The sequence below is a fragment of the Psychrobacillus psychrotolerans genome, from assembly GCF_900115805.1.
Classification (GTDB): Bacteria; Bacillota; Bacilli; order Bacillales_A; family Planococcaceae; genus Psychrobacillus; species Psychrobacillus psychrotolerans.
This window is the reverse complement of record NZ_FOXU01000001.1, coordinates 806,680-864,350: the sequence shown is the minus strand read 5'-3', so window position 1 is coordinate 864,350 and position 57,671 is coordinate 806,680. Positions and strand designations below refer to the sequence as shown.

Below are 57,671 nucleotides of genomic sequence, written 5' to 3'. Positions count from 1 at the left end.
TGCAACGTTATTTGATGCAATGACGACTAACAATGAAAAAGAGATAAATGGATCTAAAACCCGCCTAGCTGAGATTCACCAGCTTTTGGAGGAACTCAATGCTCTCGATTAATGTTCCAATTATAGGAGTACCTTAAAAAAACACCTGCTAATGATAAGACAGCCGGTGTTTTTTTCTTTATACTAATAACATAAGCGTTAAAAAGGGGTGGAACAATTGGATTTACACAAGCTAGATACATACGCAAAGTCTTTAATAAAGGAAGCGGCATATAACATTAAAACTTCCTTATCTTCTGAACTCATTATTGAATCGAAATCCGAAGCCAATGACTTGGTTACTAATATCGATAAAGAAACAGAGCAATTTTTTATTAGGCATATAAAAGCAGATTTTGCTGAGCATCGAATATTTGGTGAAGAAGGATTCGGTGATGACATAAAAGATTTAAACGGCTATGTATGGTTACTTGATCCGATAGACGGTACAACAAACTTCATACACCAAAAACAAAATTTTGCTATCTCATTAGGAATATTTAAAGATGGAGTAGGAATTCTTGGGTATATATATAATGTGATGGAGGATTCATTACTTAGTGGGTCCTTAAATGGTGGTGCCTATCTGGATGATTTGCGGTTGCCGAAGTTAAGTTCTGCTTCAGTGGAGGAGGCAGTCGTGGGAGTAAATGCAAGATGGGTAGTGCCAAATAGATATGTACATTATGAAGGGATGGTGAAATTACTTCAAACTGTTAGAGGTACTCGGTCACTTGGTTCTGCAGCAATCGAAATATCATATGTAGTAACAGGAAGGCTAGATGCCTATATGTCCATGCGATTATCGCCTTGGGATATAGCCGGTGGATTGGTTATTGCAAAAGAGGTCGGAGCAATTGCTACGAATTTAGCATTTGAACATCTAGATTTACTAGATGCTGATAGCTTTATCGTGTCTAAACCAGGATTACATGAAGAATTATTAAAGGATTATATTCAACTAAAATAAAATCCAGCAGTATGAATCCTGCTGGATGGTATCTCGTATTTAAAGTAAACCTTCATCACGCATTTTTTTCTTTGTTTTGAAACCAAATCCCATAATAACAAATAATAAGATAAGAAATATAAAAACAAGTGGAATATTTCGCAATGCAATAGCGATTCCTATAAGTGCCATTGATAAAATTGCACCTAGAGAATATAGAACAAAAATCCATTTAATACTACCCAAATTGATTACCTCCAAAATAAATGATAAAAAATAATGTTACTTTAGTTTCACTTGTGATATAATAACACAGTTATGGACTCGAAAAAAGAATATGGAGTGGAAATATGACAAATATACGTCAAGATTTAAGAAACATTGCAATTATAGCACACGTTGACCATGGAAAAACGACATTAGTCGACCAATTATTGAAACAATCAGGAACTTTTCGTTCAAATGAACATGTTGATGAAAGAGCCATGGACTCGAATGATATAGAACGTGAACGCGGAATTACCATTTTAGCAAAAAACACAGCAGTCGATTACAATGGCACACGTATTAATATTCTTGATACGCCTGGACATGCTGACTTCGGTGGCGAAGTAGAACGTATTTTGAAAATGGTAGATGGTGTTTTACTAGTAGTAGATGCATATGAAGGTTGTATGCCTCAAACACGTTTCGTATTGAAGAAAGCGTTAGAACAAAAATTAACGCCAATCGTAGTAGTAAACAAAGTAGATAAAGATTCAGCTCGTCCACTAGAAGTAGTAGATGAAGTTCTAGAATTGTTTATTGAATTAGGTGCGGATGAAGATCAATTAGAATTCCCAGTTATTTACGCTTCAGGTGTAAACGGAACTTCTTCTTTAGATGAAGATCCTGCTAAACAAGAAGAAAACATGAAATCACTTTTCGAAATGATTATCTCTGCTATTCCAGCACCAATTGACAACTCCGATGAGCCATTACAATTCCAAGTAGCTTTACTTGATTATAATGACTATGTTGGCCGTATTGGTATTGGTCGTGTATTCCGCGGAACAATTGAAGTAGGTCAACAAATTTCATTGATGAAACTTGATGGTACTGTTAAAAATTACCGTGTAACTAAATTATTTGGTTTCTTCGGTTTAAAACGCGATGAAATCCAATCAGCTAAAGCTGGGGATCTAATTGCTGTTTCTGGTATGGAAGATATTAACGTAGGTGAAACAGTTTGTCCTACAACTCATCAAGAAGCATTAGTTCCATTACGTATTGATGAGCCTACATTACAAATGACTTTCTTAACAAACAACTCACCTTTCGTAGGTCGTGAAGGTAAATGGATTACTTCAAGTAAAATTGAAGAGCGTCTTCGTTCTCAATTAGAAACTGATGTATCTTTACGTGTTGAAGATACTGATTCTCCAGATGCTTGGACTGTTTCAGGTCGCGGAGAGCTTCATTTGTCGATCTTAATCGAAAATATGCGTCGTGAAGGCTTTGAATTACAAGTTTCAAAACCACAAGTAATCATCCGTGAAATTGACGGGAAAAAATGTGAACCAATCGAACGCGTTCAAATTGATGTACCAGAAGATAGTGTAGGTTCAATTATTGAATCTATGGGTACTCGTAAAGGCGAAATGATTGATATGGTCAACAATGGTAGTGGACAAGTTCGTTTAATCTTTATGGTTCCTGCTCGTGGGCTAATTGGTTATTCAACTGAATTCATGTCAATTACTAAAGGTTACGGTATCATCAATCATACATTCGATAGCTACCAACCAGTAGTTTCTGGTCGTGTTGGCGGACGTCATCAAGGTGTACTTGTTTCTATGGAAACTGGTAAATCAACAACTTACGGTATGATGGGTATTGAAGACCGTGGTACTTTATTCGTTGAACCAGGTACTGATATATATGAAGGTATGATCGTAGGAGAAAATACTCGTGATGCTGATATCACTGTAAATATTACAAAAGCAAAACAAAAAACAAATATCCGTTCTGCAAACAAAGACCAAACGAACGTAATTAAAAGACCTCGTATTTTAACGCTTGAAGAAGCAATTGAGTTCTTAGGAGACGATGAGTATCTAGAAATAACTCCTCAGTCAATCCGTTTACGTAAAAAAGTTCTTGAGAAGAGCGAGCGCGAACGTGTAACGAAAAAAATGAAAAATGCAGAACTTTAATAGCAACTGAAAGGGTGAATAACCTTGGAGGAAAAGCAATTCGTATTTGGTAGAATGTCTAGTATATCAAGATATATTTATGAGGTTATGCCAACTTACGATATAGCTGGTTATGTACTATTTCTTTTAATCTTCTTTCTGTCTGTGCTTGTGTACAAGCTTGGATTTGCAAAGAAATTGCGTTTTAGCCAAAATATCGTCATTTATGCATTTTTGTTATTAGGTTGTCTAATGTTGACGTTCCTTGCGTTTTTCCTTCCCGTTGTGGAGGGATTAATCGTGGCGGCATTAATCCTAATAATTTATAAAATACGTTTACGACTTGAAAAAAGACAAAGCCCGACTACTTAAATGTAGTCGAGCTTTTTCTTTTGAAGATAAACATTGATAAAGGAAATTCACTGTGAATACAGGTTTTCTGATGCATGTAAGAATGAAAAATACTGCTGATTTCCGTTTCAGGTGGACGCTTTCCGCGGGTGTTGCCTCAGCCTCCTCGCTTCGCTGCGGGGTCTTCGCCTAACGCTTTTCCCGCTGGAGACGCTACCTAGCACTCCAATCAATATAATGAGTAGTAGTCAACTATAAGATTAAGCATAGCTTATCGCTTAGATGATAATAGTAGTCAAAGTTAATATAGTGATATTACCTAAAAGTTAGGGATACTATTCTGTAATGAAGGATAAAGAAGGAAGATTTCCTTTCTCCCTAGTGAAAATGCAGTGAAATAGTAAGTATTTACTAATTAAAGAAGAGGAGCCTGCGAACGAAATTGCATCTTCGTGAGCTTGCTCTATCAATTGGAAAGTAACTTATCTCTAGTTATCCAAAAACGTACTTAACTGTTTCTAAGAGTGTGGAGGGCGACGGATAGATAAACGCCATAAGATTACCGAAAAAAGGGATGCTGGTTGGTTGTGACGAACAGTCACAACCAACCAGCATCCCTAAAAAATTCTCTCGATAATCAAATAGAAAATGTATATCCAAAGCCGTTCGATAACGATAGAAACTGGTATTGACCTAAAGCTAATTCACGATGTTTAATGTTTAAAATTCATTTTCAATCAGTCGTGAACTCTTATAAAAAATGAACTTTCCGCTTGCTAGACGACGGTTTGTTCTTTCTTCAATGCGATCATGACACTCAGGGCACATGTAAGTGTGAATTGGGCGGTTTCTGAGTTTCTTCGCAAGTGGTAAATCATCTGGAAGCTCATCTATTCGATCGCAAATAGCGCATTGTACTTTCATCTAAACATCTCCTATTCTACACGGAATGCTGTGACAAATTTGATTGGAGCATTAATATTTGTTCCATCTTTTTTCAATATATGAACAGGACCATCCTCACGTAGTGGTTTACCTTTATGACTAAATTTCAATAATAGCTTATCTAAGTCTTCTAAAGAGAATATATATTCTTCCTCAGTAGTTTCAACCACAACTTTTGTGGCATTTGGCAAAGGTTCAGAATTTAGGATAAATGGCTTCATATCAATTCCGAAAGTACTTGTCAGTGCTTTTGTCCGTTCATATTTTTTCTCTGTTTGAAGAGTTGGTGGATTTGTAGAGCCCTCGATAATCTCTCGTGACCAATGAGCAGATGTAACTTTTGTATACTCTTCTAGTTCATCTTTATATTCATACTTCCCAGAAAAAAACTCATCCAGATCGATTTTACGATCATCAAAAATCCAAACAGTAGGGTCTAATGTAATATTAAATTTAACTGCACCTTTAACTGGTATAATAAGTTCCAACAGAATTGCCTCCTCTAAACTATCTAATCTTCATAAGTATACCTTTAAATTAAAAAGTTCTAAAGAATATTTAACTATTTAGCTAACTTCAATAAGAGAATGCTTGCAATTTTCCTCTTCAAAAGATACACTTTAGGGAGCTAAATAATTAGAAATAATAAAAATGGGGGCGTCCTCATGGATACTAATATACAAATTTCGTATCAAGAAAAAGCTTTAGAGCTTTTGAAAAAAGATGCAGAAAAAATCGCGCAGCTTATAAAAGTGCAGATGGATAATTTAATGATGCCTCAATGCCCTCTATACGAAGAGGTTTTAGACACGCAAATGTTTGGATTATCTCGTGAAATAGATTTTGCGGTAAAACTTGGACTTCTAGAAAAGAGTGAAGGAAAAGAGATTGTTGCCTCACTTGAAAAAGAAATGTCTGTTTTACATGAGATCCATACAGAAAAATAATAAAACTCAAACAAACTATCTGTTTGAGTTTTTTTTCTATCCAAAGAAATAGAGGTATGATTATATGACTACATATTTAAAACGTTACGCTAAAAACTTTGACTACCCATTATTTTTTGTATACTTAGCTTTGTGCCTTTTCGGTTTAGTAATGATTTATAGCGCCAGTATGGGGTGGGCCGTACTCAATTATGGGTGGGAGCCAGATTACTTCTTTAATAAGCAAAAAAATAACTTATTACTTTGTATTCCGGTTTTATTTATAACAGCTTTTTTTCCGTATAAACATTATAAAAACAAAACAGTAATGAAACTCATGCTTCTTGTGATGTTTACACTTTTATTTTCCGTACACTTTATCGGTGTGGGTGGAGAGAGTGGTTCGCAAAGTTGGATAGATATAGGTTTTAATATACAACCATCCGAAATTGCTAAACTAGTAATAATTTTATATTTCGCAGGTATATTTGCAAAAAAATCAGAAAATGGTACATTAAATAAATTAAACGAATCTGTTGGACCACCATTAATCGTGTTATTTTTTGTTTTCGTTTCAATCATGATGGAGACGGATGTTGGAAATACAATGATTATTAGTTTCGTTGCTATTTCAGTAATTGCAGCAAGTGGAATTAAATTTAAATCATTTTCCAAAATAATCGGATTAATTGGTATAGTTATAGTAGCAGGATTGTTTGCCATCTATATGCTAAAAGATGCGTTGTTGACAGAACGTCGTAGAGGGAGGTTAGAAGCGTTTTTCAATCCTTTTGATTACGAGCAAGGATTTGGATATCAAATTGTAAATGGTTATATTGCTATTGGATCAGGTGGTTTAACTGGTTTAGGTTTAGGGAATTCCAATCAGAAATATGGATATTTACCAGAACCACATACTGATTTTATCATGGCTATCATAGCAGAAGAACTTGGACTAATCGGAGTATTAATTGTTTTATGTGGACTGTTTTTTATTGTTTTTAAAGCTATTAGTATTGCTTTATCTACAAAAGATCCACAAGCTCGCATGATCGCTGCGGGTATTGGTAGTATTATAGGGTTTCAAACCTTTATAAATTTAGGTGGAATGCTTGGAATTATTCCGCTAACTGGGGTACCACTTCCGTTTATAAGTTACGGGGGTACTTCCATAATTATTTTATCGGCAGCACTTGGGATATTGATGAACGTATCTATGTTCGTGAAGCATGAAAAAAATAGACAATAAGGGGCGAATTGAATGAATAAGATTAAAAAGATTGTAGTTGCAAACAGGGGAGAAATTGCAATCCGTATTTTTCGAGCATGTACGGAGTTAAACCTTCGAACAGTCGCTATATATTCAAGAGAAGATACCGGCTCGTTCCATCGATTTAAATCCGATGAGTCTTATCTTGTTGGTGAAGGTAAGAAGCCTATTGATGCATACTTAGATATTGAAGATATTATTCGAATTGCTAAAGAAAGTAAGGCTGATGCCATTCATCCGGGGTATGGTTTCCTTTCTGAAAATGTGGATTTTGCGAAGAGATGTGAAGAAGAAGGAATTATTTTCATCGGTCCAACATCCAAGCATTTAGATATGTTTGGCGATAAAGTAAAAGCCCGTGAACAAGCAACATTAGCGGGTATACCTGTTATACCGGGTAGCGATGGTCCTTTAGATACTGTAGAAGAGGTTAAGGCATTTGGGGAAGCTCATGGCTATCCATTAATGATTAAAGCTTCTTTAGGTGGCGGTGGACGCGGGATGCGCGTTGTTCAATCGGAAGATGAGCTTGCAAGTGCATTTGAACGTGCTAAATCAGAAGCGAAAGCGGCTTTTGGTTCAGATGAAGTATATGTAGAACGATGTATTTTCGAACCTAAACATATTGAAGTTCAAATTCTAGGAGATACTCAAGGTAATTTAATCCATTTATATGAACGTGATTGTTCTATACAAAGAAGACATCAAAAGGTCGTAGAAATAGCACCTTCAAATTCCTTAAATTCAGAGTTGCGCGATAAAATATGTGATGCAGCTGTCCAATTAATGAATAATGTATCTTACATAAATGCAGGAACAGTAGAGTTTTTAGTGACAGATAATGAATTCTTTTTTATCGAAGTAAACCCACGCATTCAAGTGGAACATACAATTACAGAAATGATTACTGGGGTGGATATTGTCCATGCACAGATTAAAATCGCAGATGGTATTGCTCTGAATAGTGAAGAGATGGGGATTCCAAAGCAAGAAGATATCCCATTATTCGGATTCGCTATTCAGTCACGAGTAACAACGGAGGACCCTTTAAATAACTTCATGCCTGATACAGGAAAGTTAATGGTATATCGTTCGGGTGGAGGATTTGGCGTACGCTTAGACGCGGGAAATGGTTTCCAAGGGGCTATCATCACCCCGTACTACGATTCTCTGTTAGTTAAAGTTAGTACTTGGGGTATGTCCTTCAAGGAAGCTGCTGCTAAAATGGACAGAAATTTGCAAGAGTTTCGAATCCGGGGGATTAAAACGAATATCCCATTCTTAGAAAATGTCGTAAAACATCCGAGTTTCATTTCTGGACAATTTAATACGAGTTTCATTGATTCTACACCTGAGCTGTTTTTATTCCCTAATCGCAAAGACCGTGGAACTAAATTGTTAAATTATATAGGGAACGTTACTGTTAATGGTTTCCCAGGTATCGAGAAAAAGTCCAAGCCTATCTTTGGAGAGGCTAGAACACCTAGTTTTGATCTAAGCACTGCTCCACCTAAAGGCACAAAACAAATTTTAGATGAACAAGGTGCCGATGGAGTGATTAAATGGGTGAAGGAGCAACAGGGCGTTCTATTAACGGATACAACTTTCCGAGATGCACATCAATCATTATTAGCAACACGCGTTCGCTCTCATGACATGTTCGGTATTGCGAAAGAATCAGCGCAAGGAATGCATAATTTGTTTTCATATGAAATGTGGGGAGGAGCAACTTTTGACGTTGCTTACCGCTTCTTAAAAGAAAATCCATGGGATCGTTTGATAAAAATGAGAGAAATGATTCCAAATGTCTTATTCCAAATGTTATTCCGTGGAGCCAATGCAGTAGGATACAAAAACTACCCAGATAACGTTATAAAGGAATTTATACAAAAATCTGCAGAAGCGGGCATTGACGTATTCCGAATCTTTGACAGCTTAAACTGGATCAAAGGGATGGAAGTTGCGATAGATGCAACTAGACAATCAGGAAAGATAGCAGAAGCGGCGTTATGTTACACAGGAGACATTTTAGATGACTCTAGAGACAAATATACTGTGCAGTATTATAAAGACATGGCAAAAGAATTAGAAAGCGCTGGAGCGCATATTCTAGCGATTAAAGATATGGCTGGATTATTAAAACCTGAAGCAGCTTATCGGTTAGTAAGCGAGTTAAAGAGCACGGTTGACATTCCTATACATCTTCATACACATGATACAAGCGGTAACGGAGTATTTACTTATGCAAAAGCAATTGAAGCTGGTGTAGATATAGTCGACACGGCATTAGGGGCTATGGCAGGTCTAACCTCTCAACCGAGTGCAAGTAGTCTAAGTTATGCGTTAAAAGGATCGAACAGAGAAGTGATAGGAAATATCGATGCATTTGAGAAAATTTCTTATTACTGGGAAGATGTCCGCAAGTATTACCAAGACTTTGAAAGCGGTATGATGAGTCCCCATACGGAAGTTTATGTTCATGAGATGCCAGGTGGCCAATATAGTAATCTTCAACAACAAGCGAAAGCAGTAGGGCTTGGCGATCGCTGGGAAGAAGTAAAAGAGATGTATTCTCGCGTAAATATGTTATTTGGTGATGTGGTAAAAGTTACTCCTTCTTCTAAGGTAGTAGGGGATATGGCTCTATTCATGGTACAAAATAACTTAGATGAAGTTTCTGTCATTACGAGAGGTAAAACCATCGATTTCCCAGATTCCGTTATAGAGTTTTTTGAAGGATATATTGGGCAACCTTATGGAGGATTCCCAAAAGAGCTACAGAAAGTAATTTTAAAAGATCGTGAACCAATCACGGTGCGTCCGGGTGAATTATTGGAGCCGGTTGATTTCGAAGCGATTAAAGAAATGCTATTCCATAAATTAGATCGCCCTGTTACTAGCCAAGAAGTTCTTGCTTATACGCTATATCCAAAGGTTTTTGAAGAATATAGTGAAACAGATAAAAACTTTGGGGATGTTTCCGTACTAGATACGCCGACGTTTTTATACGGATTGAGATTAGGAGAAGAAATTGAAGTAGAAATCGAAGTTGGAAAAACGTTAATCATCAAGTTAGTGTCTATAAGTGAGCCGACTCATGATGGTAACCGTATTATTTACTTCGAACTAAACGGTCAACCACGAGAAATTTCTATTCAAGATATGAATGTAGAAGTGAGTCATTTATCAAAACCTAAGGCGGATTTAACGAATGATGGTCATATTGGAGCAACTATGCCAGGTACTGTTCTAAAGGTTGCTATTTCTACAGGTAGCAAAGTAAAAAGAGGTCAACATCTTCTTATTACAGAAGCGATGAAAATGGAAACTACAGTGCAAGCACCATTTAACGGAGTTGTAAAAGAGATTCATGTTGTTGCTGGAGAAGCAATTGCAACAGGTGATTTATTGATTGTCATGGATAAAGAATAATTAAAAGGCTGTTAGACATTTCTGTCTAACAGCCTTTATTCTTTTAGTTATTCAATTTACTTCTGGATAACAATAGAATCATATAACAGAGTAAACCGAATAGTAAGGAGATAAATAAAGAATGTAGTAAAGCTAAGTAAAGATTAAGTTTAGTCAATACAACTAACATACCGGTAACTACTTGGCACGAAACTAATATTAAAGAGATGGACCATCCCCAGTAAATTGCGCGTTGCTGTTTATAATTTCGCATTACATGAATCGCAATAATGAGTATCCATATAAATATTAATCCTGCAGCAGCTCGATGTCCCATTTGGACCCACTCGTATAAATTAGTAGGAAGAGCAAACTGGTCATTATTGCATAAGGGCCAATCGTTACATATGAGACTAGATTCTGTATGTCGTACTAATGCGCCGGTGTAAATAACAATATAAGAATAAAGTGTTACACCAATTGTATGGAATTTTAATGTTTTGCCGATTCTGATCTTATCTGTATCAAACTTGCGATCAATCTCAAAAATTAATAAGGTCAGTAATAACACCGAAGCAAAAGAGATTAGAGAGATTCCAAAATGAAGAGCCAGTATAAAGTCACCTTGTCCCCATTTTACCTGGGCAGCACCAATTAATGCTTGCGCTACTAAGAAAAAAACTGCCATTGCTGATAAAAATTTTGTTTCTCGGACATGTCCAAGTGCTTTCCATGCCCAAACTGCAAGTGCTACGATTAATATACCAACAGCACCTGTAACTAGACGATGAGAAAATTCAATTAATACTTCAGCTGTTATAACATCAGGTATAAGTTGTCCATTACAGCCAGGCCAGTGTCTACCGCAACCCATACCACTATCGGTCTTAGTAACTAATGCTCCTCCTAATAGAATGAGCAGCATACCTACTGTAGAAGCAACAGCTAACCATTTTAAAATTTTATGAATGTGCATTACGCCACCTACTTTGTGTATCTTGCTCGTCTTGAAAAGACGGTATCTGCTTTTTGATGATATCGAATCGCGATGGAAAATACAATGTATAACCTTCAAACTAATATACCTAGTTATAGTTATTCACAAAATGTTCATAAATTCGTACTCTAACTTTCACAAATAAAATCTAGAAATGATTTACTATTGATATGTTCTGAGTATAAAAAAACTATCTAAACTATATTTATGCGAAAATTATCATTAACTGTAGAAATTAAGAAAGATTTTCGTTATAGTAAAAGGTAGCGGAATATGCTTACAACTTTGAAAGGAGGGGCAGCATGTCAAATGGTCATTCTATTACCGCGACTAATGAGAGGGAATCTGAACAAATTAATAATACTTTTTATCAAGATTTTCTATCGCTCATTAAAATAGGTATAGTTAACTCTAACTTATTTACAACATTTACTGGTATGTGGCTAGCATTTCAATTTACGGATCGAAACTTTCTTAGAGAGTTAGACATATTATTTTATACGCTAATTGGATCAGGCATGATTATCGCAGGTTCTGCTGCTATGAATAATTTTATCGATCGTGATATAGATCCTGTCATGAAGAGCAAAAAAGGTAGACCTACAGTTACTGGACGTTTTAGTCCAACATCAGTGTTAATAACTTCGTTTTCACTAATGATTGTAGGTGAAATATTGTTGTTTATGGCCTCTACTTCAGCTGGAGTTTGGGGACTAGCAGGAATCGTCAGTTACGTTGTGTTATACTCGATGTGGTCTAAACGAAAACATGTGAGTAATACTATAGTTGGCAGTATATCTGGTGCAATACCGCCGGTGATTGGATGGGCAGCTGTTGAACCTAGCTTAGGTTTTGGAGCATTAGCTTTATTTTTAATTATGTTTGCATGGCAACCTCCACACTTTTATGCGCTTGCGATGAAGCGCACGGAAGAATATCGTGCTGCTAATATTCCCATGCTGCCTGTAGTAAAAGGTTTCAAACGTACAAAAGTGTCAATTCTTTTATGGATTCTATTATTATTCCCATTACCATTTTTATTGATGGATTTAGGTGTACTATTTGTTGTGTTGGCAACAGCACTTAACTTGGGGTGGTTATACTTCTCTATAAAAGGTTTCCGTGTGCAAGATGATATCAAGTGGGCGACAGGGATGTTTATATATTCCTTAAACTATATGACGATATTATTCGTAGCTATAATTATTTTTTCTATCTTTATCTAATTGCTGGAATTCTTTCTTTAGTCAACAAGAATTCATATAAACAGAACCACAGTCCAAAGAAACATGAAAACAACTATGAAAGAGGGGTTTGATTTAGCTATGATGAGAGGGCTTAAAAAATGGCGACTTTTTTCACTGTTAGCAGCTCTAACGATTTTCTTATCGGGTTGTGGCGAAGAATACTTATCAACGCTTACACCTGCAGGACAAGTCGGAAGAGATCAATTTAATTTGTTATTACTATCATCTGCTATTATGGCTTTAGTTATTATTGTAGTAGTAATTATTTATGTTGTTGCACTAGTGAAATTCCGTCGTAAAAAAGTTGGGGAAGATGTTATTCCTAAACAAGTAGAAGGAAGTCATACGCTTGAAATAGTATGGACAGTTATTCCAATATTACTGTTAATCGTTCTGGCTATTCCAACTGTTTACTATACGTATAAACATGCTGATGTAGCTGCAATGGATCAAGTAGACGAAGAAGGTAACAAAACAAATGTAACAGTAAATGTTACTGCTAAACTTTATTGGTGGGAATTTGAGTATCCAGACCTTGGGATAGTTACATCTCAAGAGTTAGTAGTACCAACTGATCAAAAAGTATTTTTCAATTTAAAAGCTGCTGATGTGAAGCACTCCTTCTGGATTCCTACAGCAGGTGGTAAAATGGATACAAACGTAGAAAACGTTAACCAGTTCTATTTAGAATTTGATGACGCATCTGCAAGTTTAGAACAAGGTGTGTTCTATGGTAAATGTGCGGAACTTTGTGGACCGTCACATGCTCTAATGGATTTCAAAGTTAAAACATTGGAATCAGACGATTTCAATGCTTGGGTTGAATCTATGAAAACTACACAAAATGTTGCAACAGATGATCTTGCAACGGAAGGTGAAGAAATCTTTAATACTAGCTGTATAGCTTGTCATGCTACTTCAGGAGCAGGCACTACAGGTGGAGTGGGACCAAACTTAGCTACTTTTGGTGACCGTAATCGTGTTGCTGGATTTATGGCTCATGATGAAGAAAACTTAAAAAAATGGATTAATAATCCTCAAGAGTACAAACCGGGTAACTTAATGCCTCAGCCAGAAGCTATTAACGATGGCGAAAAGTTTAGTGAAGCTCAATTAGATGCTCTTGCAGCATACCTAATGGGACTATCTGTAGAAAAATAAGTTCCACAGATAAATTATGAGGGAGGTTAAAGTTGTGAGTTCTATCGCAAAGAAAAAAGGCTTTGGCGCAACTTTATGGGACTATTTAACAACAGTAGACCATAAAAAAATTGCAGTCATGTACCTTGCTGCCGGCGGTTTGTTCTTCGTAATCGGTGGTATTGAGGCAATGCTTATTCGTATTCAATTAGCACAACCAGATAATGATTTTGTTAGTGCTGGACTGTTCAATGAAATTATTACAATGCACGGAACAACGATGATTTTCCTAGCGGCCATGCCGATATTATTTGGATTTATGAACGCCGTTATGCCACTTCAAATTGGTGCACGTGACGTAGCGTTTCCATTTCTAAATTCACTTGGATTTTGGTTATTCTTGTTCGGTGGTATTTTCCTTAACCTATCTTGGTTTATGGGAGGAGCGCCTGATGCGGGATGGACTTCTTACGCATCATTATCGCTAGCGTCTCCTGGTCATGGTATTGACTTTTATGCACTTGGACTTCAAATAGCCGGTGCTGGTACTTATATAGGAGGTATTAACTTCCTTGTAACGATCATTAATATGCGTGCACCAGGTATGACATACATGCGTATGCCATTGTTTACTTGGACTACATTTGTAGCTAGTGCATTAATATTATTCGCATTCCCACCACTTACTATTGGTTTATTTTTCTTAATCTTAGACCGCATGTTCGGTGGTAACTTCTTTGATCATACAATGGGTGGTAATACGATTATTTGGGAGCATTTATTCTGGATTTTCGGGCATCCTGAAGTATACATCTTAATATTACCTGCGTTTGGTATATTCTCAGAAATATTTGCTTTATTCTCACGTAAACGTTTATTCGGTTACTCTTCTATGGTTTTTGCAACTGTATTAATCGGTTTCTTAGGCTTCATGGTTTGGGCTCACCATATGTTTACGGTTGGTTTAGGACCAACAGCTAATGCTATTTTCGCAGTTGCTACTATGGCAATCGCTGTTCCTACTGGTATGAAAATATTTAACTGGTTGCTTACGATTTGGGGAGGAAGTATTAAAGTTACAACTCCAATGCTTTATGCGTTAGGATTCATTCCTTCATTCGTAGCAGGTGGGGTAACTGGTATTATGCAAGCAGCAGCTCCGCTTGATTATCAATTACATGATTCATACTTTATCGTTGCTCATTTCCACTATGTAATCGTAGGTGGGGTAGTGTTAGCAATTTTAGCAGCAGTACACTTATATTGGCCTTTAATGTTCAACCAAATGTTAAGTGAAAAACTAGGTAAATGGACGTTCTGGTTCTTCTTTATTGGATTCCATTTAACTTTCTTCATACAGCATTTCTTAGGACTAATGGGTATGCCACGTCGCGTATTTACGTTCGGAGCAGATCAAGGTTGGGATTTATTCAACTTAATCAGTTCAATTGGAGCTGCATTCATGGCAGTGGGAGTTATTATTCTAGTAGTGAACATTATCATAACAGTTGTTAAGAATGTACCTGCTGGCAATGATCCATGGGAAGACGGCCGTACTTTAGAGTGGGCTATTCCTCAACCAGTTCCGTTTTATAACTTTAAACAAACTCCACTTGTTCGTGGATTAGATACATTCTGGATTGAAAAACAAGAAGGTAATAAAGAAGGTATGACATATGCAGAACCACTTTCTGATATCCATATGCCTAACAATTCAATCATTCCAATTGTTATGACTTTCGGTTTGTTTATCGCTGCATTTGGAGCATTATATAACGGTGAAAAAGATTGGGCGATTCCTGTTATAGTATTAGGTTTAGCAATTACACTTGGTTCTATGGCTGTTCGTTCTATAAAAGATGATCATGGATTCCATATTCACAAAGAAGATTTAATGAATGATAAAGGGGGTAAATAATAATGGACTTTAATAAAAAGTACACCCCACAAACTTGGCCAGATCATCCTGAGCAAGTTACTTTAGAAGGTAAGAATAAGTTTTTAGGTTTTTGGTTATTCCTTGGTGGAGAAACTGTACTATTTGCAAGTTTGTTTGCTACGTATTTAGCGCTTAAAAACAAAGGCCCAAGTGGGATGGAATTCTCTACTAACACACTATTCGAATTACCGTTAGTATTTATTATGACGATGATTCTATTAACTTCATCGCTAACTAGTGTGTATGCAATGTATCATATGAAAAACCATAATTTTAGAGGTATGCAAACTTGGTTGGCTATCACAGTTCTGTTGGGATTAGCATTCTTAGGTTTAGAAATTTATGAGTTTAATCACTATGTACATTTAGGTTTTCATTATGGACAAAGTGCTTTCTCATCTGCATTCTTTACGCTTGTAGGTACTCATGGATTGCACGTTGTAATTGGACTAGGATGGATTATTCTATTAATGTTACGTAATGCAAAACGTGGATTTAGTTTGTATAATGCACCAAAATACTATACTGCTTCCCTATACTGGCATTTCATTGATGTAGTTTGGGTGTTCATCTTTACAGTAGTATACTTGATGGGAGTTGTTGGTTAATATGTCACACGACGCTCAAGTTTATGTGAGATCTCAAACAGAATTTGATTATATTAAGCAAAAACGCAAAAAGGATATGCGTAACCAAGTTACTACTTTTGGGATTATGATATTCTTAACTTTAATTTCTTTTACAGCAGTAGCTGCTGGATTTTCTGTCTATCTAATCGTTCCAGTGATTTTATTACTTGCTGCAATTCAAGTAGTGTTACAGCTGTACTACTTCATGCATATGAGTGAAAAAAATCATCAGGTAGTTGCGTTTTTCTTATACAGTGCTGTTTTGTTAGCTTTCACTTTTATCTTAACTTTCCTTACTATTATTTGGTGGGGTTAAACAACTTAAAGCCGAGACAAAGTTAAAAACTTTGTCTCGGCTTTTTTTTGAGTAAAATGATATTTGAAAATAGGGAAATGTCATAGTTCGTTCATTGAAGTTATTGGGTTTGACCTATATAATAGAGGAAGTTACCTAAAAAGGAGCGATGATACTTATGCCTATAAGTATATTTGGATTCCAAGCATTGTGGAGCCCTATAATGATTGGTGTTATAGTATTTTTAACTATTTTATATTTTTTAATAACAGTCAAATGGCGAAATGACTTTAAAGTATCAGAGCCACTAAAAAAGAAAGAGGCTGCTTATTTTCTAATAGGTATAGTTCTTTTATATATTGTGAAAGGTTCACCTGTAGATTTAATGGCACATATAATGTTCTCATTCCACATGGTTCAGATGGCATTATTGTTATTGTTAGTTCCGCCATTACTGATGAAAGGTATTCCTTGGTGGGTTTGGAAAGTAGTAATAGAATTGCCAGTAGTTCGTAAAATTTTCCCAATATTAACAAAGCCATTACTAGCCCTTATAGTATTTTCTGGTTTGTTTTCGATTTATCACATACCTTTGTTATTTGATACTATCAAACTGGACGAAGGACTACATGGCACATATACGTTTATCCTATTCATCTCAGCAGTTTTCATGTGGTGGTCTATTATAGATATTGATGAAGTTACTCAACGACTACACGGTTTAAAAAAGATCGGCTTCATAATAGGAAGTGCAGTTTTAATAACTCCTGCATGTGCGTTAATTATATTTACTGGGACACCTTTATATGATACGTATACGAATCCAGATGTTTGGTTGAAAGCAATGGAGCTATGTGTACCTGCAAGTACATTAGCAGGACTATCATTGAGTGGACCTGAATTATTTTCTAATATGTCACCTATCGATGATCAACAACTGGGTGGAATACTGATGAAAATCGTACAGGAAATAATTTATGCTGCATTTTTAATGTCTATTTTCTTCAAGTGGTATAAAAATGAACAAGATAATGCAGATGAAATCACACAAAAAGCTCTGGATGATTTAAAAGTCCAAGCTGACCTTTAAACTTAATAAAGTTATTCGAGGAGAATGATTAATGAATTTACCGGTTCTACCAACTATAAGTACATTTTTTATCGTGTTAAGTGCGGTGTTAGTTGCAATAGGTTGGGCACTTATTAAACAAAGAAAAATTGATGCCCACAAAAAAACGATGACTGCTGCTGCAATTTCGGCTTTACTTTTCTTCATCATCTATGCATCGCGAACTATTTTCATCGGAAATACAGCTTTTGGTGGTCCTGATGACATTAAAATTTACTACACTATCTTTTTGATATTCCATATTACATTAGCAACGACTGGTGCAGTTTTTGGCCTAGTTACTTTATACTTAGGTTATAAAAATAATATTAAAAAGCATCGTAAGATTGGGCCAATCACCAGTGTTATTTGGTTCTTTGTTGCAATAACAGGGGTTGCTGTGTATTTATTGCTATACGTATTCTATCATGGCGGAGAAACTACCTCAGTTATTAAAGCAATAATAGGTGGATAGATAAAGAACAAAACAAAAGGCAACGTTCTTATGGATTTAATCCATAAGAACGTTGCCTTTTAAAGATCATTAAAGTAGCTGCAGTATATTTTGCACTTTTACTTAATTATTTAAACCTTAAAATTTAGTTTTAGCATGCCGGACTCTTTTGCAGTGATAAATATGATAACAACGAGTGGACCTATTAAAAATCCAATAAAACCGAAAAGCTTTGCTCCGATAAACATAGCTATAAGGATTGCTAATGGAGATATACCCATTTGGGAACCCATCAACTTTGGTTCCACTGCTCTACGTATTATTAGTAAAACGACAGCTAAAATAGCCAATTTGGTTCCCATTACCATGTCTCCAGTTAAATAATGATAAATAGCCCAAGGTGCTAAAATAGCTATTGAACCTAATATAGGGATGATATCGATTATCCAAATGACAACAGCCATTATTAAAGCATATTTTGGTGTAATAATAAGCAGGAGCCCAAGGAATGCTGCACCTAAGATGATGAAGCTTGCTATAATTTGGGCTTTCATAAATCCAATAGCCACTTTTTTTATACTAGCAAACATAAATCGTACTTTACTTGCAGTATTATCAGTTAAATAATAAAAAAACTTTACTTGTAAATTATGCAAATCTAACATAAATAAAAAAAGAGCAATAATAAAAACTATAAAACTAACTAAGAAGTTTGGAATATTCGTTAGCAATGCAGTAATATTGCTATAGCTAAGTATATCTAGCAGGGCATCTCTCATACTTTCTAGTGTAGCGTCAAATTTATTTTGAATGGATTCTACTACTTCTTTAGGGAGTCCTTCTGTATATCGAAATAAACTGTTTTGCATATCAATCCATAATCCAGTCCAGTTATTAATATATGTAGGAATAGTCTGAGAGGTATAAATAAGCTGGCTAAAGAGTTTTGTTATTATTAAATATAAAAGTCCGGAAATGACACTGATAAAAAGAGCAAAATTTGTTATGACTGCAGGTTTCCGCTTCCATTTAAATGTTTTTTGAGTGAACTTAACAATTGGCTCGATAATAATAGCAGTCAGTAATGCGAGTATAATAGGTATGGAAACTGGAAGGATAAATATTATTAACAACAAAAGAAAAATGCTTACAAAAAGATATTTTATATATTCCTTTTTAAAAAGATTTAAGACCATCATACACTCCTTTTCTATCGTTTATTAACAGTATAGACAAATTAGTAAATTTTGAACAGAAAAAACGCAAGAGAATGAAACTCTTGCGTTTTAGGATATTCCTATTATGCGTGAATTTCAAAAGCAGCTAACTCTGTTTTTACTGCAGCTAATGTTTGTTCACTTGATTTTAGTAAATGTTTTGGGAAAACTTCATTTTCACCATATTCAACACCATGAGGATAATAGTGTTTTCCTATTACAGGTTTTAAAAGAGTAATGTCCGCATCATGAGCACCTACATCGCCATTTTTTGTAAAACCAAATACTCGAAGATAAAATGTACCTTCTTTTATCACATATTTTTTATCATATGTTACGCGTTCATAATCCCATTGACCTGCACGAACTAAACCATGCTTTTTCATAAGATCGTCTAATATATTTAGATCAATGACAGTGTTTTCTATACCAGTGTTTTCGAAATACATTAAATTGTCCTCCCTCACGTTCATATTCCAAATAGAATCTGTTCCTACTAATATTAATGCAAATTTCATAATGTTGCAATGGTAACATTGTGTCTTTCTAGTTAAGCTTGGTATACTAGGAGAAATGGGGGAATAAAAAGGTGGAAAAGATATGATGAATAATCTAATTAGAATTGTTATCGCTATAGCTATAGTACTAGTGATATTTATATATTTTGATAATCCTGTACATGAAAATAAACTAATAACTGGTTCCAATAATTCAGGTCAAGTAATTCCTGATACTACTCCAGAAGTTGTGGAGGTGGAGACGGTATTTACACGTCCTAAAGATGGCATTTCAACATTAGTAGGAGAATCGGCCCAATCGGTTGTGGAGATGTTAGGAAAACCAACTAGAACCGAGCCATCAGCATTTGGTTATGAATGGTGGGTGTACAATCAATCTCTTACAACATATTTATTAATAGGTATAGAAGGAGACAAAGTAACTCAAGCCTTTGCAGCTGGAAAAAATGTAGAAGTGGCTCCATATGAAATTGGGCAACAACTAGCTGATATATATCGATTTACACTAGTACAATCGGAAATTACATTTTCCATAGATTCAAATACGTATACTTTCACACTTTCGGAAGAGGACATAAACAATAGAATACTAGTTCAGTTTGATAATTTATTTGCTATGTTATACATTGATACAGAAAGCCAACAATTAGAAGCAGTGAGATTTACAGATCCAAAGACTATTTTGTTACATAAGCCATATGATATTTTATATAACGGAATCATGGTAGAAGCAAAAACTCCCGACTCTCTTTCACAAGTAGCAATAGATCGTGCCAATGAGCGTCAAATTTATGAACTGACAAACGTATATCGTTATCGGAATGGTCTTCAACTTTTAGTATCTGATAATGAATTGCAAAATATAGCGATGGCTAATAGTGAAGAAATGGCTAGAAACAATATTGTGGCCAATGAAAAATTTGAAGTATCTAAGTTTAGTGATCAATTGAAAGAATCATCCATTGAATTTTCTAGTGCTGCCGGTAATACAGCTGCTTTTTACTTTGATGCTGGGGAAGCTGTAAATGGTTGGTTGAACTCTAAAGACCATCGAGAAATCTTATTAGGTAAAGACTATACACATACTGGTATTGGGGTATACGGTAGCTATTATACTCAAAACTTTATCGAACGAAAAGTAGTAAATACACCCAAAAATATACCTCAATAATTAGTTAGAGACAAAGGTACCTTCACTATCCAAATACAAAGACCGAATATGCAAAGGCACTTGATGAAGAGCAGCGAATGTAGCTGCTCTTTTTTGTATGACTTCAATTGGCTCATCAATCTTTTCTTCAAGCTCTTTATAAGTCATAAAAGGAATAAGCTCCACATTGTCACTAGTAAACGGATCTGACGTCATTATACCAGGTACATCTTTATAAAATTCAACTACATCTGCATTCAAATGATAGCCATAGACTACTGCTGTTAAATCACTACCTCCTCTTCCTAATGTAGTGAAATTATGGGTGCTTTCTGAAAAACCTTGAAAACCAGGAACGATAACACAATGGAAATTTTTAAATGCTTGGTTTACAGAACTAAGATCTACTTTCTTTATAAGAGCATTTCCATACGTATCGTTCGTAATAATGCCAGCACTTTTCCCATAAAGAAGAGTAGAAGATATTCCTTGCGCTTTAAGTTCTGTTGTTAATACGGCACTCGAGATTAGTTCTCCACATGCGGAGAGTAAATCAGTTTCAATACTACTGTCGTTTAAAGGAAGCAAATCTAAAAGAGTATCAGTTGCATAAGGCTTTCCTCTACGTCCCATTGCTGAAACAACGACAAGAACCTGTTGATGGTTATTAATTGCTTGCTGGATTCGTTGTATTACTAATTGTCTGTTCTGATGATTTTGCATGGCAATACCGCCAAATTTTTGAACAATCATAATCTCAACCACTCTATTCGTGACATTTCAAACACTCCGTTCATACGATACAGGGAATTCATTTTACTGTATGCGATTTTACAAGAATGGTGTAGGGAGTGTGGTACTATTTATCCGTTAAACGAACTTTTAGAAGGATTAACATATAGGATTATCGGTGATTTTTCAATATGCCGAACGAGCAAAATTATCAATTATTCAAAGCAAATTAAAGAAGGGGATATTTTTGTTTCCGAAAGAAATAATCTTCGTATTATTGATGAAGCAATTCAACTAGGGGCAATTGCAATAATTTCAGAAGTTTTTATAGCTGACTGCAATGTTCCTCAGATTATTATTCCTTCGGATTTGGACCGTTTAAAGCAGAAAATTAGTGAGAAAACGTATGAACTATTTGGAACAAAAATGAAAACTGTAGCAATAACAGGTACTAATGGTAAAACAACAGTTGCATCTTTCATTGCTCAATTACTCATGCAACAAAGGAAATCGGTTTGTGTAATCGGAACACTAGGTGTGTTTATAAACGGTAGGCAGTTGAAGCGAAATTTCCGAAATAATACTACGTTGCCATTCTATGATTTTATCCAAATTGTTCAGCATTGTTCCAAGCATTCTGTTGAGTTCATTATATTAGAAGCATCTTCTCAAGGATTATTGGACAATCGATTGGGAAGCTATCCAATCGATATCGGTGTATTTTTAAATATTGGAAAAGATCATCTTGAATTTCACGGGGGAATGGTTCCCTATAAGAAATCAAAAGAATTACTCGTCCCGTTATGTAAAAAACTAGTAGTTAACGCAGAAGACGAATGGTGTAGATCAGTAGCAGAAAATTCTTTTTTACCTATTACTAGTTTCGGTGTAGATACCCGTAATGCGGTTGCTTTTAAACAGGAAAATGAAGAAGAAGACGAGATAATATATAAATTTAAAGTAAAGAACGAAGAGATTGACGTGCGAATGAGAAATAGTGGATTTTATAACGGGATGAATCTCGCTGCAGCACTTGCGTCGTTATGGACTTTGAATATACCGCTACAAAACATAAAACCAGTAACACTTCCAACTGGTAGGTTTCAACAAATAGATAACCTTGAGGGCATAAAAGTATTTATCGACTATGCGCATACTCCTGATGCTCTGGAAGTATGTCTTACAACTATTAAATCCTTCGCTAAAAATAATATTTACGTTGTTTTTGGATGTGGAGGAGATAGAGATAAGAAAAAAAGAAACGAAATGGGGAAAGTTGCGACAACTTTTGCAACAAAGGCTATAATCACCTCGGATAATCCGCGTAGTGAAAGTCCAGCAGATATTATTAAAGATATTGTAAGAGGATTAGATGTACAGAAGTTTCAAATAGAACCAGATCGCAAAAAAGCTATTATATATGCTTTACAAATGGCGCAAGCAGGGGATACCGTGTTAATAGCAGGAAAGGGACATGAACAAGAGCAAATTTTACATGACCTTGTAGTCCCTTTTTCTGATCGTGATGTAGTCAATACCTATTTTGAAGAAGAGGGCGGGTTAATCACAAAAAATGATCCAGTAGCATAAGCTATTTTTCTTCCATCCGGTTGTGTTACCGTACATTCCATAACTATCGTTTGACGACCCTTATGTAGGTATTTAGCAGTTGCGATTAAGGTTTTTTCTGTTGATGCTTTAACATAATGAATTGTCATATTCGTTGTAACTGCACCTTTGCCCTCAGGGTGTAGATCCTTGTTGATTAAAAAACCCATCGCATTATCGGAAAGTGTAGCAATAATACCGCCATGCGGCATATTGAAACTATTATGCGAGATTGGAGTTATTGGCATCGTGACAGTACATTGACCTTCGTCATATTTGGTGTCCATTTGAAATACAGCATTTAAGTATGTAGGCGCCTCATTTTGTTGTTTTTGTTGAATCGCATTTAGAAAATCATTTACTAGGCTAATTTCTTGTTCTGATGCGTTTTCTGTCACTGTTTCAAATAAATTTTGTAGTTTGTTCATTATTTTCTCCTAACAATAAGTTAATAGTTTGGCATTTATTTTTACTTTTCTGGTATGATTAACAAGATTGGAGGTTAATCAAAATGATTATGACAAACGAATGGGTCGAGATAATGGATCAATCGGATATATTATGTACTATGATTCTTTCCTCTGAACAATTTTATCAATACTTAGATGCACATCGTGCTGTATATACAGATACATCTTTAGTAGGTGAGGTTAATAGCTTCACTAGGCTAAAAGAGCAATACGAAGAGGTTCAACGTTTCGGGAAATACCATCCTGATTATTCGAAAGTTATGAAAGACATCCGAGTAACTAAACGAAAATTAGATATGGTAGATGCAGTGGCGAACTTGAAAGTCGCTGAGAACGAATTGCAGGACTTACTGGACGAAGTGAGTTTATTAATTGGTAAATCTGTTTCAGAAGGTGTTAAAGTTCCTGTTAGTAACCCATTTTTTGCTTCTTCGGGCTCTAGTTGTGGAAGTGGCTGCGGTACAGGTGGGTCTTGTTCTTGTTCAGCCTAAAGTTTCAAAAGCTATGAGATGTGTGCATAAAATGCACACATCTTTTTTTTACAAAGAAATAAAGAGTCAATTTTATAATTATGTAATTAGTAGTATAATTCGAATAAAGTTGATTTCTACTCCAGGCGGACGCTTTCCGCGGGCACGGCTTCAATCTCCTCGTCACTGCGTTCCTGCGGGGCTTTCAGCTCGCGCTGTTCCCGCTGGAGTCGCCACCTTGCGTTCCAATCAACAAAATCCACTTTTAATAAACGGAAAATATCATCTAAATATTCGTGTTTTAAATGGAAATAAATAATTATAAAATTGAATCAAATATAAAATTTTTCGTTATATAAATCTAAGTATTTGAAGAAACGGATTGATTAAGAAGTGTAACCTTATAAACACTGTATTTCTTCTGCACTGGACGCTTTTTGGTCCTAGCCTTAGTTGGGCACTACTATCTCAATTGATTGCAGTGTAAGGTGGCGACTCCAGCGGGATGAGTGAGACAGATGAGATATCACAACGACGCGAAGCGACGGTGATTGCTCATCGCTCACCCCGCGGAAAGCGTCCACCTGAAACGGAAATCAATAGAGGTGATATATATTATAGTTGAATCATACTTCTTCTTATCTAGACACTAATCTAATTTCAAAACTTCCATCGCTAAGTCGGGTCTGTCGGTAATTATTCCTTTTGCGCCATTGCTGATAAGTTTTTTCATCACTTCTGGATCATTAATTGTCCAATAGTGAACAGGGATATTTAATGAATTCAAAAACTTTATAAATCCAGGATTATCAAGTGGAAATACATTTGATTTGACTGGAATCTGAAAAACATCTGCCTTTGGATGATATAGATGTTTTAGTTTGCTTGAGTATGCCGTATAGGCTTTTCTTACTTCTTTTTCACTGGCAGCAATTGCAACCGAGTTTTGTGCATATAGGTTAAATCTATCTAGTTGATCATCATAAAAACTCGCAACCACAACTCGATCGAATGCTTGATGTTCCTCTAAAAGTCTCCAAAGTTTTGAAGGCATTAAACTACCTTCATAGGTATTGGGTGCATCTTTCATATCCATATTGATAAGCATCTGTGGATATGAATTTAATAATTCCCCTAAAGTGATAATCTGTTCTCCACAATTTTTGTAAGAAGGAACTCCTTCAATATCTAAAAAATGATGCCCAAGATCTGCTTCTTTCAATTGGGCTAACGTATAATCAGATATTCTACCAGTAAAGTTAGTAACTCTGTTTAATTCTTCATCATGAAATACAACTATCTCTTCATCTTTTGTCAGTCTTATATCAATTTCAAAACCATGGACTCCAAGTTTGGCGGCTTGTTCAAATGCAGAAGGAGAGCATTCGGGTGCAAGAGCGGAGCCCCCACGATGAGCCAATATAATAGGTTGTTCATATTCCAATGCTTTTTTGGTGGTACGACTTTCGGGTTTAGAAAGTACTTTAGTACTAGCCCATGCTGCACCTGCAGCAGCAGCAAGTGCGAAAGCTACATTTGATTTTTTACCCATAGTTTCAATTCCTCCTTAAAAGAGTAAAATGTTTTTTAAAAAATATATAGGCATTTTCCTATTATATCTAAAGAACACAAAACTGTCAGTTAGTTGTTGTTGCTATCAAATTCCTCCCTATGTTATTCTTGAGAGGAAGAAATGAGGGGAAAAGTATGACAGAAAGACAAGGACTAATTGTCTATGTACATCATTTAAAACAAGCTAAATCCTTGCGAAAGTTTGGTCACGTTCATTATATTTCTAAAAGACAAAAATATGTCGTATTATATTGCGATCAAGATCAAATTGACGCTGCTAAGCAAAAGATGAACAAACTGCCTTATGTCAAGGAAATTTTAGAGTCATATAGACCGTTTTTAAAAACTGAATTTGAAAATAGTAAACCAGATAAAGCAAAAGAATACGATTACAAAATCGGACTGTAACTAGCCTATTGAAGCGGTGGTATTAAATTGTTTAAACGTAAGATACCGATTATATACTGATAATATAAATTAACATCCACATAGATGGAAGAATGTTTTATATCGACTGTTACAGGTTGGATAGCTATTTCGTTTAAAGCTTCCTTAAAAATACTGAGTCGTTTAGATTCTTTTTGGGTTTCAACAATACCCTCTCGACATATATATATGGGAAAGAAATTTGCAGTATTTACTGGTTTTAGAGCAATTGCTATGGAAAAATATTTTATATCGTCTTTAGTTGAAGAAAATATAAATGCTTGGTGTATACGCTCTTTGTTTACTTTTGCGAGTTCACATAGCTCGTAAATATCGCCATAACCTTCGCCTAGTTCTATAAAACGTTGGATCAATTGAAAACACTTCCTTTCTCATATATCTTACCACTTTGTTGGAGGACAATTCTATGAAATTTGTTTTAAGTTTTTTATGCCTATTCCTAATTGTAACTAATAGTGTTTTGCTCTTATTTCAATATGATGCGTACTCTTCAGGATTAGAAGAAAATGGACAAGTATTCTTCTATGAACAGGATGTAGAGATGAAAGTAAAAAAGGATAAGATTGTTATTAAACAACATTTTATCAATCTTCCTGAGGAAGAAGTTATTGTAACATGGCCGATTATTAGCGAAAATAGAAGCTGTGATTTAGATACGAGTGATAGTTGCAACCGTTTAACTGAAGACATGACTACGTTTAAAGCAGAAGAAAACTCTAAACAGAGCATTTCCTATGAAATTCCTTTAGTAGACGGTTTAAAGGATGGCCAATTAATCCAAGACTTCCTAGTTAAAATAGAAACTGGGGCTGTTTCGCTAACTTCACTTCAAATTACAGATGAACTAAAAAGAGGCGGTATGTGGGTATCGGGATTGCCTTTAATCGGTAAAACTTCCCTTGAGCTAATCGATTATTCACTTTCTATTGGCGCTGGGGATGTAGAAGAATTATATTGGCAGCAGAATGTCTTGCCTATCCAATATGAAGATGATTATTTTACAGTATACGCTTCGACTACTTTGCCGGATGAAATCACTAACTTACTGGGGGAGTTAGATTATACGAATAGCGAACATTTAGCTGTAATTTTTGAGAAAAACAAAAGTAATATTGATGCTTCTCGAATTGCGTTTGTTCAACAGGAGGATATTGCTTCTATTCAAAATGAACTTATCGTTAAGAATATACAAGCACAATTTGAATTACCTCGAGAGGATCAATTGATAGCTGAAGTCCTAAGTAGCTTTTTGTTAGACTTGCCTGTTGGCTCTCCAAAATCCAGTTGGATGTACGAAACGATAACAAATTATTTAACTTCCGAACAACGAAAGAAGTTTCAAACTGCTTTACTTAACAACAAACAACAACTTACTGCAGCGAAGTTTGATGAGATTTTGACAGATATTATCAATCTAAAAACTTCCTTCTTTGTTTTGAATGAGCAGGCAGGTGCTGAAAATTTTCCATTATTATTTGAAGATTATAGACCCTTATATATCAATGAGTTACAACAGGAAAAGATGAAAGTTCTTTTTAAGGATGGCAAAATTCTTTATGAAGCAGAACCGCTGCTTTCTAATTTGGGATATACACTTAACCACACAGACAAGGGTTTATATGTGCAAAATGCAACAAGAGCATTTCGTTTTCCGATTCAAGAACCTTTCTATGTATTAAATGAAAAAAGATATGATGCTTTATCAGAACCATTTGAAGATATAGGTTCACAGTTGTATATTGAAGAAGCGTGGATGATGCGTTTGTTTTTAGTGAATATCGAAAAACAAGAAAAACGTATAAATATTACACAATCCGCACTATTTTAGCATTGGAGTGTAGTTATGAGAGTAATATCAGGTTCGAGGAAAGGACTGCCATTAAAAGCAGTCCCTGGAATGAATACAAGACCTACCACCGATAAGGTAAAAGAGTCTATTTTTAATATGATTGGTCCATATTTTGATGGCGGTATTGCCGTTGACCTGTTTGCAGGCAGTGGTAACTTGGGTATCGAATCTTTAAGTAGAGGTATTGATACATGTATTTTTATCGAAAAAGATCCAAAAGCTATCCAAACTATAAAAGATAATTTGACGAAGTGTCGTTTGGAGGATTCTGGTGAAATATTCAAAGCTGATGCCACGAGAGCGGTAAAGGCTATTGAGAAAAGAGAACTCAAAATTGACTTATTATTTGTGGATCCTCCATATGACAAGTTAGTGTATTATGACTTAGTTCAATCATTAGTAGATAAAGGATGTATGAGTAAATCTGCTATTATTGTTTGTGAACATGAGAAAAATGTCACACTTGAAAAATCATATGGTGACTTTGAGCTAGTGAAAAAAGAGATATATGGAGGTACGGTCATCTCTATTTATCGTTGCCTTAAAGAAGAGGAGAATTAAATTGGGAAAAATAGCAGTAGTGCCAGGAACTTTTGATCCAATTACGAATGGTCATTTAGATATTATAAATCGAGGAGCATCTATTTTTGGAGAAGTTTTTATCGTTGTTTTGAATAACTCATCCAAAAACCCACTTTTCTCTGTGGAGGAAAGAATGCAATTGATCATAGATGCTACTTCTCATTTGCCAAACGTCAAGGTTCAAACATTTTCAGGGTTATTGATAGATTATGCTGAAAGTGTAAATGCAAGTGTTATTATTCGTGGTTTACGGGCTGTTTCTGATTTTGAGTATGAAATGCAAATCACTTCTATGAATCGAGTACTAAATAATAAAATAGAAACATTCTTTATCATGACCAAAAATCAATATTCCTTCCTAAGCTCAAGTATCGTAAAAGAAGTAGCTAGGTATGGGGGCAAAATAGATGAACTTGTGCCATCTCATGTAGAGAAAGCATTAATAGAAAAATATAATACATATTAATGAATAGAGAACCTTGCGATTATGCAGGGTTCTTTTTTAAATATAGATAAAAATGCCTTATGCACAATATTCATGACGCTTTAAAGGATGAATAATACTGTTGTACTGTTTTCAGGCAAATGCAGTTCAAGCTATCCTATTAAACTCTCTAAAAGTTAAGATAATAGAGGATAAGGGAAGTCAAATTGAATGTATGGATATTACCGTCTGCCTAAACAGAGATATGATTTTGTTGTCTTAAAAGAGACATTATATCAGATTATGTATCTTTTATTATTTTTACTATCTCAAAGTGTTATAAAAAGAAAAACAGTACTGGAATTATTAGCATATGAAGAAAGCGGAAAAGAATGTATTTACGAATACTGATATTTGCTTTTTGAGCAAGAACGATTATTTGCATATGAATACTTATACCACTAAAAGCAATAATAAAAGCAACTACTAAAGGTAATAGTGCGGAGCCTGACAACATTTCACCAGCTAAGCTAATCCCACCAGTCATTTCAAAGAGAGATGCGACGAAAACAAGTAAGGTAGGGGAGATATTCGGTAAAATTTCTTTGACGGATTCAAATACGATAAAACTCACTGTAGTAAAAAATATAACCGTAGTACCGATTAGCAATAGTATTTGATACGTCTCTTTAATACTTTCCTGAAATGGAGATTCAGAAGGCTTTTGAATATGTGTACTTTGATGAATGGGTGGAGATAACACAATAAATACTAGCAAAAAAACTAAATTCACAGCATGTATAATGATTAAAAGTTTAATGCCAGCAATTTCTGCATGGAAAATTTCAATTCCTACAAAGCCTATAACGAACATTGGACTAGGTGCATGGCATATCGCAAGCAACCAACTTGCATTGTTTTTATTTAGAGTACCTATATCTTTTAACGATGTTATAACTGCAGCTCCACTAGGAAATCCACCTATTGCACTTAGTAAATAAATATTAAAATACATTTTATATTTGTTCGTAGTATTTAAAAACGAGTTTTTAGAACGAATAAATAGCTGTGTTATTACTAAGTAGGGGAGTAAATAGGGTAGTAAAGCGGTAGTGAAAATCCTCATTCCTTCTAGTGCACCTTTGTGGGCAACGCCAGGCTGTAAAAATAAAAGTATAATAAGTGCCCAACTACCGATTGTTATTAGTCTATGCATGTAAAATTCATCCTTTGTTCACATAAATTTTGTCAGAAAAAAATGGAAGTGATAAACTAATATTCAAATGTGTTGTAGAAAGAGAGGGATAATTAAATGAAGAAGAGAAATCCGATAATCCTTCTTTTCATAGTAGTAATAGTGTTAGCGTTAGGTTTTTATCCGATGGACTCTTATATTTCCAAACCAGGTGGTGCATACGAACTTGAACCATTTGTAGAAGTAGATGGTGGGGATCAGGATGACGAGGGTACATTGAGTCTCCTAACAATCGCACTAGCAAAAGCTACCCCGCTTACTTATGCTTTTGCCAAAATAACGGACAACCAAAAAATATACAAAGCAAATGAAATTCGCCAAGAAGACGAAGATGAAACAGAATATAATGTTCGTCAATTAAAGCTTATGTCTAATTCTCAATTTAATGCTATTTCAGTTGCATTTAACCGAGCAAATAAGCCCTACACTATATCAAATAATGGGATATTTATTTTTAACGTGGTGGATGATAGTGCAGCTGATGGAATATTAGAAGCTGGCGATAAAATTTTACAAATGGATGATATCGGAGAATTAACCGAAGAGTCTATTAGAACATACTTAACTGGCAAAGGAGAAGGCGATGTCATTCGTCTAAAGGTTGAGCGTGATGGAAAACAGTTGGATAAAGAAGTATCCCTTAAAACAATACCTGGAGTGCTTGAAACGCCAAGTATCGGTATTAGTTATACGGCAGACAAAAAAGTGGAAACAACTCCTGTCGTACATATTAATTCCGAAGATATTGGAGGACCATCTGCTGGACTAATGTTCACCTTGGAAATCTTAAATCAATTATTACCTGAAGATATTACGAAGGGCTATAAAATAGCAGGCACTGGTGAAATGGGTCCTGATGGGACAGTAGGAAGAATTGGTGGGATAGATTTAAAAGTTATAGCTGCGGACAATAAAGACATGGAAATAATGTTCGCTCCTGATGATGATATTGATCCAACTATTTTAGCAAATAATCCTGATTTGACATCTAATTATGAAGAGGCTCTAAAATCTGCAAGAAAAATAGGTACGAAAATGAAAATCGTACCTGTGAAAACGATTGATGATGCTCTTGCGTATTTAGATCAGTTAAAGCCCAAATAAGCTATTCGATAATGGGAGCAATACGAAAATCACTTCCAACCATAGATTCTCCATACGAAGACTGTAAACCTAAGTAGTAGAGGTCGGCAGCTTTAATATCTAATTGCAACTGTGTATCTTTTTTACTTGCGGCTACTCTACTTACAAGTGGAAGCTGCAAGTCTTTTTTTATGCTCTGCAAATATGCCTGTCCATTCTTGTTCATAGCTAAGGGTCTTATATATGTGGGAAAATCGATTTCTCGCAATTGGTTCCAAGTAAAATCTGTATAAATATGTGTTAGCATCCGCTGAATACGTGTCCATGTAAAACGCTTAGATTTTATCTGTTGCATAAAAGATTGAAAGTTCGTATGTGTTTTTGCCGCTTTCCAAATAGCATTTTCCATTCCTTCGGTAACTTCTGCTATTTGACCAAGCTCTTCTCTAGAGGAGCGAATTATTAGTAATCGTAATGCTGGATAGAACTGTTCCCAACTACCAAAAGATTTGTTATTGCTTTCCCATTCTGTTAATCCTAAAAGGCTTGTACTAGGCATGAAAGCATTTACCTCCGAAAGCTTCTGACCTTCAAAAAGCAATTTGCGAATACCCGTGGCACTGGCAATAGTTTCTGTTTTCAGAGCATCATCATGATAATTTGCCACGACACGTTGAATTGTCTCTGGCTTAATATCACTATTTAAATGATTTGCAGCCTGTATGTAATGGTATCCTAATATATTATTGGGTTTAGATAAATCTACTAATCGAACCGTCGTAGCTTCAGAAATTTCATTATAGGCTTCATTTAACGCTTTAGGATAACTAATACCTTTTTTCATATAACTTGCAATGGCCGTATTATATTCGTCTTTTTTGGTTAATAATAGATTATAGGTTTCTTGAAATGCTTCTAATGATCCCTCTTCACTGCCGAAACAAAAGGAATGACATTTTAAAGCATCTAACAAGAAAATAGCACCTTTAGCAAAATCACTTGCCTGGGCAGTTGCAAATGCATAGGGAAGTTCAATTACTAAGTCAACACCCGCTGCAACGGCCATTTTTGATCGAGTCCATTTGTCAACAAGTGCTGGTTCGCCGCGCTGTAGAAAGTTCCCAGACATCACAGCAATGATAATATCGCTATTTGTTTTGATGCGGGTTTGTTGCAAATGGTGTAAATGACCGTTATGAAATGGATTATATTCTACAACAATTCCAGTTGCTTTCATATTCAAATCAAATCCTTTCTTTTATGCAAGTATAATGTTAAAATATTGTAGTGACAAGAAATTATCTTGACATCTAAATTCAGTCATTATATAATCAACTTTGTTGTCTTGAGGTGATAATCGTATGAAATGGACAATTCATCAGCTATCTAAATATCGTGAGAACGGACTAACTTTAGATGAATTCGTGGAACTCGAAAACGTGAAGAAGCGGAACCAAGACGTTCGAAGGATTTCAGCCGTTCACGTAAAAGGGCACTGCACATTTGGTGCAGCGCAAATGACTTGTCACTTTCAGCTTTCTGGAACTCTTATTTTACCGTGTGCACGCACATGGGAGGATGTAGAATTTCCATTTGAGATTGAATCTGATGAAATCTTCAACTGGTCTGAGTCAGCATTAACTTCTGCTAGCGACTATGATAATTTTCATGTAGTAGAAGGAGATGTTATTAACGTTGACCCAGTTCTAGAAGAATTAATTCTTCTGGAAATTCCAATGCAAGTGTATAAAGAAGGTGCAGACCACTTTAGACATGAGGGTGGAAATGGTTGGAGTTATGCAACAGATGAAGAACTTAAAGAAATGCAGGAAGATGAACAACCAAAAGTAGATCCAAGACTTGCTGATTTAGCGAAGTATTTTGATCAGACAGACGAATAATAGATCTGTAAGGAGGTGCCACCTATGGCAGTACCAGCTAGAAGAACTTCTAAAACTGTAAAAAGAAAACGCCGTACACATTTTAAATTATCCGTACCTGGTATGGTTGCTTGTTCAAACTGTGGTGAAATGAAATTGGCTCACCGTATTTGTAAATCTTGCGGTCAATACAAAGGGAAAGAAGTATTGAGCAAATAATTCAGTATTTGTTCCTTAAAAGACTACCAAAGAGATCATGGCTCTTAGGTAGTCTTTTTTTCTATATATATTTTAAAAAGGGGTGTCAGAATATGGATTATACTATAGTAAAAAAAGATGAAATTATCATTTTTGAAATAAATAGACCTGCCATTCATAATGCAATAAATATGGAAGTCTTAGCAGGTTTTAAAGAACTAGTACATACAGTGAAAAATGATAGTTCGATCAAACTAGCAGTAATTACTGGAGCAGGTGATAAGTCTTTTTGTTCTGGTGGTGATTTATCTGTTCTTCACAAGTTAAAAACAGAGCAAGAATCATTTGAAATGTTAAGTGAGGCGGCAACTATTTTGTATGACGTCGCTACATTGACTATTCCAACATTAGCATTAGTTAACGGAACTGCAGTTGGTGGAGGCTGTGAGATTGCAACCTTATGTGATTATCGTTTAGTAAAGAAAGAAGCAAGATGTGGATTCATACAAGGTCAGTTGGCCATCACTTCTGGATGGGGTGGTGGAACCTATTTATGGGAAAAAGGAATGCGTCAGGATCACACTCTACAAATGCTTACTGAAGCGGTACCTTACCCATCTGACAAACTTCAAACTATTGGGTGGGCAACGGAAATTTTTGAAGGACATAAATATACAGCACTTGAAGCTTTTGTGCAAAGAATGATTGTGCCTCATGAGACTGTATTAAGAGCATACAAAATGCAATTAATACGTAAGTGGGAGCAGTCAAAATTATACGAAAGAATTATGGAAGAGGTAAGAACTTGTTCTGTTCTTTGGGAGCAGGAAGTACATCACGATGCGGTCAATTCATTTTTATCTAAAAAGAAATAATATGAGAGTCTATTTGCACCCACTTTGCATATATTAATAAAAAAGCAAAGGGTGATCCAGATGAATGTGAAATTGAGAAAAGATAGTTGGACTGAGGAAGAAGATAATCTTCTAAAAGAAATAATTTTGAACAAAATTAATCAAGGCCACACGCAAATTTCTGGTTTTCAAGAAGCAAGTGTATTACTTGGTAGATCTAAGCAAGCCTGTGCATTCCGGTGGAACAAAAATCTACGCCCTCAAATTATGAAAAAAGAACATAAACCAACTTCTTATTCTACTAAAGAAGCAGCAGATTCCTCCTCCCTTCAAAACCATTTGCAACTGGCGATGGAAAGTTACGATGAGATGAAGCATTCTTATAATGAAATTTCAAGTGCATACAATTTGTTGAAAAATGATTATGAACAGCTTTTAAACTGGGTTAAACAAGGTATTACGCATATCGAACGCAAGTAAAAGAAGCCTTTTTATAGGGCTTCTTTTGTTGTTCCTGGGGAGACAAAGCAGAATTTAGTTGAAATCGCTTTCAACAATCGTATAGACTAATATAGATGGGGGAAATGTTCAAACGAAGGGGGAAGTAAGATGAAGAAAGTATTAATCGCCAATAGGGGAGAAATCGCAAGACGTATTATTAAAACATGTAAGCGATTAAATATTGAAACAGTAGCAATCTATTCAGAAGCTGATAAAGATTTACCTTATGTGAAAGAAGCAGACTATGCTTTTGAGATTGGCCTGAGTCAAGTTCAGCAATCCTATTTAAAAGTAGATGATATTATCGCTCTTGCAAAAAGAGAAAAAGTGGATGCAATTCATCCGGGATATGGTTTTTTATCAGAGAATGCTGATTTTGCTCGTAAAGCAGAGGCTGAAGGTATAGTATTTATAGGTCCTAGTCCTGATACAATGGAAAAAATGGGAGATAAAATCGAGTCAAGAATTACAATGATCAATGCAAACGTGCCAGTTGTCCCAGGAACAGAAGCGGGACTTGCTTCTGTAGAAGATGCAATAACGGCAGCTTCTTCGATTGGATATCCAATCATGCTTAAGGCAAGTGCAGGGGGTGGCGGCATAGGGATGATTCGTTGTGACGATGAAGAGACCCTCCTTAAACATTTTGAATCGATTAAAACACGAGCAAAATCGTATTTTGGTAGTGATGTAGTTTTTCTTGAAAAGTTCATTGATTCCTCTAGACATATTGAAGTGCAGATTTTTGGGGATATACATGGTAATATCGTTCATTTATTTGAACGAAATTGTTCGGTTCAGCGTCGTAACCAAAAAGTTCTAGAAGAGGCACCTTCTCCGAACTTCCCACAAGAAGCAAGAGAGAAATTATGGGAAGCTGCTGTGAATGCAGCGAAAGCTGTAAATTATATAAATGCTGGAACGGTAGAATTTATAGTAGATCATAATCATCAGTTTTACTTTTTAGAGATGAATACTCGACTGCAAGTAGAGCATCCCATTACCGAAGCTATTACTGGGTACGATTTAGTGGAATGGCAGTTAAGAGTTGCTGCCGGGGAAGAACTACCTGTGAGAGACCAAGCTTCGATAAAGTCTAATGGACATGCGATAGAGTTTAGAATATATGCAGAGGATCCAAAAACATTTTTCCCATCACCTGGAACTATTACAGTTCAAAATTGGGAAACAGATGAGGATGTCCGGATTGATGCTGGTTATGCAGAAGGTGACAAAGTTACACCATTCTATGATCCGATGATTTCTAAGGTTATTATCCATGCAGAAAATAGAAAATTAGCAATAGAGTCTGCACAAAAAGTATTCTCTTCTGCTAAAATAGAAGGTGTGAAAACAAATATTCCACTATTCCAACAGTTCTTGGATGATGAGAGTTTCATCAGTGGGGAGTATTCAACATCCGTTTTAGGGGAATGGATGGACAAACAAAGGGAGGAAGTTTCAAAATGAAAAATTTAGAATCGACTATGGCAGGTACAGTATTTACCGTAAATGTAGCAATTGGAGAAGAAGTGGCAGCTGGACAAGTAGTAATGGTGTTGGAATCCATGAAAATGGAGATTCCAATTGAAGCAGAAACAGCGGGTAAAATTGTCACAATCAATGCAAATGAAGGCGACTTCGTCAATGAAGGCGATGTATTAGTAACGTTTGAATAAAGGGGGTTTTACAAAGTGGGAGAAACAAAAGCGTATAATGATAGATTAGAAGAAAAACTGGCATCTGTTTATTCAGGGGGACATGCAAAATACCATGAAAAGATGAAAGAGCAAAACAAATTATTTGTACGAGATCGTTTAGCGTTACTTTTTGATAATGGGGAATACATCGAAGATGGTCGCTTTGCGAATGTGGAAGCAGGAGATTTGCCAGCAGATGGTGTTGTGACTGCTACCGGTAAAGTAAATGGGCAAACTGTTTGTGTCATGGCAAATGATTCGACTGTGAAAGCTGGGTCGTGGGGATCGCGTACTGTAGAAAAAATTATTCGTATCCAAGAAATAGCAGAAAAAAATAGAGTACCAATGTTGTATCTAGTAGACTCAGCGGGTGCGCGTATTACCGATCAGCTAGATATGTTTCCAAATAGACGAGGAGCAGGAAGGATATTCCATAACCAAGTAAGGCTATCAGGGTTCATTCCACAAATTTGCCTGTTATTTGGTCCTTCCGCAGCTGGGGGAGCTTATATCCCTGCTTTTTGTGATATTGTCTTTATGGTTGAAGGCAATGCTTCGATGTATTTAGGCTCACCTCGTATGGCAGAAAAAGTAATCGGTGAAAAAGTGACGCTAGAAGAGATGGGTGGAGCCCGTATGCACTGCACAGTCAGTGGAGTAGGGGACGTTCTTGTTTCAACAGAAGAAGAAGCAATTTCCGAGGCTAAACGCTATTTGGACTTCTTCCCGGCGAATTATACGGAGAAACCAAAACAAGTGGAACCTAAAGCCATTAAAGAAGGAAGAACACTAGAAGCAATCATTCCTGAAAATCAAAACGCGCCATTTGATATGTACGAAGCAATTGAAGCAATTATCGATGAAGGTACGTTCTTTGATGTGAAGAAGTTGTTTGCTCCTGAGTTAATTACAGGCTTAGCGCGAATTGATGGCAGAGCAGTAGGAATTATTGCCAATCAACCAAAAGCTAAAGGTGGAGTGCTATTCGTAGATTCAGCGGATAAGGCTACAAAATTCATCTCACTGTGTGATGCGTTTTCAATTCCGCTACTATTCTTAGCGGATGTTCCTGGGTTTATGATAGGAACGAAAGTAGAACGTGCTGGAATTATAAGACATGGGGCGAAGCTTATTGCAGCAATGAGTTCTGCAACAGTTCCAAAAATATCTGTTATAGTACGTAAAGCATACGGAGCAGGTTTATATGCAATGGCTGGTCCTGCATTTGAGCCGGATGTATGCATTGCCTTGCCTACAGCTCAAATAGCTGTGATGGGCCCAGAAGCGGCAGTAAATGCTGTGTACTCAAACAAAATTGAGGCAATCGAAGATCCAAAAGAACGTCTGAAATTTGTTCAACAAAAACATGCGGAATATAAAGAGGAAATTGATATTTATAAACTTGCTTCTGAAATGATTATCGATGAAATTGTAGCACCAAGCGATTTACGCGCTGAACTTACAAATCGACTACGTTTTTATGAAGATAAACAAATAGTAAATGCACCTCGAAAACATCCGGTGCTTCCTGTATAATAATGATAAAGCTAAGGTCTACCTCAGAGGTAGACCTTTTTTAAGAGAAAGTATATATAAATTTACCATAACACTGGGTTTATAGAACTTTTAAGAATGAATAAAACAAATTTAATACTGATTTACGTACGGAGCGGAAATCAACAGCATATCTACGTCTCTGATCTTAGAAGACCAAGAGTCTTTTTTCGGTTTTTCTAGAGTGAAAAAGTACCTGCTTTATTAAAGAACTTGGGGGTGACTTATGAAAATTGGTATTGTTGGTGCAGGAGCGATAGGCCTCCTATTTGGTGCATATTTGTCGGAATCAGATCATGACATTACTTTTTTAGTCAGAAAAACTAGTAAAGTCCATCATTTATACATAGAAAAGAAAACGGAAAATCCGAAACAAATTACTTGTGATATAGTTTCGGACATTACTGATTTAAAACAAATGGATCTTATTATTATTGCAGTGAAGTATCATCATCTTACACATTTAGAAGATCAGCTAAATTCTTTACCTAAGCATATCCCTCTTCTGTTTTTGCAAAATGGTTTATCACACATATCTTTTCTACGGAAGTTACCACAAGAAACTGTCCTTATTGGTTCTGTATTACATGGTGCTACGAAAATAAATAATTCCACGGTTCAACACTTAGGAATAGGTCCAACTTATATCGGGTTTTATAAGGGGCAATGGGCTTCCATTAATAGTTTAATGGAGGGTAATAACGAGGAATTCCCTTTGATCTTTACGTGTGATATCGAACAAATGCTTGTGAAGAAAGCTATGTTAAATTGCTTGATTAATCCTTTGACTACTATTGCTCAAGTGACTAATGGGGAGCTAGTTGAAAATGACTCCTATAAAGCTATATTGAGAAGCATGTACGACGAAATGATATTTGCTTTTGATGACTGGCGAGAAAGGCTTACATGGGAGGAGGTTGTCTCCCTGTGCGAAAATACCAGGGAAAATCGTTCCTCTATGCTCAAGGACTTTGAGAATGGGCGAATGATGGAGTTAGATACCATTGTTGGAGCTATAATAGAAAAAGCCGCTCAAAGAAATAAAACTTTGCCTATTTTACAAGCATTCTATTTATTATTAAGTGAAATAAACAAAGAAGGTGATTACCGTCGTTAATGTTCTTTCGATTTTTGTAATATACCCAGTAGTCGTGTTTTTGCTTGTATTTATCATTTGTAAATTTGTTTTACATAAAAGAAAAAAATCAATTGGCATTGCGTCCGATGTTTCGACTTTCTTTTTATACTTTTCTACTGCTAATTTGTTCTCATTCCTTTTCTCGAAAGGGATTGGTTGGTATCTTATTATTTTTTCCATTATATTAGCGACGATTATGACATGTTTAGACTGGCGTTCTAAAAAAGAAATTGAGATAATTCCATTGTTGAGGAAAATTTGGAGAATACTATTTTTACTATTATGTTGTTTTTATGCATTTTTATGGTTATTCGGAGTTATCCAATATGTTTTAACCTATATAAGCTAATAATTTTTACACATATATAGTAAGTGTTATACTCTTAAAGTATTTAAAATGATAGCTTTGGTGAATTTTCGCCAAAATGAACTTGAAAATAATAGAGGTGGAAAAAACGTGCGATTAGAGCAGTACACACAACCATTCGCTTCCTCATTTTATAAGAAATATTTGGAGGATGTAGCTAATTTATCTTCTTTCTTTCATTGTGAATGGAACCAAAAGGCACTTAACAAAAGGGTTAAAGAAGCTAATTTTACTAAACATAAAAGAACTGAGCTTGCTGATGTAATTACTACTTATATGAGTGAATATGGTATTTCCAAAAAAAGTAGTCAGCATATAAATGAACTTAAAGACAATGGGGTTGTAGTTATAGGCGGGCAGCAAGCAGGGATTCTTTCTGGACCGTTATATTCAATTCATAAAGCAATTTCGGTTATTACATTGGCAAAACAACAAAGAGAAACTCTAGGAGTACCTGTTATACCTGTTTTTTGGATTGCTGGAGAAGATCATGATATCGATGAGATAAATCATGTATACATAGATAGAAGCCGAAAACTTCAAAAGCTTGTTTATCCAGAAAAGTCTCGAACGAAAAAAATTGCATCTGAAGCTACTTTTGACCAACAGTTAATAAAAGAGTATTTAGATGAAATTTTCAAAAGTTTACCCGAAACCTTATATACGAAAGATCTTAAATCTAATGTTTTAGAGCTTTTAGATAATAATTTAACGTATACAAGCTTTTTTACAGCCTTGATGAACGAACTATTTCAAGAGGAAGGTTTACTTTTAATAGACGCTGCGTATGAGCCATTAAGAAAATTGGAAAGTGATTATTTTCAACTTCAAATATTACATTCTTCAGAACTAGCTAAAGTAGTATTTGAGCATGAAGAAAAAATAGCACTTGAAGGATTTGGTACACCGATACAAGCAAAAGAGTCAGCGGCTCATTTGTTTTATGTTGAAGCAGGAGAGCGTTTCTTATTAGAACGAGTGAACAATCAATTTGTTCATGAGGCAAAGGGAATCTCATTTACATTGGACGAGATGATGGAAATTGCAAGAGAACATCCGGAGAAGTTAAGTAATAATGTGGTAACTAGACCAATCATGCAGGAAATGGTCTTTCCAGTGCTAAGCTTTATTGCTGGACCAGGCGAGATTGCATACTGGGGCGCATTAAAAACAGCATTTGAGTTGTTTGACATGAAAATGCCAGTTCTAATGCCTCGTATTAGTATTTCGATAGTCAATGCAAATACGCAATCCTTATTAGAAAAGTTATCCTTTACGATTGAAGATGTGTGGGATGGATCTTTACAAGATGCTAAGTTGCACTATATAAATAGCAATCGTAACGAGGAAGTACCTCACTTGATAGAGGAAATAAAAGCAGATCTTATAGAAAAGTACGGGAAGTTGGAGCAACTTTTGATGAAAGACGGTTTGAAGTTATCTCCATTAGTACAAAAGAATTTAAAAAATCATGAAAAACAATTGAATTTTATTAATAACGCAATTGAAGATACATTCCTTAGTAAGTTAGATGCGACTACTAATCGTTATGATCGTATTAGTATGAACTTAATGCCTAACGATGGTCTTCAAGAACGAACATATACACCGATTCAATTGATGAATGAGTATGGTCCATCTCTGATTAAACAGCTATTAGAAGTACCATATGAATTTAATGGTAAACATCACGTGATTTATTTATAATTTGTATCCCCACTTTCATTAGTGGGGATTTTTTTTTCTTGTTTTACAGTTTTCCAACTAGAGAGCCCAAGATTCCAACTAAACGTGCCAGAATCCCAACTAAGGGTACCAATATTCCAACTAACGACTAAATAGAGCTTCCTTCGCTTGGATTCTTGTCACTTGCCCCCACTTTTAAGATAATTCCTTCCTAATTTCACTGGAAATCGCAATAAACACAGGAACTTTTCCAAACTTTTCATGTATCAATGTTATAGGATTTCTTTGTAGAATTTACTAGAAAACGTGTCTCAACAAGTACTAATTACACATTTTAAAGAAATATCGTCCTGTTTTTAAAAAAACGGTGGAGGAAAGTGGGGCGTTGTGGTATGTTAATGACATAAAGTGGGGTGAGTAGCATGTTCATGGGCGAATATCAACATAACGTTGATGCAAAGGGACGGTTAATAATACCATCCAAATTTCGAGAACACTTAGATGACAGTTTTGTCCTTACACGTGGTCTTGATAATTGCTTATTTGGTTATCCTATGAATGAATGGCGAAAACTCGAAGACAAACTTAAAGAACTTCCTGTAACGAAGAAAGATGCTCGAGCATTTACTCGTTTTTTCTTTTCCGGTGCAACCGAAGTAGAAATAGACAAGCAAGGGCGTATCAACATTCCGAGTAATCTCAGAAGTTATGCGAAGATGGATAAGGAATGTATCGTACTTGGAGTGTCAAATCGGCTTGAAATTTGGGCTAAAGATGCTTGGGAAAATTATTTTGTGGAGTCTGAGGATTCTTTCAATGATATTGCAGAAAATATGATTGGCTTTGATATATAACTCATCTAACTGGGTTTGTCCCGGTGGATTGCATTAAAGTCTAGACAAATGTCTTGGATTTCAGAGGTAAAGTTTAACTGGGAATAAATACGCCAAGATGTATTTTATTAAGAGGAGGAGAAACGCTTGTTTCATCATACGACCGTATTACTAAAAGAAACAGTAGATGGACTAGCTATTCGTCCTGATGGGATCTATGTGGATTGCACGCTAGGCGGAGCTGGCCACAGTGAATACTTAGTACAACAATTAAATGAAAAAGGTAGACTAATTTGCTTTGATCAAGATATGACTGCCATTGAAAATGCAAAGCTAAAACTTGCACCTTATTTAGACAAAGTTACCTTTGTCCATGCAAATTTTCGTTATCTAAAAGATGAACTTAACCAAATTGGTATTGAAAAGGTTGATGGGATTTTATATGACTTAGGTGTATCCTCTCCCCAACTAGACACACCGGAGCGAGGGTTTAGTTATAACTACGATGCCCCGTTAGATATGCGAATGGATCAAACAAGTGAGTTAACTGCTTACCATGTAGTCAATGATTGGCCATATGAAAAATTACTTAAGATATTTTTCCGTTACGGAGAAGAAAAATTTTCTAAACAAATTGCGCGCAAAATTGAGAAGGCAAGAGAAGTTGAACCAATTGCTACCACTTTCCAACTTGTTGAGCTTATAAAAGAAGGTATTCCAGCTGCTGCTAGAAGAACGGGTGGACATCCTGCTAAACGAATTTTCCAGGCGATCCGAATTGCTGTAAATGATGAATTAGGTGCAGCAGAAGACTCACTAGAAGATGCAATTAAGCTTATAAAAGTAGGAGGAAGAGTAAGTGTTATTACCTTCCATTCCTTAGAAGATAGATTAACTAAAACAATTTTCAAAGAAGCATCTTCTTTACCAGAGTTACCACCAAATTTACCAATGATTCCAGCTGGTATGGAGCCAATGTTAAGAGTGGTTACAAGGAAACCGATAGTCCCTTCGGAAGAAGAGTTGGCAGTAAATAATCGCTCTCGTTCGGCTAAGTTACGTATTGTGGAAAAATTAATCGAAAAGGGAAGTGTCTAAATGGCTTTACGTAAACAGCAATCACAAACATACATACCACGCCCTTCTTACACTGAACAACCACAGGTACAGAAGCAGGCGAAAAAACGTAATAATCTTATTTCTAAAGGAGAAAAAATACTATTAGTCGGGTTGTTAGCAATAGTTACTGCTTTATCTGTCATGATTATTCAAACGGAAAGCGCTGTGCGAGCAACTACTACAGATATTGCACTAATGGAAAAGGAAATTGACTCTACTATAAAAAATAATACTGACTTATCAGTACAAGTAAATGAATTATCTACCTATGACCGTATTTGGAAAAAGGCGGAAGAGCTCGGTTTGAAACTGAATGAGCAAAACGTTAAGGTAGTGCCAGGACAATGAATAAGAAATTTCGTTTTCAATGGGGAGCCTTTCTAATGTTTTTATTATATGGAGGGCTCTTTTTCTTATTACTTAGTCGTTTTGTATTTATACAATATACGGGTACTGCTGAAGGTCAAGTATTATCAACGAAGGCAGAGCACAAGTATAGTAGAGAACAGGTTCTTCAAGCTAGTAGAGGGAAAATAGTTGATCGTAACGGCGAGATAATAGCACAGGATACACTTAGCTATAAAATGATCGCTGTCATTAGCCCGAACGCTTCTAACAATAGTGGTATACAAAGGCATGTTAGTGATCCAGCTAACACGGCCAAAGTTTTAGCAAAGTATATTGATATGACAGAACAAGAGATTACTAGTTTACTAGAGAAAAGTATAAAATCCGAGAAATACCAAGTTGAATTTGGTAAAGCTGGCAGGGATATTAGCAACAAAGTTATGGAAGAGATAAAAAGCAACAAACTACCTGGAATAATTTTTATCGAAGATTTAAAAAGATTATATCCTAATGGTCAGTTTGCTTCGCATTTGATAGGTTTTGCTTTAAAGGAAGAGAAAGAAGATGGAACAGCTGAACCTGTTGGCAAAATGGGTCTCGAATATATTTACGATGAAGAGTTAACCGGCACTCCTGGGAAAGTCGAATTCAAAAGTGATACTAAAGGCTTCTTACTACCGAATGCTGAGAAGATGGTGACAGAAGCTAAAAATGGCTTAGACATCTACCTCACTTTAGATAAAACCATACAAAACTTTTTAGAAGAAGCGATGAATACGGCACAAGAAAAATATAATCCAGAACGGATTACGGCTGTTATAGCAGATCCAAAAACTGGGGAAATATTAGCTATGTCCCAGCGCCCTTCCTTTGAACCGAATACAAGAGAAGGATTATCTACTAACTGGCTAAATGAAGTAACTGAGCAAACGATTGAGCCAGGATCTACCTTTAAGATATTCACATTAGCCGCCGCTATCGAAGAAGGGGTCTGGGCACCTAATGCTACATATAAATCGGGTTCCTATAAGATCTTTGATAGAACTATAAGGGATCATAATGTAGTAGGGTGGGGGAATATAACGTATTTAGAAGGTTTCCAACGTTCATCCAATGTTTCAATGGCGTACTTGCTTAACCAAATAGGAGAGGAAACGTTCAATGAATATATTAAACTCTTTGGATTTGGACAGAAGACGGGTATAGACCTTCCCAATGAAGCAACTGGAATTATAGCAAATGCTGGTCCAGTTGAACGTATAACTACAACATATGGTCAGGGAACAACCGTAACACCTATACAAATGGTGCAAGGAATGACTGCTATAGCAAATGAAGGGAAGATGATGCAACCCTTTATAATTGATAAAATTGTCAATCCTAATACTAATGATGTAGTGGAGAATCATAAAGTGGCCGAAAAGAAATCTCCTATTTCTGCAGAAACTGCGCAGCAGGTAAAAGAAATATTGGCAAGTACGGTAACGTCAGAAAAAGGTACTGCCCAGAAATTTAAGTTGAATGGATATACTTCAGCAGGTAAAACTGGTACTGCTCAAATATCAAAACCTGGAGGGGGCTACTACTGGGGAAGAAATGATTTCCTCTATTCTTTCTTAGGTATGGCTCCTGTAGAGGATCCGCAGTTAATTGTTTATGTGATGGTTCATCGACCTAATTTAGAAATGACGGAAACTGGTTCTGATACAACATCCGAAATTTTCAACGCAGTGACAGAAAGAAGCTTGAAATATTTAAATATTGAGCCGGAAAACTTGGAACTTGCAAAATCAATTGAAATGCCGAATGTAGTTGGGGAAGATTTAATGGCAAGTCAAAGTAAATTGGAAGCACAAGGATTAAAGACAGTAGTTATCGGTCAGTCGGATAAGGTAGAAGAACAATATCCAGCGGCAAAAACAAGTGCTATTTCAAATAGTATAGTCTTTCTAAAGGGACAGGGTGATATTCAATTACCTGACTTTAAAGGTTGGTCGAAAAGAAATATTATGATATATAAATCGTTATCTAAGTTACCAATAGAAATTGTTGGAGAAGGTTTTGTAAATGAACAGAGCTTGACTGGAGGATCGATCGTAACTGCAGATACTCCAATCGTCGTGAAACTTGCAACTCCAGCAGAAGTAACGAATAATAAGGAAAATTTAGACGAATCACAAACTGATTTACCTCAGGACTAAATAGGGATAGAATAGTTAGTGTCATTTTCTCATAAGTTATCTAAAACGGACTAAAGGGGATTTGGCAATTTCAAAGTTAAAACAAATTGTACGTCTGCGCCTGATTTGGATTATGATTATTTTTTTGTTCGTCCTAGTTCTTCTCAAATTAGTTCAGCTTCAATTTTTCCAATTTGATGAGCTTACGACAAAGGCAAAAGAAAGCTGGGATAGAGAACTACCTTATGCTTCTCTCCGTGGGAATATTTTAGACCGTAATGGAGAAGTTATCGTAGGAAACAAGCTTGCACCGACATTATTTTATATGCCTTCTCAAAATGAGAATCCAGAGCAAGTAGCCGAAGAAATTGGTTCCTTAATAGGGATGGAAAAAAGTGAGCTTTTAGAGCAAATAAACAAAAGAGCATACTTGGTGAAAATTGCACCTAAAGGAAAAAATATCTCGAGTGAACTTGCTATGGAAATACAAGATAAGAATATTAAAGGTTTGTATGCAGGAGTCGATTATTTAAGAGACTATCCATATGGCAATATGTTATCTAGATTAATAGGTTTTACTGGTTATGATGCACAAGGGCTTGCGGGAATCGAGTACCAATATGATTCTATTTTAAAAGGCAAATCCTCTGCTGTACGAATGTTTACCGACGCAAAAGGAGTACCACTTCCACATGTGGACGATGGATGGAAAAATGGTGTAAAAGGCAATCATGTTCAGTTGACAGTGGATTTAGATATTCAGCAAGTAGTGGAACGTGAGTTATCGCAAGCTATGCAGAAATATGAAGCGACACAAGCGATTGCGATTGTTATGAACCCCAAAAATGGTGAAATATTAGCACTTGCTTCTGCTCCTAATTTCAATCCGTCGGACTATCAAGAGGTGGATTCGACCGTTTACAATCGTAACTTACCGGTCTGGATGACTTTTGAACCTGGTTCAACTTTTAAGATTATTACATTGAGTGCGGCATTAGAAGAGAATGTAGTAGACTTACAGAATGATCACTTTCATGATAAAGGATATACCATGGTAGAAGGCTCTAGGCTTCGTTGCTGGAAAAGATCAGGACATGGAAATCAAACATTTTTAGAAGTTGTTGAAAATTCTTGCAACCCTGGTTTTATTGAGTTAGGAAATAGAGTAGGCGCAGAGAAGTTACAAGAATACATACGTAACTTTGGGTTCGGTAAATCTACAGGTTCAGGGATGGCAGGGGAATCCTCGGGTATTCTATTTAGTAAAGAGAACTTTGGACCAGTTGAACACGCCACAACCTCTTTTGGTCAAGGTATTTCAGTCACCCCTATTCAACAAGTGCAAGCTGTAGCTGCGGCAGTAAATGGTGGGTATCTATATAAGCCATTTATTGTAAAAAATACAATAGATGGTGAAACAAACGAAATCTTATCAAGTAGTGAACCAGAGATGAAGCGTCAAGTTATTAGTGAGGAAACTTCAGCCATTGTGCGAGATGCTCTGGAACATGTAGTTGCGGAGGGGTCGGGTAGAAATGCTTATCGTGATCAACTTCGAATTGGTGGCAAGACAGGTACAGCGCAAAAAGTTCAAAATGGCCGGTATATGGATGGAGAGTACATTGTATCCTTTATAGGTTTTGCACCAGCAGATAATCCAGAACTTATCGTATATGTTGCCATCGACAACCCTAAACACAGCACTCAATTCGGGGGAGTAATAGCAGCCCCTATTGTTGGTCAAATTTTGGAAGATTCACTGAAGACAAAAGGAAGCGGCACCCAGATAGAAAAAGAGTATAGATGGGGAGATGTAGAGCAAGTACGTACACCAAACCTGGTAGGAACAAAAAGGAAGGAAATAACGTCCTATATGTATCCTTTCAATATTGTTTGGCATGGTGATGGAGACGAAATAATTTCTCAACTGCCAAAAGAAAATGGGCTCATCCCATTAGATGGAACAATTCATGTATACACAAATAAATAAAATAGTACATTCATTAATAGTTGATCGTATTTAAGGAGATTTTTTTATGACATTGTCTACAACGGTTATTACACTTATTGTTAGTTTTATCCTTACAGTTATTCTTGCTCCAATTGTTATTCCTTATTTAAGAAGGATGAAATTTGGGCAAAGCATAAGAGAAGAAGGCCCTCAGTCGCATCAAGTAAAGGCAGGTACACCTACAATGGGAGGGCTGATTTTCTTAACCTCCATCATTATCTCAACACTTGCTCTATCCCTTTATTTTGATAAATTAACGACTCAGTCCATTGTACTGTTAGTTATCCTAGTAGGCTTTGGTGTTATTGGATTTTTGGATGATTTTATAAAAGTCGTTTTAAAAAGAAATTTAGGCTTAACATCTATCCAGAAACTAATTGGTCAAATTATTATTGCGATCATTGCCTACTTCTTATTAAAACAAGGACCCTTTGATACAAATATAGTTATACCATTTACAGAAATGGAACTTCAATTAGGTCAATTGTATATTGCATTTCTTATCTTTTGGCTAGTTGGTTTTTCAAATGCCGTTAATTTGACAGATGGCTTAGATGGGTTAGTTGCAGGAACAGCAACAGTTGCCTTTGCAGCATTTGGTGTTCTAGCACTTGCTTATGAACAGAGTGATATAGCTATATTTACATTCTGTGTATCAGGAGCACTTTTAGGGTTTTTATTGTTTAACAAATATCCAGCAAAAGTGTTTATGGGAGATACGGGTTCTCTTGCATTAGGTGGTGCGCTAGCCATGGTATCTATTCTAGTGAAACATGAATTATTATTGCTAATTGTAGGGATTATCTTTGTAATTGAAACGTTATCAGTGATATTACAAGTGATTAGCTTTAAAACAACTGGCAAACGTATATTCAAAATGAGTCCGATTCACCATCACTTTGAATTGTCGGGTTGGAATGAACGTAAAATAGTTACTGTGTTCTGGGCAATAGGTTTCATAGCTGCAATGATTGTAGTCTGCTTGGAGGTTTTGTGAGATGAAGAAATTACCACATGTAGTTCATAAAAAAATACTTGTTTTAGGTTTGGCAAAAAGCGGTACTGCAGCAGCTGAAACGCTACATGACTTAGGAGCATTTGTTACTGTGAATGATGCTAAGCCATTCGAGCAAAATGAAAATGCTCAGTACTTGTTGTCAAAAGGTTTAACTGTTATTTGTGGAAGTCATCCCGAAGATATCTTAGACGAAGGCTTTAGTTTAATCGTCAAGAATCCTGGAATACCTTATAACAATCCCGTTATTACAGAGGCAAATAAAAGAGGAATACCTGTATGGACGGAAGTAGAACTTGCCTATCGTATTAGCGATGCTCCAATGATCGGAATAACCGGTTCAAATGGAAAGACTACAACTACTACATTGATATTTGAAATGCTTGCAGCTGCCGATAAAAAGCCCAAAATAGCTGGTAATATTGGTACAGTTGCAACTACTGTTGCCAAAGAAGCGACAGCAGAGAATATTATCGTAACTGAATTATCTTCATTTCAGCTTATGGGTACAGAAGAGTTAAAGCCAAAAGTTTCTGTATTACTTAACTTATATGAAGCACATTTAGATTACCATAAAGATTTTCAGGAATATACAGATGCTAAATTTAAAATTACCCAACAGCAAGATGCTAATGATTGGCTAGTTTATAATGGAGAACAGCAAATAGTGAAAGACTATGCTCAAATGAGTAAGGCAGCCAAAATACCTTTTCATGTTAGTAGTAAGACAAAAGAGGGTATAAGTGCAGATGAGCAATACGTCTACTGGAACGGTGAACGATTATTTGAACGATCTATTATTGCGCTGAGAGGTAAGCATAATTTAGAGAATGTACTTGCTGCGACAGCGACAGCATTACTGATGAAATGTCCTATTGAAGCTATTATACAAGTGTTATCAACATTCCACGGGGTTAAACATCGCACTCAATTCATCAGGGAATGGAAAGGTCGTAAATTTTATAATGACTCAAAAGCTACAAATGCACTTGCAACTAAAAGTGCTCTAGAAGGTTTTACAGAGCCAGTTATATTAATAGCGGGTGGTGTGGACCGCGGCCATTCATTTGATGAACTAATACCTTACTTAGATCGTGTGAAAGCATTAGTCCATTACGGAGCAACTAAAGATCGATTGCAAAAGTTTGGGGAAGAGCAAGGAATCTCCTCGGTAGTTAGCACAGAAACCTTAGGTGAAGCATTTAAAATAGCATTAGCGACTTCATCCGAAGGGGATATCGTATTGCTTTCACCTGCATGTGCAAGTTGGGATCAATATGAAAGCTTTGAGATTCGTGGAGATGAATTTATCGACCATGTTACATCTTTAAAAGAGTAATGAAAGGATGACCTAAACGAAAGATACAAGAAAATTTATTTTCCTATCTTCTGTATTGTTTTTATCCATCATTGGTATATTCTTTGTCCACTCAGCGGGTTCCTATTGGAGCGAAGTCCATTACAAAGGACAAATGCCTTTTGCATTAAAACAAGCAGCATATCTTATTGTAGGGATAGTTGGAGCCTTCATTATTCAAAAGGCAAGTTTCATACGGTCTGATGGATTTTGGAGAGGATTATATATAGTTGCGATTCTCATGCTAATTGGCGTTTTAATCCCTGGTATTGGAGTGGTTCGAAATGGATCACAAAGTTGGATTTCTCTTGGATTTATGAATTTTCAACCAGCAGAGTTAGCTAAAATAGCAGTATTAGGAGTGTTAGCTAACTCTTTAGCAAATGTAAAAAATTCTAGAATGAAAATGTATATTCAAAGTGGCCTTTTGTTATTATTGCCAATTGGCTTTATCATGGTTCAACCAGACTTTGGTTCCGCTTTTGTATTGGTTGTTGCTGTATTCTTTTTATTGTTTGCAGCAGGACTTCCGTTCAAGTTCTTTCTTTGGATAGGTATGAGTGGCATTATTGCTTTTGTACTGCTAATTGTTTCTGCTCCATACCGACTTGTGCGAATACAAGCCTTTCTAGATCCTTGGAATGACCCACTGGGATCCGGATTTCAAGCAATACAATCATTGCTTGCAATAGGTCCAGCTGGATTATTTGGTTTTGGGTATGGAAATAGCCGCCAAAAGTTTTTGTATTTGCCTGAACCACAAAATGATTTCATCTTTTCTATTTTGTTGGAGGAGTCAGGTTTCATCGGTGGGTTCATAATCGTATTAGCATTTTTAACGTTTTTTTCAACCAGTTTTTCGATGGCTGCGCGTGCAAAAACACGTGAACGTCAGTTAATGATTATTGGATTTACCTCTCTATTAGCAGTACAAACATTTTTAAATATGGGGGTAGTTACAGGTCTATTGCCAGTGACTGGGGTAACCTTGCCATTCATCAGTTATGGAGGTTCTTCGTTAGTGATGACCTGGGGGATTATTGGAATTATTTTAAACTTAGCTCAAGAAACTGAAAAAGAAGGGAGGCGGTAGAATGGAAAAAATCATCGATATTGAAGATCGTATACCTACCTTAAAAGAACGCAGAAGACGTAGAACAAATAAAAAATTTTCCATTCTACTTTTTCTCTTTGTTACTACGTTATTAATAGTATTATATTTTCAATCCTCTTACAGTCAGGTTCAAAAGATTACAGTGAACGGTGAAAAACTAGTACCTAAAGAATTGTACATAGAGGAGAGTACCTTGAATATTGGCGAGTCGATGTGGAGTTTTAATGAAAGTAAAATTGAAAACCTCTTGGCTAAGAACGCATGGGTAGAATCAGTTCAAGTTAAGCGAAAGTGGTTAACATCCGTTCATATTCAAGTTAATGAGTTTCATCAAATAGGTTATTTAGAGGATGGAGATTTTCTTCATATAATTTTAGAAAATGGACAGATTATTAAAACAGATGGACAAGTTTTACCAAAGGATGGACCTATCTTTTCAGGTTTTGACAATGAAAAAAACCGTTTGAGGATGATAAAAGAATTAAAAGTATTGGACAGCGAAGTGTTAACAGGTATTTCTCAAATTAAATATGCACCAACTGAAAATGATGCATACTCTATCCTAGTATTTATGAATGATGGAAATGAAGTTAAGGCGATCATTCCATCATTCGGAGAAAAAATGAATTTTTATCCTTCCATTGTTTCTCAGCTAAATCCCGAAGTGAAGGGTGTTATTGATTTGGAAGTAGGGACATTTTTCCAACCATTTAAAGATGTGTATAATGTACCAGTAGAAGAGGAGGTTGTGGAAAGTGAAGAAGACCAAACTCCTTAAAGTACCATCTAGAGGGCTTATTACTATATCGATGGTAAGTTTAGTGTTAGGATTTATACTTGCATATTCGTATAGTATCTCATCTGAAGATAACGAAAAAAACGCTTCAAATCTCTCGAATTTCCAAGAACAAGAAAAGTATAGAGAAAAATTAGTGGAACAAAAAGAACGCAATAAAGAGCTAACAGAAGAAATTACTGATAAGCAACAAAAAATCCGTGCTTTTGAACATTCTTTTGTAGAGAGTGAAGAAAGTGTAGAAGAATTAGTAGAGGAAGCAGAAATACTTCGATTATTGATTGGAGATATTCCCTCACAAGGAAAAGGTATTACTGTTTCATTGGAAGACGGAGCTTATAATCCTTCTCAAGAAAATCCAAATGACTATATAGTACATGAAAGTCACGTATTTAAAGTGATTAATGAGCTTAAAATATCTGGTGCAGAAGCTATATCTATTAATGGCCAAAGACTTCATGCAAACTCTTATATAAGATGTACAGGCCCAGTGATTGTAGTAGATGGAAAGACCTTTCCAGCACCATTTACGATTGAAGCAGTAGGAGATCCAAAAGTATTGCTTTCTTCCGTAAATCTAGGAGGAGGTGTTGTTGACCAACTTACTAGTGATAATATAGTGGTGACTGTAGGAGAAAAAGATTTAATAACAATGCCTGCTTTACGTGAAGATGATTATAGCTAACTAATATAGTAATGCTACTCAACTGGGTGGGGTTTCTTCAATTCTCACTGGTAGTAAAACGGGATATAAGGAGGCCGAATGATGAGAAAAACCGTCTATATTCGGTTTACTATAGTTTTGTTAATAATTGGCTTTATGTTAGCGATACAATTTAACACAGTTCAAAATCCTGAAACAAGAGATACACGAGATATATGGGCTATTCGTCAAGAATTATCCAAAGAAACCGAAACACATTCTGAGTTGCTTTCGGAAATTTATGTATTAGATCAAACAATCTTGAAATATGGAAACATGGTAAGCGAAAGTGCAGAACTTGCTTTACAGGATACAGTAGAACAATTAAAAAAGGATATAGGTCTGGTTGAACATACAGGTCCAGGAATTATTATTAAAGTGGAGCCATCCCTAGAAAGCGTAGCACTTGGACAACCTGTGGAAGGTATTTCACCAGATTTGCTCATCCGACTTATCAATGAAATCAATCGTTTTAAAGCAAATGATATTGAAGTGGATGGTAAACGAATTATCTATTCTTCCCCAATTAGAGATGTAAATGGTAAAACTACAGTGAATAATATACCAGTAAGAAATGCACCATTTACTATTAAAATTGGAACCTCCACTTTTGAGGATGCGCAAAAAATGTATAATCAGTTAGAGGCCTCCACAATCGGAGATGACTTTTATATTGATAATTTAAAACTGAAGATTGGTAAGCCCGAGCAAAATATCACGATTTCCTCTTATGACCAAGCTCTAAATAACCAATTCTTAAAAGAAGTACCGGAAGGGGAGTCATGAAATGTGGTTGCCATTATTAGGGCTGATACTTGGGATTTCCCTCGGTTTATTAACGGAAATACAAATCCCTGAAATATATGAAAGCTATTTGTCTATAGCGGTATTGGCAGCACTTGATACTCTATTCGGAGGCATACGTGCACATCTACAGCATGTCTATGATGACAAAGTATTCGTTTCAGGATTTTTCTTCAATATAGCCCTTGCTGCAGCTTTAGCATTTTTAGGTGTACACTTAGGGATAGATTTATACCTAGCGGCGATTTTTGCGTTTGGTGTACGATTATTTCAGAATATAGCAGTTATCCGTCGAATTTTGCTCACAAAATGGTCAGAAAGAAAAAATTAATAAATTATTAGGTTTAAATTGACTATTTCTTTAGAAAATTTTAGACTTTATACTATTTTTACACTAGAATAATAAATAAAGAGTTCTTAGGAGGTGCCACGGGTTGAATCAATCAGAATTATACGTATCACTAGATATTGGGTCGTCTTCCATTAAGGTCTTAATCGGCGAAATGAATGAAGACTCGCTGCACGTAATTGGTGTTGGAAATGTAAAATCAAACGGAATTAGAAAAGGCACCATCGTAGATATAGATGCAACAGTTCAATCAATTAAAAAAGCGGTAAGTGAAGCCGAAAGAATGATCGGTATGTCTATTAATGAAATTGTATTAGGTATTCCGGCAAATATGGCAAATATACAAAATGTTAAGGGAGTAGTGGCTGTTAATCGTGATGATAGAGAAATAACTGATGGTGACTTAGAACGTGTTATAGAGTCAGCTCAAGTTATGTCTATTCCTCCTGAGAGAGAGCTTATTAATATAGCACCAAAACAATTCATCGTCGATCACTTAGAAGAAATTAAGGATCCACGTGGAATGATCGGGACACGTTTGGAGCTTGACGGTATTATGATGACTACATCCAAAACAATTTTACATAACGTGTTAAGATGTGTGGAAAGAGCTGGCCTTCAAATTAGAGAGATTTACTTACAGCCTTTAGCTGGTGGACACTTTGCATTAACGGAAGACGAAAAAAATCATGGGACAGCTTATATCGATATAGGTGGTGGTTCCACGACGATTGCTATTTTCAATGAAGGCCATTTAGTCAGCACTTCCGTTATTCCAGTTGGCGGTGACCATATTACAAAAGATTTATCGATTGTCTTAAAAACACCAACTGAACAAGCTGAAATGATTAAACTAAAATATGGACATGCTTTCTATGATGATGCTTCAGATGATGAACTATTTGAAGTACCAGTAATAGGTGCAGATATGAAAGAACAATACTCACAACGTTATATTGCCGAAATCATTGGAGTTCGACTAGAAGAATTATTTGAAATGGTTCTAGAAGAATTTTATCGACTTGGGTTACAAGACTTACCAGGCGGTGTAGTTATTACTGGTGGAGTTTCTAAACTAGAAGGCTTAGGACAGTTAGCAAGACATATCCTTCAAACAAGAGTGAGACTATATACTCCAGATTACATTGGGGTTCGAGAACCTCAATATACAACTGCAGTTGGTCTTATAAGATATGCCTATAAAGAAGATCTTTTCTATGGTAAAATTGGTGATAGCCATGCGTTAGCGCATTCGGTTTCAAATGAAGCAGTTGCCGTTTCTAAAAAACAAAAACAGTCTGCTCAATCGACTAATGAACACAAGGATAGCGCCATGACAAAAGCAAAGAGATTTTTTGACAAGTTTTTTGAATAACAAACCATTTATCATAGCAGATAGAACATAGGAGGCAATAGCATGTTAGAATTTGAAACAAATGAAGATCAATTAGCGATCATTAAAGTTATTGGAGTAGGTGGTGGCGGTAATAACGCTGTAAATCGTATGATTGAACATGGTGTTCAAGGTGTAGATTTTATCGCTGTTAATACGGATGCGCAAGCACTCAATATGTCAAAAGCCGAAGTGAAATTACAAATTGGTGGAAAACTAACTCGTGGACTTGGTGCAGGAGCAAACCCTGAAGTCGGGAAAAAAGCAGCTGAAGAAAGTAAAGAGTTAATCGAGGAAGCTCTTAGAGGAGCGGATATGGTATTCGTAACAGCCGGTATGGGTGGCGGTACTGGAACTGGTGCAGCACCAGTTATTGCTCAAATCGCACGTGATTTAGGGGCATTAACAGTAGGTGTTGTAACACGTCCATTTACTTTTGAGGGGCGTAAACGTGCTACTCAAGCTGTAGGCGGAATTAGTATGATGAAAGAATCAGTAGACACATTAATCGTCATTCCAAATGATCGTTTGTTAGAAATCGTTGATAAAAACACGCCAATGCTAGAAGCATTCAGAGAAGCTGATAATGTTTTACGTCAAGGGGTTCAAGGTATTTCTGATTTGATCGCTGTACCTGGTCTTATCAATCTTGACTTTGCAGATGTTAAAACTATTATGTCTAACAAAGGTGCTGCTCTGATGGGTATTGGTATTTCTGCAGGAGAAAATCGTGCAGCTGAAGCGGCGAAAAAGGCTATTTCAAGTCCACTGCTTGAAACTTCAATAGACGGTGCGACAGGAGTCTTGATGAATATTACTGGTGGATCTAACTTAAGTCTATTTGAAGTGCAAGAAGCAGCTGATATTGTTGCCTCTGCATCCGATGAAGAAGTTAATATGATCTTCGGTTCGGTTATTAATGATAACTTAAAAGATGAAATAGTTGTAACTGTAATTGCAACAGGATTCAATGAAGAGTTAATCACACAAAAACAACCGCGTAGCACAGGATTTGGTGGAAACAGAGCACCACAACAACCAACAACAGCACCTATTAGAGAACAACGTAAAGAAGAAGTGCCGCAACAACAAGCGCCTCAACAAGAACGTCATGTCTCTCATAACCAACAAGAGGATGCATTAGATATCCCAACTTTCTTAAGAAATCGTCAACGCAGAAACTAAACTAATATGCAAAAAGCAAGCAATCACTTCGGTGATTGCTTTTTTTTTTGAGTATGTATATAAAAAGTTATCGTTAATACTGGATTCATGATAACTTTTTTGAATGGATTATCCTGCTGATTTCCGTTTCAGGTGGGGTTCAAAGGCTAAGAGCGCGACATCGTGTGGCAATGCCTTCGTGACCAACATCTTGTTGGCCTCCGTGGGGTGAGCGATGAGCTATCACCGTCGCTCACGCGTCGATGTGATATCTCATCTGTCTCACTCATCCCACTGGAGTCGCCACCTTTCACTGCAATCAAATATAAGTAGTACTCCACTATAAGGATATAGCATTGTTTTTCGCTTAGATAATCAGGTTGGTCAGAAATTAGAAAGTAACCAATTATTTGTAATCGCTTTTCAATTAGAAATACTATAATCCAAAGAAGGATGAAGAAAGTAGATTTTCTTTCATACTGGTGGAAATTAAGAGAAATAATAAGTGTTCATTAAGTAAAATAGCAAAATAGCGAACGAAATTACATCTTCGAGAGCTTTCTCTATTAGTAGTTAGTATTTTTTCTCTAGTTATCCAAAACCGAACTAACCTGTTTCTAAAAGTTGTAGGAGGGCGGCGGAAAGACAAATGCCATAAGATTACTGAGAAAAAGGGATGGTGTTCGTGACGTCAGTCACGAACACCATCTTAAAAAAAATCAATCGGTAATCATACAGCAAAACTTCTGTCCAAAGCACTCCAGAAACGATAGAAACAGGTTTTTACCTTCAAGGACCGTGTATCTTTTGCCCGGTTTTTATTATGCATTACACAGATGGAGGATATAAACTTTACACGACTTTTTGTTAAATCACAATTTTTCCTAGTTATTATTATGTCGTAAAAAAAGAACGTTTTTGAACGGTCTTTTGACAAATTTCTTACACTTTAGATGCTAAGCTTTAATCAAAAGGAGGGAAGTTATGTATGCGGAAGTAATGATTGTAACCAATACTTTTTTCAATTACACCGTTTTAGCATTTGCCAATAAAATTGGGTGGATTGAAAATCAGAAAAGGTATTTATTTCTTTCTGCTCTAACAGCTGGAGTAATTACAGTCGTTTTCTCTCATTCTTTATTCGCAATATTTTTATCGTTTTTTGTAATGATTTCAATCGCTTTTTGGAAAAAACGTTCACAGATAATTAAAGCAATTATATTAACATTACTTGCTAGTGTCTTTGCTGGAGGATTACTTACAGCTATCGCACCTTTGTATGACAATAGTGGTAATTTGTTTATGATTATTAATTTTGCCTTAATAGCGACTGGTGGTTTATATTTTTTGACAAAA

The 57,671-nt window shown here is 36.0% G+C and carries 59 protein-coding genes (2 of these 59 only partly in view); 47 read left to right on the top strand and 12 right to left on the bottom strand.

The window, feature by feature from the left end:
• Together BM260_RS04545 and BM260_RS04540 are read left to right on the top strand one after the other, a co-directional pair.
• A protein-coding gene (locus BM260_RS04545) for a hypothetical protein (RefSeq protein WP_093535410.1) crosses the window boundary here: on the top strand, nt 1-112 show its 3' portion. It extends 86 nt beyond the left edge of the window; 112 of the gene's 198 nt are visible here — the last part of the coding sequence; its start codon lies off the left edge, out of view; the stop codon is at nt 110-112.
• Between the two features lie 105 nt (nt 113-217).
• Complete coding sequence (locus BM260_RS04540) at nt 218-1,009, top strand: inositol monophosphatase family protein (RefSeq protein WP_093535408.1); 792 nt, start codon at nt 218-220, stop codon at nt 1,007-1,009.
• A 39-nt stretch (nt 1,010-1,048) separates the two neighbouring features.
• Here BM260_RS04540 and BM260_RS04535 read toward each other — a convergent pair whose 3' ends face one another.
• Nucleotides 1,049-1,234, bottom strand: coding sequence for a YlaF family protein (locus BM260_RS04535; protein ID WP_093535406.1), 186 nt, complete (start codon nt 1,232-1,234; stop codon nt 1,049-1,051).
• Nucleotides 1,235-1,338: 104 nt separating this feature from the next.
• Between BM260_RS04535 and typA the strand changes: the two genes are divergently transcribed.
• On the top strand, nt 1,339-3,183 hold the full coding sequence (gene typA / locus BM260_RS04530; protein ID WP_093535404.1) for a translational GTPase TypA: 1,845 nt from the start codon (nt 1,339-1,341) through the stop codon (nt 3,181-3,183).
• Nucleotides 3,184-3,207: 24 nt separating this feature from the next.
• Nucleotides 3,208-3,534 (top strand): YlaH-like family protein, encoded by a 327-nt coding sequence (locus BM260_RS04525; RefSeq protein WP_245762629.1) that lies wholly within the window; start codon nt 3,208-3,210, stop codon nt 3,532-3,534.
• 699 nt (nt 3,535-4,233) lie between these two features.
• Here the strand turns inward: BM260_RS04525 and BM260_RS04520 are convergent.
• Nucleotides 4,234-4,437 carry a YlaI family protein gene (locus BM260_RS04520; protein WP_093535402.1) on the bottom strand — a complete coding sequence of 68 codons (204 nt, stop codon included), beginning with the start codon at nt 4,435-4,437 and terminating at the stop codon, nt 4,234-4,236.
• Nucleotides 4,438-4,448: 11 nt separating this feature from the next.
• Nucleotides 4,449-4,946: a hypothetical protein gene (locus BM260_RS04515; protein ID WP_093535400.1), complete on the bottom strand. Its 498-nt coding sequence runs from the start codon at nt 4,944-4,946 to the stop codon at nt 4,449-4,451.
• 177 nt (nt 4,947-5,123) lie between these two features.
• Between BM260_RS04515 and BM260_RS04510 the strand changes: the two genes are divergently transcribed.
• The 3 genes from BM260_RS04510 to pyc all read left to right on the top strand — a co-directional run bounded on the left by BM260_RS04510 (nt 5,124) and on the right by pyc (nt 10,086).
• Nucleotides 5,124-5,405 (top strand): YlaN family protein, encoded by a 282-nt coding sequence (locus tag BM260_RS04510; RefSeq protein WP_093535398.1) that lies wholly within the window; start codon nt 5,124-5,126, stop codon nt 5,403-5,405.
• Between the two features lie 64 nt (nt 5,406-5,469).
• Nucleotides 5,470-6,633 carry an FtsW/RodA/SpoVE family cell cycle protein gene (locus tag BM260_RS04505; RefSeq protein ID WP_093535396.1) on the top strand — a complete coding sequence of 388 codons (1,164 nt, stop codon included), beginning with the start codon at nt 5,470-5,472 and terminating at the stop codon, nt 6,631-6,633.
• A 12-nt stretch (nt 6,634-6,645) separates the two neighbouring features.
• The gene (gene pyc / locus BM260_RS04500; RefSeq protein ID WP_093535394.1) at nt 6,646-10,086 is read left to right on the top strand and encodes a pyruvate carboxylase; all 3,441 of its coding nucleotides are present in this window, start codon (nt 6,646-6,648) and stop codon (nt 10,084-10,086) included.
• Nucleotides 10,087-10,129: 43 nt separating this feature from the next.
• Here pyc and BM260_RS04495 read toward each other — a convergent pair whose 3' ends face one another.
• Nucleotides 10,130-11,041, bottom strand: a complete 912-nt coding sequence (locus BM260_RS04495) for a COX15/CtaA family protein (RefSeq protein ID WP_093535392.1) — start codon at nt 11,039-11,041, stop codon at nt 10,130-10,132.
• A 323-nt stretch (nt 11,042-11,364) separates the two neighbouring features.
• On the opposite strand from BM260_RS04495, the gene cyoE reads away from it, so the two are divergent.
• The 7 genes from cyoE to BM260_RS04460 all read left to right on the top strand — a co-directional run bounded on the left by cyoE (nt 11,365) and on the right by BM260_RS04460 (nt 17,895).
• Nucleotides 11,365-12,288, top strand: a complete 924-nt coding sequence (gene cyoE, locus BM260_RS04490; protein ID WP_093535390.1) for a heme o synthase — start codon at nt 11,365-11,367, stop codon at nt 12,286-12,288.
• A gap of 99 nt (nt 12,289-12,387) precedes the next feature.
• A complete protein-coding gene (gene coxB, locus BM260_RS04485) occupies nt 12,388-13,470 on the top strand; it encodes a cytochrome c oxidase subunit II (protein ID WP_093535388.1) in 1,083 nt (360 codons plus the stop codon).
• 34 nt (nt 13,471-13,504) lie between these two features.
• A complete protein-coding gene (locus BM260_RS04480) occupies nt 13,505-15,367 on the top strand; it encodes a cytochrome c oxidase subunit I (RefSeq protein ID WP_093535386.1) in 1,863 nt (620 codons plus the stop codon).
• A gap of 2 nt (nt 15,368-15,369) precedes the next feature.
• Nucleotides 15,370-15,996 (top strand): cytochrome (ubi)quinol oxidase subunit III, encoded by a 627-nt coding sequence (locus BM260_RS04475; RefSeq protein ID WP_093535384.1) that lies wholly within the window; start codon nt 15,370-15,372, stop codon nt 15,994-15,996.
• 1 nt (nt 15,997) lies between these two features.
• Entirely contained in the window at nt 15,998-16,333 is a 336-nt protein-coding gene (ctaF, locus tag BM260_RS04470) for a cytochrome c oxidase subunit IVB (RefSeq protein WP_093535382.1), read from the top strand.
• 157 nt (nt 16,334-16,490) lie between these two features.
• Nucleotides 16,491-17,402 (top strand): cytochrome c oxidase assembly factor CtaG, encoded by a 912-nt coding sequence (gene ctaG, locus BM260_RS04465; protein ID WP_093535380.1) that lies wholly within the window; start codon nt 16,491-16,493, stop codon nt 17,400-17,402.
• Between the two features lie 31 nt (nt 17,403-17,433).
• Nucleotides 17,434-17,895, top strand: coding sequence for a DUF420 domain-containing protein (locus tag BM260_RS04460; RefSeq protein WP_093535378.1), 462 nt, complete (start codon nt 17,434-17,436; stop codon nt 17,893-17,895).
• 110 nt (nt 17,896-18,005) lie between these two features.
• Here BM260_RS04460 and ytvI read toward each other — a convergent pair whose 3' ends face one another.
• Both ytvI and BM260_RS04450 read right to left on the bottom strand, forming a co-directional pair.
• The gene (ytvI, locus tag BM260_RS04455) at nt 18,006-19,070 is read right to left on the bottom strand and encodes a sporulation integral membrane protein YtvI (RefSeq protein WP_093535376.1); all 1,065 of its coding nucleotides are present in this window, start codon (nt 19,068-19,070) and stop codon (nt 18,006-18,008) included.
• 104 nt (nt 19,071-19,174) lie between these two features.
• Nucleotides 19,175-19,540 (bottom strand): YugN family protein, encoded by a 366-nt coding sequence (locus BM260_RS04450; RefSeq protein WP_093535374.1) that lies wholly within the window; start codon nt 19,538-19,540, stop codon nt 19,175-19,177.
• A gap of 151 nt (nt 19,541-19,691) precedes the next feature.
• Here BM260_RS04450 and BM260_RS04445 point away from each other — a divergent pair, with 151 nt between their 5' ends.
• The gene (locus BM260_RS04445; protein WP_093535372.1) at nt 19,692-20,780 is read left to right on the top strand and encodes a CAP domain-containing protein; all 1,089 of its coding nucleotides are present in this window, start codon (nt 19,692-19,694) and stop codon (nt 20,778-20,780) included.
• On the opposite strand, the gene BM260_RS04440 is transcribed toward BM260_RS04445, so the two are convergent.
• On the bottom strand, nt 20,781-21,512 hold the full coding sequence (locus BM260_RS04440; protein WP_093535370.1) for an amino acid kinase family protein: 732 nt from the start codon (nt 21,510-21,512) through the stop codon (nt 20,781-20,783).
• On the opposite strand from BM260_RS04440, the gene BM260_RS04435 reads away from it, so the two are divergent.
• Nucleotides 21,501-23,081, top strand: coding sequence for a UDP-N-acetylmuramoyl-L-alanyl-D-glutamate--2,6-diaminopimelate ligase (locus BM260_RS04435; RefSeq protein WP_175496185.1), 1,581 nt, complete (start codon nt 21,501-21,503; stop codon nt 23,079-23,081). The two genes, BM260_RS04440 and BM260_RS04435, sit on opposite strands and share 12 nt — an antisense overlap.
• On the opposite strand, the gene BM260_RS04430 is transcribed toward BM260_RS04435, so the two are convergent.
• Complete coding sequence (locus BM260_RS04430) at nt 23,030-23,527, bottom strand: PaaI family thioesterase (RefSeq protein WP_093535366.1); 498 nt, start codon at nt 23,525-23,527, stop codon at nt 23,030-23,032. The genes BM260_RS04435 and BM260_RS04430 overlap by 52 nt on opposite strands.
• 83 nt (nt 23,528-23,610) lie before the next feature.
• Between BM260_RS04430 and BM260_RS04425 the strand changes: the two genes are divergently transcribed.
• Nucleotides 23,611-24,060 carry a YlbF family regulator gene (locus tag BM260_RS04425; RefSeq protein ID WP_093535364.1) on the top strand — a complete coding sequence of 150 codons (450 nt, stop codon included), beginning with the start codon at nt 23,611-23,613 and terminating at the stop codon, nt 24,058-24,060.
• 628 nt (nt 24,061-24,688) lie between these two features.
• On the opposite strand, the gene BM260_RS04420 is transcribed toward BM260_RS04425, so the two are convergent.
• On the bottom strand, nt 24,689-25,591 hold the full coding sequence (locus tag BM260_RS04420) for a glycerophosphodiester phosphodiesterase (protein ID WP_093535362.1): 903 nt from the start codon (nt 25,589-25,591) through the stop codon (nt 24,689-24,691).
• A 155-nt stretch (nt 25,592-25,746) separates the two neighbouring features.
• Between BM260_RS04420 and BM260_RS04415 the strand changes: the two genes are divergently transcribed.
• Nucleotides 25,747-26,019, top strand: a complete 273-nt coding sequence (locus BM260_RS04415; RefSeq protein WP_090562904.1) for a YlbG family protein — start codon at nt 25,747-25,749, stop codon at nt 26,017-26,019.
• Between the two features lie 5 nt (nt 26,020-26,024).
• On the opposite strand, the gene BM260_RS04410 is transcribed toward BM260_RS04415, so the two are convergent.
• Entirely contained in the window at nt 26,025-26,411 is a 387-nt protein-coding gene (locus tag BM260_RS04410) for a DUF7147 family protein (protein ID WP_093535360.1), read from the bottom strand.
• Between the two features lie 53 nt (nt 26,412-26,464).
• Between BM260_RS04410 and BM260_RS04405 the strand changes: the two genes are divergently transcribed.
• From BM260_RS04405 to coaD, 3 genes are read left to right on the top strand one after another with little or no spacing between them, the layout of a single operon-like run.
• On the top strand, nt 26,465-27,886 hold the full coding sequence (locus tag BM260_RS04405; RefSeq protein ID WP_093535358.1) for a hypothetical protein: 1,422 nt from the start codon (nt 26,465-26,467) through the stop codon (nt 27,884-27,886).
• Nucleotides 27,887-27,901: 15 nt separating this feature from the next.
• Complete coding sequence (gene rsmD / locus BM260_RS04400) at nt 27,902-28,468, top strand: 16S rRNA (guanine(966)-N(2))-methyltransferase RsmD (RefSeq protein ID WP_093535356.1); 567 nt, start codon at nt 27,902-27,904, stop codon at nt 28,466-28,468.
• Nucleotide 28,469: 1 nt separating this feature from the next.
• Entirely contained in the window at nt 28,470-28,955 is a 486-nt protein-coding gene (gene coaD, locus BM260_RS04395; RefSeq protein WP_093535354.1) for a pantetheine-phosphate adenylyltransferase, read from the top strand.
• Nucleotides 28,956-29,250: 295 nt separating this feature from the next.
• On the opposite strand, the gene BM260_RS04390 is transcribed toward coaD, so the two are convergent.
• Nucleotides 29,251-30,129 carry a hypothetical protein gene (locus tag BM260_RS04390; protein ID WP_093535352.1) on the bottom strand — a complete coding sequence of 293 codons (879 nt, stop codon included), beginning with the start codon at nt 30,127-30,129 and terminating at the stop codon, nt 29,251-29,253.
• A gap of 96 nt (nt 30,130-30,225) precedes the next feature.
• Between BM260_RS04390 and BM260_RS04385 the strand changes: the two genes are divergently transcribed.
• Entirely contained in the window at nt 30,226-31,272 is a 1,047-nt protein-coding gene (locus tag BM260_RS04385; RefSeq protein WP_093535350.1) for a SepM family pheromone-processing serine protease, read from the top strand.
• 1 nt (nt 31,273) lies between these two features.
• On the opposite strand, the gene BM260_RS04380 is transcribed toward BM260_RS04385, so the two are convergent.
• Complete coding sequence (locus BM260_RS04380) at nt 31,274-32,488, bottom strand: nucleotidyltransferase (RefSeq protein ID WP_093535348.1); 1,215 nt, start codon at nt 32,486-32,488, stop codon at nt 31,274-31,276.
• A 124-nt stretch (nt 32,489-32,612) separates the two neighbouring features.
• Between BM260_RS04380 and BM260_RS04375 the strand changes: the two genes are divergently transcribed.
• The 25 genes from BM260_RS04375 to BM260_RS04255 all read left to right on the top strand — a co-directional run.
• Nucleotides 32,613-33,152 (top strand): YceD family protein, encoded by a 540-nt coding sequence (locus tag BM260_RS04375; RefSeq protein ID WP_093535346.1) that lies wholly within the window; start codon nt 32,613-32,615, stop codon nt 33,150-33,152.
• 24 nt (nt 33,153-33,176) lie between these two features.
• Nucleotides 33,177-33,350, top strand: a complete 174-nt coding sequence (gene rpmF, locus BM260_RS04370) for a 50S ribosomal protein L32 (protein WP_090562877.1) — start codon at nt 33,177-33,179, stop codon at nt 33,348-33,350.
• A gap of 92 nt (nt 33,351-33,442) precedes the next feature.
• On the top strand, nt 33,443-34,204 hold the full coding sequence (locus BM260_RS04365; RefSeq protein WP_093535344.1) for an enoyl-CoA hydratase/isomerase family protein: 762 nt from the start codon (nt 33,443-33,445) through the stop codon (nt 34,202-34,204).
• Nucleotides 34,205-34,264: 60 nt separating this feature from the next.
• Nucleotides 34,265-34,663, top strand: a complete 399-nt coding sequence (locus tag BM260_RS04360; RefSeq protein WP_093535342.1) for a hypothetical protein — start codon at nt 34,265-34,267, stop codon at nt 34,661-34,663.
• A 129-nt stretch (nt 34,664-34,792) separates the two neighbouring features.
• Nucleotides 34,793-36,154: an acetyl-CoA carboxylase biotin carboxylase subunit gene (locus tag BM260_RS04355; RefSeq protein ID WP_093535340.1), complete on the top strand. Its 1,362-nt coding sequence runs from the start codon at nt 34,793-34,795 to the stop codon at nt 36,152-36,154.
• Nucleotides 36,151-36,363: an acetyl-CoA carboxylase biotin carboxyl carrier protein subunit gene (locus BM260_RS04350; protein ID WP_093535338.1), complete on the top strand. Its 213-nt coding sequence runs from the start codon at nt 36,151-36,153 to the stop codon at nt 36,361-36,363. Before BM260_RS04355 ends, BM260_RS04350 begins: the two co-directional genes overlap by 4 nt.
• 15 nt (nt 36,364-36,378) lie before the next feature.
• Entirely contained in the window at nt 36,379-37,920 is a 1,542-nt protein-coding gene (locus BM260_RS04345; RefSeq protein ID WP_093535336.1) for an acyl-CoA carboxylase subunit beta, read from the top strand.
• A 244-nt stretch (nt 37,921-38,164) separates the two neighbouring features.
• Nucleotides 38,165-39,055, top strand: a complete 891-nt coding sequence (locus tag BM260_RS04340) for a 2-dehydropantoate 2-reductase (protein ID WP_093535334.1) — start codon at nt 38,165-38,167, stop codon at nt 39,053-39,055.
• Nucleotides 39,039-39,425, top strand: a complete 387-nt coding sequence (locus tag BM260_RS18925) for a DUF3397 domain-containing protein (protein WP_093535332.1) — start codon at nt 39,039-39,041, stop codon at nt 39,423-39,425. The genes BM260_RS04340 and BM260_RS18925 overlap by 17 nt, the downstream gene beginning before the upstream one ends.
• A 108-nt stretch (nt 39,426-39,533) precedes the next feature.
• The gene (bshC, locus tag BM260_RS04330; RefSeq protein WP_175496184.1) at nt 39,534-41,150 is read left to right on the top strand and encodes a bacillithiol biosynthesis cysteine-adding enzyme BshC; all 1,617 of its coding nucleotides are present in this window, start codon (nt 39,534-39,536) and stop codon (nt 41,148-41,150) included.
• A gap of 401 nt (nt 41,151-41,551) precedes the next feature.
• Nucleotides 41,552-41,983, top strand: coding sequence for a division/cell wall cluster transcriptional repressor MraZ (gene mraZ / locus BM260_RS04325; protein WP_093535328.1), 432 nt, complete (start codon nt 41,552-41,554; stop codon nt 41,981-41,983).
• Between the two features lie 126 nt (nt 41,984-42,109).
• Nucleotides 42,110-43,060 carry a 16S rRNA (cytosine(1402)-N(4))-methyltransferase RsmH gene (gene rsmH, locus BM260_RS04320; protein ID WP_093535326.1) on the top strand — a complete coding sequence of 317 codons (951 nt, stop codon included), beginning with the start codon at nt 42,110-42,112 and terminating at the stop codon, nt 43,058-43,060.
• Nucleotides 43,061-43,429 (top strand): cell division protein FtsL, encoded by a 369-nt coding sequence (gene ftsL / locus BM260_RS04315; protein ID WP_093535324.1) that lies wholly within the window; start codon nt 43,061-43,063, stop codon nt 43,427-43,429.
• Entirely contained in the window at nt 43,426-45,630 is a 2,205-nt protein-coding gene (locus tag BM260_RS04310) for a peptidoglycan D,D-transpeptidase FtsI family protein (RefSeq protein ID WP_245762627.1), read from the top strand. Before ftsL ends, BM260_RS04310 begins: the two co-directional genes overlap by 4 nt.
• Before the next feature lie 112 nt (nt 45,631-45,742).
• The gene (locus BM260_RS04305; protein ID WP_093535743.1) at nt 45,743-47,599 is read left to right on the top strand and encodes a penicillin-binding transpeptidase domain-containing protein; all 1,857 of its coding nucleotides are present in this window, start codon (nt 45,743-45,745) and stop codon (nt 47,597-47,599) included.
• Between the two features lie 46 nt (nt 47,600-47,645).
• Nucleotides 47,646-48,617, top strand: a complete 972-nt coding sequence (gene mraY / locus BM260_RS04300) for a phospho-N-acetylmuramoyl-pentapeptide-transferase (RefSeq protein ID WP_093535322.1) — start codon at nt 47,646-47,648, stop codon at nt 48,615-48,617.
• 1 nt (nt 48,618) lies between these two features.
• Entirely contained in the window at nt 48,619-49,974 is a 1,356-nt protein-coding gene (gene murD / locus BM260_RS04295; RefSeq protein ID WP_093535320.1) for a UDP-N-acetylmuramoyl-L-alanine--D-glutamate ligase, read from the top strand.
• Nucleotides 49,975-50,029: 55 nt separating this feature from the next.
• Nucleotides 50,030-51,085: an FtsW/RodA/SpoVE family cell cycle protein gene (locus BM260_RS04290; protein WP_322788060.1), complete on the top strand. Its 1,056-nt coding sequence runs from the start codon at nt 50,030-50,032 to the stop codon at nt 51,083-51,085.
• A 1-nt stretch (nt 51,086) separates the two neighbouring features.
• Nucleotides 51,087-51,884 (top strand): cell division protein FtsQ/DivIB, encoded by a 798-nt coding sequence (locus tag BM260_RS04285; protein WP_093535316.1) that lies wholly within the window; start codon nt 51,087-51,089, stop codon nt 51,882-51,884.
• Between the two features lie 31 nt (nt 51,885-51,915).
• A complete protein-coding gene (locus BM260_RS04280; RefSeq protein ID WP_093535741.1) occupies nt 51,916-52,587 on the top strand; it encodes a DUF881 domain-containing protein in 672 nt (223 codons plus the stop codon).
• Between the two features lie 81 nt (nt 52,588-52,668).
• Complete coding sequence (locus tag BM260_RS04275) at nt 52,669-53,391, top strand: DUF881 domain-containing protein (RefSeq protein WP_093535314.1); 723 nt, start codon at nt 52,669-52,671, stop codon at nt 53,389-53,391.
• A gap of 1 nt (nt 53,392) precedes the next feature.
• Nucleotides 53,393-53,740, top strand: coding sequence for a small basic family protein (locus tag BM260_RS04270; protein WP_093535312.1), 348 nt, complete (start codon nt 53,393-53,395; stop codon nt 53,738-53,740).
• 103 nt (nt 53,741-53,843) lie between these two features.
• Complete coding sequence (ftsA, locus tag BM260_RS04265) at nt 53,844-55,133, top strand: cell division protein FtsA (RefSeq protein ID WP_093535310.1); 1,290 nt, start codon at nt 53,844-53,846, stop codon at nt 55,131-55,133.
• A 42-nt stretch (nt 55,134-55,175) separates the two neighbouring features.
• Complete coding sequence (gene ftsZ / locus BM260_RS04260; protein WP_093535308.1) at nt 55,176-56,336, top strand: cell division protein FtsZ; 1,161 nt, start codon at nt 55,176-55,178, stop codon at nt 56,334-56,336.
• 963 nt (nt 56,337-57,299) lie between these two features.
• A protein-coding gene (locus tag BM260_RS04255; RefSeq protein ID WP_093535306.1) for a sigma-E processing peptidase SpoIIGA crosses the window boundary here: on the top strand, nt 57,300-57,671 show its start. The gene runs 471 nt beyond the window's last position; 372 of the gene's 843 nt are visible here — the first part of the coding sequence; the start codon lies at nt 57,300-57,302; its stop codon lies off the right edge, out of view.

Coding starts and splice junctions, on each gene's coding strand:
- typA (WP_093535404.1), top strand. CDS start 1,339: ATGACAAATATACGTCAAGATTTAAGAAACATTGCAATTATAGCACAC.
- BM260_RS04520 (WP_093535402.1), bottom strand. CDS start 4,437: ATGAAAGTACAATGCGCTATTTGCGATCGAATAGATGAGCTTCCAGAT.
- BM260_RS04510 (WP_093535398.1), top strand. CDS start 5,124: ATGGATACTAATATACAAATTTCGTATCAAGAAAAAGCTTTAGAGCTT.
- BM260_RS04505 (WP_093535396.1), top strand. CDS start 5,470: ATGACTACATATTTAAAACGTTACGCTAAAAACTTTGACTACCCATTA.
- pyc (WP_093535394.1), top strand. CDS start 6,646: ATGAATAAGATTAAAAAGATTGTAGTTGCAAACAGGGGAGAAATTGCA.
- BM260_RS04495 (WP_093535392.1), bottom strand. CDS start 11,041: ATGCACATTCATAAAATTTTAAAATGGTTAGCTGTTGCTTCTACAGTA.
- cyoE (WP_093535390.1), top strand. CDS start 11,365: ATGTCAAATGGTCATTCTATTACCGCGACTAATGAGAGGGAATCTGAA.
- coxB (WP_093535388.1), top strand. CDS start 12,388: ATGATGAGAGGGCTTAAAAAATGGCGACTTTTTTCACTGTTAGCAGCT.
- BM260_RS04475 (WP_093535384.1), top strand. CDS start 15,370: ATGGACTTTAATAAAAAGTACACCCCACAAACTTGGCCAGATCATCCT.
- ctaF (WP_093535382.1), top strand. CDS start 15,998: ATGTCACACGACGCTCAAGTTTATGTGAGATCTCAAACAGAATTTGAT.
- ctaG (WP_093535380.1), top strand. CDS start 16,491: ATGCCTATAAGTATATTTGGATTCCAAGCATTGTGGAGCCCTATAATG.
- BM260_RS04460 (WP_093535378.1), top strand. CDS start 17,434: ATGAATTTACCGGTTCTACCAACTATAAGTACATTTTTTATCGTGTTA.
- ytvI (WP_093535376.1), bottom strand. CDS start 19,070: ATGGTCTTAAATCTTTTTAAAAAGGAATATATAAAATATCTTTTTGTA.
- BM260_RS04450 (WP_093535374.1), bottom strand. CDS start 19,540: ATGTATTTCGAAAACACTGGTATAGAAAACACTGTCATTGATCTAAAT.
- BM260_RS04445 (WP_093535372.1), top strand. CDS start 19,692: ATGATGAATAATCTAATTAGAATTGTTATCGCTATAGCTATAGTACTA.
- BM260_RS04440 (WP_093535370.1), bottom strand. CDS start 21,512: ATGATTGTTCAAAAATTTGGCGGTATTGCCATGCAAAATCATCAGAAC.
- BM260_RS04430 (WP_093535366.1), bottom strand. CDS start 23,527: ATGAACAAACTACAAAATTTATTTGAAACAGTGACAGAAAACGCATCA.
- BM260_RS04425 (WP_093535364.1), top strand. CDS start 23,611: ATGATTATGACAAACGAATGGGTCGAGATAATGGATCAATCGGATATA.
- BM260_RS04420 (WP_093535362.1), bottom strand. CDS start 25,591: ATGGGTAAAAAATCAAATGTAGCTTTCGCACTTGCTGCTGCTGCAGGT.
- BM260_RS04415 (WP_090562904.1), top strand. CDS start 25,747: ATGACAGAAAGACAAGGACTAATTGTCTATGTACATCATTTAAAACAA.
- BM260_RS04405 (WP_093535358.1), top strand. CDS start 26,465: ATGAAATTTGTTTTAAGTTTTTTATGCCTATTCCTAATTGTAACTAAT.
- rsmD (WP_093535356.1), top strand. CDS start 27,902: ATGAGAGTAATATCAGGTTCGAGGAAAGGACTGCCATTAAAAGCAGTC.
- BM260_RS04390 (WP_093535352.1), bottom strand. CDS start 30,129: ATGCATAGACTAATAACAATCGGTAGTTGGGCACTTATTATACTTTTA.
- BM260_RS04385 (WP_093535350.1), top strand. CDS start 30,226: ATGAAGAAGAGAAATCCGATAATCCTTCTTTTCATAGTAGTAATAGTG.
- BM260_RS04380 (WP_093535348.1), bottom strand. CDS start 32,488: ATGAAAGCAACTGGAATTGTTGTAGAATATAATCCATTTCATAACGGT.
- BM260_RS04375 (WP_093535346.1), top strand. CDS start 32,613: ATGAAATGGACAATTCATCAGCTATCTAAATATCGTGAGAACGGACTA.
- rpmF (WP_090562877.1), top strand. CDS start 33,177: ATGGCAGTACCAGCTAGAAGAACTTCTAAAACTGTAAAAAGAAAACGC.
- BM260_RS04365 (WP_093535344.1), top strand. CDS start 33,443: ATGGATTATACTATAGTAAAAAAAGATGAAATTATCATTTTTGAAATA.
- BM260_RS04360 (WP_093535342.1), top strand. CDS start 34,265: ATGAATGTGAAATTGAGAAAAGATAGTTGGACTGAGGAAGAAGATAAT.
- BM260_RS04355 (WP_093535340.1), top strand. CDS start 34,793: ATGAAGAAAGTATTAATCGCCAATAGGGGAGAAATCGCAAGACGTATT.
- BM260_RS04350 (WP_093535338.1), top strand. CDS start 36,151: ATGAAAAATTTAGAATCGACTATGGCAGGTACAGTATTTACCGTAAAT.
- BM260_RS04340 (WP_093535334.1), top strand. CDS start 38,165: ATGAAAATTGGTATTGTTGGTGCAGGAGCGATAGGCCTCCTATTTGGT.
- mraZ (WP_093535328.1), top strand. CDS start 41,552: ATGTTCATGGGCGAATATCAACATAACGTTGATGCAAAGGGACGGTTA.
- ftsL (WP_093535324.1), top strand. CDS start 43,061: ATGGCTTTACGTAAACAGCAATCACAAACATACATACCACGCCCTTCT.
- BM260_RS04310 (WP_245762627.1), top strand. CDS start 43,426: ATGAATAAGAAATTTCGTTTTCAATGGGGAGCCTTTCTAATGTTTTTA.
- BM260_RS04305 (WP_093535743.1), top strand. CDS start 45,743: ATGATTATTTTTTTGTTCGTCCTAGTTCTTCTCAAATTAGTTCAGCTT.
- mraY (WP_093535322.1), top strand. CDS start 47,646: ATGACATTGTCTACAACGGTTATTACACTTATTGTTAGTTTTATCCTT.
- murD (WP_093535320.1), top strand. CDS start 48,619: ATGAAGAAATTACCACATGTAGTTCATAAAAAAATACTTGTTTTAGGT.
- BM260_RS04285 (WP_093535316.1), top strand. CDS start 51,087: ATGGAAAAAATCATCGATATTGAAGATCGTATACCTACCTTAAAAGAA.
- BM260_RS04280 (WP_093535741.1), top strand. CDS start 51,916: ATGGTAAGTTTAGTGTTAGGATTTATACTTGCATATTCGTATAGTATC.
- BM260_RS04275 (WP_093535314.1), top strand. CDS start 52,669: ATGAGAAAAACCGTCTATATTCGGTTTACTATAGTTTTGTTAATAATT.
- BM260_RS04270 (WP_093535312.1), top strand. CDS start 53,393: ATGTGGTTGCCATTATTAGGGCTGATACTTGGGATTTCCCTCGGTTTA.
- ftsZ (WP_093535308.1), top strand. CDS start 55,176: ATGTTAGAATTTGAAACAAATGAAGATCAATTAGCGATCATTAAAGTT.